The sequence below is a fragment of the Paenibacillus lautus NBRC 15380 genome, assembly GCF_004000945.1.
Taxonomy (GTDB): Bacteria; Bacillota; Bacilli; order Paenibacillales; family Paenibacillaceae; genus Paenibacillus_AQ; species Paenibacillus_AQ lautus.
In genome coordinates, this window is sequence record NZ_BIMF01000032.1 from 1 (window position 1) to 44,996 (window position 44,996).

A 44,996-nucleotide genomic window follows, 5' to 3' on the forward strand; every position below is an offset into this window, starting at 1 on the left:
GTATCGTGCCGTAGGGCGGTGCGTATATCGGCTCCGGTCGCTGTTAAAATCGGGAAGCTGGAATGGAATAGGCTGAGGAAGCTTCCCGATTTTAAAGGCGAACGCGTTACTCCTCCACCGATATACGCATCTGAGCAGAAAGGTGGTTGGCTGTAAGCAAGAACATGTCTTCATAAGAATTGATGATTCTAATCTTCTTGCGACGAAAAATCGTCAATTCTGCTGCAGCATCTCCAAAAAAGCTCCTGCAGCCAGCGAGGGCGACACCTGCTTCTGAACAGCGACACCGATATATCGATCCGGTAACGGCGTTTCTGTTCGAAGCTCTAGCAAAGAACCGTCCGAGATGCGAGACGCGACAAAGGCCCGCGGCAAGAATGCTGTTCCATAACCGCGCTCGGCAAATTCCGCTAACATGTCTAGGCTGTTCAACTCGAAGTCTGCTTCCACTTCTACTCCTTGTGAACGGAACCACCCTTCGATGAAAGAACGTGTAGAGCTGCCGGAGGACAGCATTAAGAGGGGAAGCTCCGTCAATTGTTCTGTCCGAAGGGGCTCTCGCGCACATTCTGCAAAGGCCGTTCCGATCACAGCGCAATAAGGGGAGGCATGGGAGTCGATGATCTTGATCTCTTCGTCCGATACGGGCAGGTGAACAAAGCCGAGGTCCAACGAGCCTTTCTTTAAGCGCTCCAAAATGCTGCTTGTTCGCTCCTGTGACAGCTGAATGCGGATGTCGGGATAGCGGGCATGGAATCGGTCGAGCAGGGAGAGAAGAAAGTCCTTAACGATGGCCCCATTCGCGCCAATCCTCAGCCGGCCTTCGCTGAACTGTTTTAGCTTCTTCAAGCGGCGCTCGGCTGAATCAAGTTCTTCGAATGCTTGCCGGACATGCTGATACAAGGCCTGACCTTCTTGCGTTAAGCGGACGCCCTTGGATAATCGGTCGAACAGCCCAACACCGAGCGCTTCTTCCAACTGCTTGATGGCATAACTCACCGAAGGCTGTGTCATATGGAGGTTTTGCGCAGCCTTCGTCAGATTGGAAGTCTCTGCAGCATGTAGGAACACTCGATACCATTCCGTGTTTGCGATCATGTGTTATCAATCCTCTCTATGGCAACTCTTCAATATTACGATTTCATTTATTTCAAATATACCTTTAAACTGAAGGAGAAGGAATCGAAAGTTTTCGGGAGGTAATGGACATGGCAGGAAGTACGTTTGGAGAGCGGTTGAAAATGACTACGTTCGGGGAATCACACGGAGAAGCGGTAGGCGTCATTTTGGAGGGTGTCACGCCGGGTGTAGAGCTGGACGAGACCTATATTCAGATTCAGATGGATCGAAGAAGGCCAGGGCAGTCCTCCGTTACGACTCCTCGCAAGGAATACGATAAGATCCGCATTTTATCTGGTCTTTTCGAGGGGCGAACGACCGGGACGCCCCTGTGCATTATGCTTAACAACACCGACATGCGCCCGTCGGCTTACGATACAATCAAATCAACCTACCGGCCCGGGCATGCGGATTTCACGTATGAGAAAAAATACAGCATCCGCGACTATCGCGGCAGCGGAAGAGCTTCGGGAAGGGAGACAGCTGCGCGAGTGGCAGCCGGAGCCGTGGCGCGCAGGCTTTTGGAACGTCGGGGCGTCTCCATCATGGCTTATACGACGGAGATTGGCGGCATCCGATGCGAGCAATTCGACGCCGATGCTATCGAACGGAATGCCGTTCGCGCGTGTGATCCCGAAGCGGCCCTTCGCATGATCGAGAGGATAGAACGACTGGCCGAAGAGGGCGACAGCTGCGGGGGAATTGTCGAATGCCGAATTAGCGGCATTGCCGCGGGACTGGGGGAACCCGTATTCGACAAGCTTGACGCCGAGCTGGCGAAGGCTATGTTGTCTGTCGGCGCGATTAAGGGCATTGAATTCGGGGCTGGCTTCCAAGCGGCCTCTATGCGGGGAAGCGAACACAACGATCAGATGGACGCGGGAGGGTTCCGGACGAACCATGCCGGCGGGATCATCGGTGGTATCAGCACCGGGGCGGACATCGTGTTCCGAGTCGTCGTAAAGCCGACTTCATCCATTTCTATCCCTCAACAGACGGTCGATGTAGACGGCAACGAACGGGAGATTGCGACGATCGGCAGGCACGATCCATGCATCTGTCCGCGCGTCGTACCCGTGATCGAAGCGATGGCTTGCATGGTCATCGAGGATCATTACAAGCGTCAAGCCGCCTTGCGGGACGAATAGCAGTGAACAATATGGATGAAGCTGGCCCGAGAGCATCAGCAGTGTCTTCATCTCAGCCATCGTTATTTCTGACGGTACATTCGCCACGTTGATTCTTCGGAACGGTCCGCTGAATTGAGCTGGCTGGGGCCGTCCATTAGCGGCCTGTCGTCCAAGTCAGCGGTAAGAGCTAGTTACTATACAGCAAAAAAACCGGAAGAAGACTGAAGTCTTTCTGCCGGTTTTTGATTTAAGAGATAAGAAAGTATAATCATCCGAGGCTTAGCATCCTTATCTCGCAAGAAAAACTTCCGCTAAATGCGGTCTGTCTACTGTGAAAGTACGTCGATAGACGTTTTTCTTATATTTAAAGATTCAATGCGGCTTTAAATCCAGGGGGGATGGCTGAAATCGCATTAAACCAGGGTTTTCAAGGAATCCGGCGTGAATGGTGCCAACTCGTCGAAACGTCCGTCTCGGACTTTAGCCGCCCACTCCGGATCGGCCAGCAGGGCACGGCCTACGGCAACCAGGTCAAATTCATGTTCCTCAAGGCGGCTCAGCAGCTCCTCGAGGTCCCTCTGGCCGGCACCCTTACCTTGGGTGAAGAGGCTGGTAAATACTTCATCGAGGCCGACAGAACCGACGGTGATGACCGTTTTACCAGTCAGTTTCTTGGCCCAACCAGCAAAGTTCAGGTCAGAACCTTCGAATTCAGGCTCCCAGAAGCGGCGGGTGGAGCAGTGGAATATATCGACACCAGCGTCAGACAGCGCGGTTAACAACTGACCCAGCTTTTCAGGCGTATCCGCCAGCTTGGCTTCATATTGGGTCGTCTTCCATTGGGATAGGCGGATGGCAACAGGGAAGTCAGGACCCACTGCTTGACGGACTGCTTTTACCACTTCGATCGCAAAGCGGGCACGCTTCAGCATGTCGCCTCCGTATTCATCGGTACGCTGATTCGTTCTTTCCCAAAGGAATTGGTCGATCAGGTATCCGTGGGCACCATGGATTTCTACGCCGTCAAAGCCAAGGCGTTTGGCATTCGCAGCCGCATCGGCATAAGCTTGAATAACCTGATCGATTTCATCCTTGGTCATCGGTTTCGTGACGATGTTGCCGTCCAGGTCAAGTCCGGATGGTCCGATCGGAAGTGCTTCCGGATTTGGCTCGGCTCCTATTGGTCTTGTCATGCCGATGTGCCAAATTTGCGGCATGATCTTACCGCCGGCTTCATGGACCTGCCGGACCACCTCGGCCCAGCCGTTCAATGCGGCTTCACCATGGAAATTAGGCACATTCGGGCTATCGGTTGCCGCTGGGTGGTTAATCAGTGTTCCTTCGGTAATGATCAATCCGACGCCATTCTCCGCACGCCGGCGATAGTAAGCGGCCACATCCGGGCCCGGAACGCCATTCGGGGAGAATCCGCGGGTCATGGGAGCCATCACCACACGGGACGAAAGAGTTAGGTTGCCGATAGTATATGGCTCGAATAGGGATGCAGTAGATCGGACGTGTTGATTTTGGTTGCTCATGTATGGAATCCTCCAATATGTTTGTTTAATATGCTTTTCTGTATTTTCATAAAAATAGATATATATGATAAAAAGAAAGAGCTTTTAAGCTTAATCTTCAATTTGAATTTGCTTGTTAAGCCTAAAGCTCTTCCTTGAGTTGTTCGATAAAACGCTGAATGCCCTCCTCATTACGTCTGTAATATGTCCATTGGCCCGCTCGATGGGATTCCAACAGACCGGCCTTTTGCAATTTTACCAGGTAGCCAGAAACGACCGACTGAGCGAGTCCTGTTTTTTCTGAAATGGAGCCCACGCAGATACCGCCCTGAAAATCACATTTGGAAGGCATGTGATCCTGCGGATCAAAATGTTTCTCCGGATGCTTCAGCCACTCCAGGATTTTAAACCGGGACTCGTTTGATAGTGCTTTGATGGTTTGTAAGGTATCCATACGCTTATTATATCTATTTTTATAGAAATGTAAATATGTTTTTTTGTGAACGCTCGGTCTATGGTAAGGCTTAACGTATGGGAGCAAAAATAAACGCGATAGATCCCTAAACCATTTAGGGCTTTGGGATCTATCCTACGTGCCTTATGTATTTATTCTTTGAAGGCTAGGCCCTTCTCAGCCAGGGCGGCGCGCAGTACTCCGATCGCCTTCGGTCCTACACCGTGAAGCGCCAGCAGCTCTTTCTCGGATGCCCGGGTAATTTCGGCAAGCCGATGATAGCCGGCAACGATCAGGGCTCGCCGTGCAGGGTTGCCCGCCTTAACGGGAAAGTCACTCTCGGCCGCAGTTGCATGGGGGTGTCATGCATGGAAATTCCTCACTTTTTCGGTTATTCGTCAAAAGAGCCATGGACTTTCGTGGATGAGTCAATGGCTGAGATTAAGCGCGTGGATAAACAATCAGTAAGATTATGTTACAGAACGACTTGGCTGTAAAGATTTAATCCGATCTTCATGGCGAATGTCCACGATTCATGGATGGTTCAGATAATCTTCACAAATCTATTGACATTATCACTGAGAATAATTATCATTGTGCTGAGTGTTGATAATGATAATTATTCTCAATAATTATTATTAATAAACAATATCTACAATACATAGAGGGTAAGAGGGGGAGAAATTCAATGCGCAGTATGAAGGGTCTTGTGTTTATCGTATTGATATTTGCTTTGGTTTTAGCCGGTTGCGGCGGAGGCGCAGCATCCAATCAAGGTAGCGGCTCCACCGCGGCACCCAATTCAGATCAAGGGGCTAGTCAGGGTGGGGATAACACCGAGGCCACGCCGGAGACCCGAACCATCAAGCACGCCCTGGGCGAGACGAAAATTACGGGCGTTCCGAAGCGTATCGTATCGCTGGAATGGCTTTACGCGGAGGATGTCCTTGCGCTCGGCGTTCAGCCCGTCGGCATTGCAGATATTGAGGGGATGAACCAATGGGTAAACATTCCGGTGGAGATCGGTTCGGACGTGACCGATGTCGGCACTCGTCAAGAGCCGAATCTGGAACTTATCGCTTCCTTGAAGCCGGACCTGATCATCGGTTTAAAATCGAATCTTGAAGCCGGCTATGATACTTATAACAGCATCGCGCCTACCTTGGTGTTTGATCCTTATCCGGTCGAGGGACAAGGGGATCAATATGAAGAGATGGTTAATACCTTCAATACAATCGCTGACGTGCTTGGTAAAAAAGACGAAGCCGCGAAAGTGCTTAGCGATCTGGATCAAACCTATGCCGATGCCAAAGCCAAGCTTGAAGCAGCGGGCATGACAGAAAAGCCGTTTGCGCTGGCGATGGCTTACAGCAACCAGAATGCGGTGACGTTCCGGATTTCGACGGACAATTCCCTGGCCGTCAAAATTTTGGAGCACATCGGGCTGACCAATGCTCATAAGCCAAGTCAATTTGAGGTCTACGGATTCACCACTGCGGACGTAGAGGCGCTGCCGGCTCTTCAGGATGCGAATTTCCTGCATATTATTCAGGATAGCGATAACGTCATCGAGAACCAATTGAAGGACAATCCGGTATGGAAAGGTTTGAACTTTGTTAAAGAAGACCGCGTGTATGCACTTGGCGGTGACATGTGGCCATACGGCGGCCCATTGTCTGCCCAAACCATGGCCCAGAAGACAGCTGATCTGCTCACAAAATGAGTCTCGGCAAGAAACTGGCACAAGGCTCCGCGCCGGTGAGCATCCATCCAGCCCCACCCGTTTCCTCAGGTAGGGGCTGGAAGCCGTTATGGATGCTGGCTGGAGGCCTTGTAGCTCTGCTATTTCTCACGTTTATCAGCTTGACGCAAGGGCTAGCGGATATATCCGTCAAAACGGTGGCGCAGGCCTTGGTGTCTCCGCAGGATATTGCAGACCATCATCTCATTCGCAGCGTGCGCCTTCCCCGAACGGTGATGGGCCTATTATCGGGCGCCGCCTTGGCGGTGTCGGGTGTACTCATGCAGACCGTCACGCGCAACCCGCTGGCATCGGAGACGACGCTTGGCGTGAATGCCGGCGCTTATTTGGCCGTCGTGGCGGGGATGATCTTCTGGCCGGGACTACTGCATCAGTATGCCCTTCCTTTGGCTGTGGCAGGGGGAACACTGGCGGCTGTCGCCGTCTATGCGCTGGCGGGAAAAACGCAGGGTTCACCCTTGCGGATTGCATTATCCGGGATGATTGTCACCTTGGTTTTATCCTCCGTTACGAGTGCGCTGGTGCTGCTGAACCAGCAAACGACCCAGGGGATTTTTCTGTGGGGCTCTGGCTCGCTTATTCAGAATGACTGGGATGGCGTAGCTTTTTCATGGCCGTGGATCATTGGCGGATTGATCGTGCTGTGTTTGGCGGTACGTCAGTGGGACATCCTGACTCTTAATGAAGAGTCTGCACGTTCCCTTGGTCAAAAAGTCGGCACCACCCGCTTGCTTGCGATGGGGGCAGCCATTGTGCTGGCCTGCGTGACCGTGAGCGTGGTCGGTCCGATCGGCTTTATCGGGCTGGTCGCTCCCCATCTGGTCCGCCTGTCCGGGGTGGTCCGGCATGCGGGGTTAATTCCGCTGGCTGCCTTATGGGGCGCGGCTCTGCTCGTGGGGGCCGATACGGTGGCCAGGATGTTCATAAACGCCTACGGTGAGCTTCCGGTCGGGGCCATTACGGCCATGATCGGAGCCCCGTGCCTCATCTGGCTGGCCATGCGGGTATCCCGCTCGCTGATCGGGGGACGCGGGGCTTCCGGCGGATCGATCATGGCGGGCACGAGCTTGCGCCGGATTCCTTATCCGGTCTTGGTAACGCTGTTCAGCGTGCTGCTGGTGCTGGTCTGGGTATTCAGCCTGATGAGCGGCAGTCTGCGCATTCCCTTCACGGAAATGCTGGCTGTACTTACCGGAGGCGGCGAGGCGATGTATCGCCAAATCCTGCTGGAGTTCCGCCTGCCGAGGCTGCTCACAGCCGGCTTGTCCGGCATGGCACTGGCCGTCAGCGGCAGTCTCCTGCAGAATGCGGTCCGCAATCCGCTGGGGGATCCCCAGGTGATTGGGGTAACCAGCGGAGCCGGTGCGGGCGCACTGCTCCTGATGATAGGCTTTCCCCAATTGTCGGCTGGCTGGGTACCGGTCGGAGCGGTTCTCGGAGGGTTGGCTGCAGCCGCGCTGGTATACGCGGTGTCCTGGAAAAGAGGACTTCATCCGACGATTCTTACGCTGGTCGGCATTGCCGTCGCCGCGCTTGGTTCCGCCATCATCAATCTGATGATTATCCATGCCAAGGTCGACGTAGCGCCGGCATTATCCTGGATGGCGGGAAGCACGTATAACCGGGGCTGGACCGAGGTGCAGCGGATTGTTCCCGCCATTCTGATCCTGCTGCCTCTGGCTGCGTGGCTCGGGCGGAAGGTGGATCTGCTGACGTTCAGTGAAGAAAGCTCCACCGGTCTCGGCCTTCAAGTACGGAATACCCGGATGTATGTCGCCATCATTGCGGTGCTGTTGGCTTCGATTGCCGCAGCCAATGTCGGCTCGGTCGGCTTTATCGGACTGCTTGCGCCGCATGCCGCGAGAATGCTGGTTGGGGCCCGCCATCGGCAATCGATGGTCATCGCTGCGCTGCTCGGCGGAATTTTGCTGGCTGGGGCAGACTGGATCGGGAGGGTGGTCATGATTCCGAAGGAATTGCCTTCGGGTATCGTTACCGCGCTTCTGGGTGCGCCGTACCTGTTATATTTGATGGGAAAATCCAATAAACTGAAAAAGAAATAACCGTCGTGATGATGAATATCCAAAAAGGCTATTCCATAGTCGCCAAGAGAGGTGACATGGGATAGCCTTTTTTTGTCTTCAATCGGTTGTTTATCAGATTTGCCTTGCTTTGCTTCTTCTGGCTGTGGTCGCTGTTAGGCTTCCGTGTACCGCACAAAAGACAGGATGATATCCTGCGGATGATCTCCGAAACCTGAACCATATAGATTCAGGCCGTTCGGGTGCTCGGCGTCTTTCTTCACTTCAAAGCGGACGCGGATTGGCCGGTTAAAGGCAAGCTCCAGCGAATCGATGGTCGTGGCGCTGGACTTGTGGCCATTGACCTGGCTGCCTCGTTTGGTTACGCGCCATTCTGTCAGCATGCCGTACTCACTGCCGCTTCTCCATTTATCCGGGGTGAGTTTCCCCTTGCGATCACCAAAATCACCGGGACTTCTCCAAGTGCCTACAGGGAGGTCGTTGATGCTAACGGTGATGTCGGATGGCCAATCCTGCTGGAAGGAAGGTGCCTCGGAGCTAAGCTCCGCACGGACGCTCAGCTCATCGAGGGCCGCTCCGGGAGGCATCGGGTTCGCAAAATAATATTCGATATATCCTGATCCCGAGAACCAGAGCAGTGCAGCCTCCGTTCGTTCCGGCATGTAAAAGGCGCGCGGATCGTCAGGGGACCCGATCAGAGATCCGTCCCGAGCTGCCATACCGCAGGTTGGCTCGATGGAGCAGTGGGAGAACATGCCGATCGGCATGTGGATTTCTTCCGTGCGCTGCAGCCCCTCACCTGGCTTCGAGGGCAGCTCGAGAAAAATGGAGCGGCAGGTGACGGCGCAGATTTTTTCCCGATTCGCTCCTTGCGAAGAGACGATCAGATCCGCTTGCTCCAGCATCTGGACATTAATGGACACCGTAGGCTGCGCAATCCCAAGCGACTCCGCCAACTGACCGACACTCATCGGTTTATCGCCGAGCGCTTCAAGGATGCGGACACGGACATCACTGGAGAGAGCTTTGGCCACTTCCACGATCCGGGATGCCGGATAACGGTTGGTTTCCAGCTTCGATTCGTTCATAATCCCCTTCCTTTACTGAAGAGTTATAGTGACTCCAAGTGTACAATAAATTCGCTATATTGTAAAAGTATAATGTACATTGCATTTATTATATATAGGTGCTAGAATAGGGGCAAATTCAGAAAAGGAAAGGTTGTGTTCGCTTCATGAAGACTCCTGTAGCACCCTCCATTCACACGGAAATTCCGCGCGCGGAGTACCCCAGACCGGATTTTGAGCGAAAGGACTGGTTGAATTTGAACGGCCAGTGGTCGTTCCGGCTCGACACGGAAGGATCAGATGTACTACAGCAAGCGGGTACCAGCACCGGTGATGACGCTACTGGCTTGCCGGGCGGAGACGCCAGCCTTTTTACCTCAGAGATTACGGTGCCGTTTTCTTGGGTCAGTCCCTTGTCCGGTATTGAGCGTAACGAGAAGGGGGTAGGCTGGTATCGCCGATCCGTGAAATGGGAGCCGGAGAAGAAGCAGGCCCGAGTCTTTCTGCGGTTTGGGGCCGTGGATTATCTGTGTGATGTATGGGTCAACGGCAAGCATGTCGGCTCGCATCAAGGCGGCTACGGAACCTTTGAATTTGACGTGACAACGGTTTGGGATACGGCAAAAGACAATACGATCGTTGTGCGTGCAGAGGACTTCGACCACAATTACCAAGCCCGAGGGAAGCAGGGGTATGGCGAGATCAGGGGCATTTGGCAGCCGGTTTGGCTGGAAGCCCGGCCGCAAACCTACATGGAGCAAGCCATCTTTACGACTTCCATTGACGGTCAGATCGAGTTGAAATCCAAGATCCAGGCTCAAGAAGCAGGCGTAGTGAAACTCCAACTCTCGTTTGCGGAGGGTTCGGTTACGCATCAGGTGGAGTGGGAGCTGCAAGAAGGCGCGAATGAACGGACAACGGTGTTCCAAGTCCACGACCCGCGGCTGTGGAGCCCCGAAACCCCTCATTTATACGAAGGGGAGCTGCGTCTGGCGGGTTCCTCCGGCGAAGATGTCGTCCATACTTATTTTGGCATACGCGAGATCGGAACGGCGAAGTTCGATGGACGGGATTATCGCTGGATTACGTTGAACGGGAAGCCGGTCTATTTAAACGGAACGCTGGACCAATCCTACCACCAGACGGGATTTTTCACCTACCCGACGGATACCGAGATGCGGGACGAGATCTATCTGATGAAACGGCTTGGACTGAACTTCGTGCGGATTCATATTAAGCCGGAGGAGCCCCGCAAGCTGTATTGGGCGGATAAACTCGGGATTCTGGTGATGGAGGATATGCCATGCTTCTGGGGGAATCCGGATGAAACAGCACGTTCTGCCTATGAACGCGAGGCGCTGGAAGTGATTGAACGGGACCGGAATCATCCGTCGATTTTTTCATGGGTTATGTTTAACGAAACTTGGGGACTTCGTACGGATAGCGAGGCTGCCGGCCTGACGGGCGGCGAAGGACAGCATCGGTATTATCTTCCGGAGACCCAGGAGTGGGTAAGGGAGAAATATAGATGGGCCAAGGAGCTGGACCCGACTCGGATTGTGGAGGACAATCCTCCATGCGCTTACGATCATGTGGAGACGGATATCAACACGTGGCATTTTTACATCAATGGGTATGAACCGCTGCGGAATCATATCGAGGAGATTGTCCAGAAGACTCATCCGGGATCCGAACATAACTATATCGGCGGCAATCAGCAAGGCGACGCTCCGCTCATGAACAGTGAATGCGGAAACGTATGGGGAATTGACGGGGGAGCCGGGGACAGCGATCTCGCGTGGCATTACCGTTACATGCTGAATGAATTCCGACGCCATGATAAGCTGTGCGGTTTCGTATTTACGGAATTCCGCGACGTGACAAACGAATTCAACGGCTACTACCGTCTGGATGGGACGGACAAAAAATTCGGGTACGAGGATTTCGTGCCGGGCATGACGATCGCTGACCTGCACACGCCGGACTTCATTGTGATTGACGCACCGCCTTGTCAGACGCTGGAGCAAGGGGCTGAGGCAGTCATACCGCTGCTGCGCTCCAGTTATTCCGATCAATACCATGGACAAAAGCTTATCCTGGCTTGGGAATTATCCCATGATCAGCTCGGAACGAAGGTTGTAACTGATCATGGGACCCTGGAAGTGGCCTGGGATGGTTACGGTGTTGCGCCACTAACGGAATTGAAGCTTCGCATGCCGAAGACCGATGCGGTTGCAATTCTCGGTGTTCGCCTGCTGAATGCGGGAAGCGGCGTGGTAACACGCAACTTCACGACGTTTGACGTGCGTGGCGGACAGGGACAGGGGAACGATGGAGTGGAAGGCAGAACCGTAAGCATCCCGGTTAACACTTTCCGTGAGCAAAGCTTCAGCTACATGTGGGAGGCGCTACAAGGCTCCAAAGTGAATGGCGGCGGAGAGGGCCGATTCGTCTATGAGGTGCAGCTGCCGGATCATGACGAACAGCCGCTGATCCGCGACATCGAGATTTTCTTCGAGGCTGGGGCGAAACGCTTATTGGCCAGAAATATCGAGGGTGCGCGGCATCGCACGCACGGAATCGACTTTATGCACGGAGCTTCGGCGGACGTGGAGTATAACCCGAGCACTTACTATATGACGGATGAAGAGCTGCATGAATCCCGTATTTCCGTGTGGGTGGACGATGTTCAAATCGGCGAGGTTGTGCTCGCGGATGATCCTGCCGATGGCCGGGGCGTTCTGTCGTGGCACTATCAGCCGGTCCATAATCTTCTGGAAGAGGCCGGTTCGTACGGATACCTGTGCCAGGCGCAGGTACCGGGAAGACTCGCGGCTGAGCTTGACCGCAAGCGCAGCTTCCGGCTGGAGCTGCGGGCCGAGGAAGGCGGCATCAGTCTCTATGGTCGGAATGCAGGCCGCTATCCGATCGATTTGCTGGCGCGGTGTCGGTGATCATGGCAGATACAAACCATTAATGTAAAGTATAATACGAAGTGGGCTGTCCGTTAGTAGTAGTGAATAACTACGTGCCGGGCAGCCCATTTTGTGTGGGGATTTTTCGTCTAACATGTCTTAAACAGCTCTTATCTTAGGTGGGGTCGTTTGTTGCCTCTATCTCTTTCCTTACTCAGTCTGTGCGTGCAATAATACGAGCAATCGCAGAATCTGTCTTTATAAGTAGCGGTAATGCTATAATCTCAAAAGATTTTAAATTCAATAACTGATCAACATCCACTAAATTCTCAGCTATAAGCACTTGATTATCAAATAGATATTTATGAATTTCAAATGGAAACTTATCGGGCGATGGTGTATCCAACCCCATCATTTTTATCTTCTTTCGAACCACCAATTCAGCAAATTCTTTCGTTAAAGTCGGATATTCCGTAAAATACCTCTCTTGCCTGAAGTAGATACTGTGTCCTGTATAAAGAATTAATATTGTTCCTTCACTTATCAAATGCTCGTATTCATCCTTATAATCGATTCGATTCATTCCAGAGACATTTAACAATGTTCCTGTCCCAATAAATGATTCTAACGGGAAATCACATAAATATTGATCTGAATTAATTAAATGCATAGGACCATCAATATGTGTTCCAGTATGCATATTGATGGTTAATTGATGATTACAGTAACCGTCTGTCATCAGGTTTTTTGTTTGTATTAATTCAATCTCACTGTCACCAGGATACACAGGTAGCTGATTTTGGATAAGGTGAGTCAAATCTATAAGCTTCATTGATATCCCTCATTCTTTTTCTCTTATCATTACGAAGATTTCCGAGAACGTTTCAGTATAATACGCCCTAATCCCAATACATATAAAAATTCACCACGAGCTTTTCTTGCCCACAATCAGGGCAATCAAGTGCTGTATTTTGAAGATGATCTAAAGGGATTGACCCCTGACGCGTGAATGTATTGTTATAAGATGGCTGATGGCCCTGTCTTCGTGGCACTACTTTAAAATCCATGTTACTGCATCATTGAAATCTTCTGCTATATAATCCAGAGATACCTCTAACCACTTGCCATAGTACTCATTGTTCTCATACTTCACTAGATCATTCTTGCCTGAACCTGTCTTAACTAAGATCTTAATGCAACCAGCTTCCTGTGCTGCCATCATGTCTGTCCACCTGTCACCGATTACTATGCATTTTGTTAAATCTAAGTTAAGTTCTTTAGCTGCTTGATGTAGCATTCCCGCCGACGGCTTCCTACAATTACAACCTTCTCCATGTTGATGCGGGCATATGTATACTTCATTAAACCCAAAAAGTGATAACTCATTCAAGAAGTCTTCTTTTTGTGCTTCTCCACGAGATATTCCTGGCTGATTAGTAAATGCACATATAAACTTGCCAGCTTGTTTCAATTTACTAATCGATTCTTTGACTTGGGGAAAGAGCTGAAACTGGCCAGGATAATCAACCTGATCTCCACCTCCGATAGTTCCGTCTCGATCAATAAAGATAACTTTTTTTGTCAGGACATCCATGAAATCGCTCCTTTGAAAACAGGTTTACGGGGATTTTTTATAACGTTCTGCATTCCCTACGTCCCTCCACCTTAAGGCAGCTTGCTTCCGGCGACGACGCGGTTAGGTGGTGCGGATGTGTCGCCGTGAATCATCTTCTTAGCAAATCTTCTGGCGACCGGGAGGCTCCTTAGCCCCGCTACGGGAATATGATGTTAGACGATTTCATTGCCTTCAGTCATCAACTGTCAAATAATCTTGTATATCGGTGTTCTAACTCCTTATTAAATAATTCTATAGGTCTAAGATATTCTCGTTGATTATTTAGATCTATCGATTTGTAAAGTCTATCGTTATTCCATCTATTTAAATCATAATAATTATCAAATTCCTTACGTACTTCCTGCATGATTAGAACAATATCATTCAGTGTTCCGAGAATACTTCTATTGTTAGTTGTTGTATAAACGGCTTCATTACACTCGTTTAGGTATTCATTAATTGTTGAATTGTTAATGTTTTCAGATATTAAATAATTCTTTAATTGTTCCTTAAATATATTTTTCAGGTCTTTATATTGGGTACTTCTAATTCCTGCTATAGTCAAACTCAATCTCGACAGATCATTTATTAAAACTATATGCTTCCGTTTGCTCACAAAAACGAGATTAGCATGCCAACTAAAGAACGGATCAGCAATGTCAATTTTGGTTATGGATTTATCGATTTTCATATCCTTTAATAAATTCTTTGTTGAGCGGATAATAAGCAAAATATCGCCTCTTCTTTAGTTTGATCTATTTATAGCTATGGTTTCGCTTAACGTCTTTTCCACGATTTCACCCATTTCCCCCACAGGACCAAATGGACGAATTCGTCTAATATACACATATAGTATGCCTCAGATCGATTCCAATCTCCAGCAAATGTGTGGCAAAAGAACGCAAAAGCTACAAAGCGCAATGGATTGTGGCCCTGAGATCACAGGTGATGATTGTAATGAAAAATATATATACGTAAGCAAACGAGATGGGGAGGATATGTTCGTGCTACAGTCTTAATCTATGTGCTTACGGGTATATCAGAGTCCTGTTGGCTCAGTAGACGGTAGTTTTGGATCAGGTGTAACTTCTGCTGTTAGAACTTTTCAAACTAAATTTGGCATGACTTCTGATGGAGTAGTGGGTTCAGGAACTTGGAATAGGATGAGTCAAAATGTAATAACTGAAGCTACTGACTATATCTTTTATCTTCACACACCGTTCAGCTCGACATATTGGGTGTATTATATGCATCTAGGAGGTAGTACTTCATTTTTAATTTATGACCTTATGTATAAAAGTAACAACACTACTGTAAGTACTGGAAGAGTCATTAAAAGGAGGGATTATTGGAGCATTGGGTAAAAGTGGAGGTTTTATATTTATGTCATCACAATAACCGAGAACCTTCTTTAACGAGGTCAAAAATGAAATCAGCTAGTCGGTCGCTATCTTCCATGGAGTTACTTTGAAAGTCGCAGAATATGCGGCCTTTTTTGTTTTTATATACCTAAGTTCTTATCCTAAATCAACGACAAAATATTTAAACTTAGCCGACTTGAATATATAGGTACTTATATTCATTTTTTGAAAATTAAGGGGGGTATTTTAAAAAATCATAACGTTTTAGTAATACATCACGTTAATCCTATTGTCATACCAATTAAAGAGTCTGGTAAGGGTTTGTAACTGGGGAAACTAATAATTGAAAGGAGCCAACAAGTTCATGAAAACTAAAACACTATTATCGGTTCTGCTTGGTGGAATTGTTGCAAGTGCTATTTTAGTATCGTCTACTACAACAGCGGAAAGATCTATTGCCCAGACACCGATGGAAGCTGCGGAAGGGTATTTTGATGCAATTATAGCTAAGGATAAAGAGGGAATGATGTTCTATGCAAAGGATACAAACTATTTAGATGAAAAAAGCCGGGAAGAAGGATATCGAGAGGATCTTAAAACAAATCCTACATCCAGTTATGAAATTGTTGGAAGCAAACAAATTAACAGTAATGAATTTGAGCTTTCAGTAATTTTGAACTATTCAGGCGAAGGTTACAAACACACACCACCACTGCCATATAAAGTTTTTAAAAGCGAAAATTCATGGAAAGTATTAGTTGAACCATTAGAAATCAACACACTGACAGGTGATGTGAAAAAAGGGATGCCAATTTACAAGTGGCAGTATACTGACAGTTAATAAATTGTATGAGTAACTATGTCGTAACTGAATCCACTAATCATATGTTTTATCTTCACACACCGTTCAGCTCGACATATTGGGTGTATTATACGCATCCAGGAGGTAGTACTTCATCTTTAATTTATGACCTTATGTATAAAAGTAACAACACTACTGTAAGTACTGGAAGAGTCTATTAAAAGGAGGATTATAAAATGAAAAAACAATTGGCTGTTGCAGCCTTAGCTAGTGCGCTTGTACTTGGTGGCGGAGGATTTGCTTACTATTCATACGCTGCCGACGCTGATGGAAAAACAGTTGTTCCCGTTGTTGAATCATCTCTAGCAACAATTCAAAACGAAGAAGCTTCGGTGCCTGAATCTTCATCACCAAGCCAAGAAACTGTTGAAATAAAGCCGGAAACAACGGTGGGTCCTGGTGTTCAAGATCCTGATACGGTCGATATAGCTGATGTGTCGGTTGCGGATATACATATTCCGCTTTTAAAAGATAACGCATCCGCAACACTCAGTTCCTCGGGACTGACTCGAATAAATATCCAAGCGCTGCAAAAAGAGTATGGACTTCACCTTAGATCCTTATTAACAACCACAGATGGTGATGAGATTCGTATATTTCAAGTCGACGCAAATATGGGGGTGTCAGATGCAATTGAGAGTTTGAAGGCAGATTATTCCCCGGAGACTTCTGAATTGATAGAGATAAATGGACTGAAAGCATTATATGTTGATGGTGAAGTCAGAAAAGTTGTACATTTGATTTCCGAGGATCACCTCTATACTATTTCAGCCAATACGGCCACACTTGAAGAATTGATGGATATTGCAAAACAAATTCATGAGTAATTCCCATTAAAAAAGCAGCTCTTAATCAGGCTGCAGGAATGCTGAAGAACGGTTAGATTTCGCCATTGGATTAGAGGATGTGCACCTGTAAGAAGGAAATATTATCCATATCTCACTAATCCTATGTCATCCTGCCATCCCATATCTCGCACCCCCTCTAGGTATGCATTATATAAAGAGCTTTGAAAAACATAGATCGTATTCAATTCGTTGGCCCGCTCAATAATATATCGATAATGGTCTATGGGGGGTAGGGGAGGAGTCAAATTTTATAATGAAGAAAATAGGTATATCTCTCGTATCATGTTCTGTCTTGGTATTAAGTTCTTATATGAATCATGCCGTCACAAAAAAAAGAGGCGGAGTCCATTGCTTTAGATGTTATGTCTGATGAAGATAAGAAGAATTGGCATATCTCCAGCACCAAAAGCGACAAAGCGAAAAGGATTGTGACCCTAAGATCCACAGGTGATGATTGTAATGAAAAATATATACGTAAGCAAACGAGATGGGGAGATTCTTGATCAGAGAGGCGGGGATCCTGTTAATCTGAATAGCAAAGCAAGGACTCTTTTATAAGAATCAAGCCGTTATAAAAAAGCCAGTGTCATCCAAATGGTTGGATAACACTGGCTTCTTTTGCCTGTCTTCCGACTAACCTGTTTCACCGCTTCTTCCAGAACAGCTGCAGCGCCATCTTCGCGCACCATAGGGCGAACAGCAGGAACAGCAGCGCCCAGACAAAGGCCGGGAGCACGGTCATGTTGGCCAGGTTGGAGGCGTCGCCCGCTTGCTTGGGCTGGGTCAGCGCCATGGTCAGGAGGGTTAGCGGACCGACCACGGACTCTTCCAGTACGAGAAAGGCGAGCAGCAGGTAGTAAAAATTCCGAACCTTTTCGCCAAGGAAATAGAAGATCAGATTCACGATCATAAAAATAATGAGCCACCATAATCCATAGCCGGCGCGAACGAAGAAGATGATCATAATGAGGGCAAGCACGGTAATGGTGATCAGGCCGGTGGCCTGTTTTTTCTTGGCATAGCCGTAAAACATCAGAATGGCAAACAGGGATGCCGACATATAACCTGCAAGCGAGACCACAATCGGACTCCAGCCGCCGGAAGCCAGCATGGAATAGGTCACGCCACTGTGATCGGGATTCAGCTCGATGCTGAGCACCCGCCCCGACATGAGAAGGGTCATGACAGCATGCCCCAGCTCATGGATCATCGTATCCAGGATGCGGAACCAGGAAGAGAAGGGGATCAGCCTTGTCAGAATAGCCGCGCCCACTAGAAATAACAATGCTTTCAGCCATTTATTCATTCGAAGGTCCTTTCAGCATAAAGTCATTCGCTAGACTATCATTCCGTCCATTATAATACAGATGAGAAACATGTGAAAACCGGTTAGTCACTATAGGTTAAATGGTATAATCGAAGTTGTGACGGAGGTTCATATTCGATGAGAAACGATAAGCCTAACAACGACAATCACATAGAACATATAAGACATACTACGCTCGTGAATGACCAAGGGATTCGTTTTGCCGAATTTGAGCTGGCTGGCGACGAGCAGGACGTCCCGTTACCGGACAAGCCATCGGATCATCAGGGGCAGGCAGCCGTTGATTCTGCTGCACCAGCGAAGGAATCCCTGATCGTGAAGCCGCAGCAGCCGCTGGATCTGAACTGGGGCGAGGACTTCCGCTACGTGACCAAGGAGCAGCAATTCGTGCAGAAAGCAAGGGAGCTCGTATGGCATGTGGAGGGGGAGAGCCCTTTTGTAGCTTTCAAAAGCTATTGGCCGACCTACGACCAGATGGCCAGCGACCAGTTCAAATGGTATTTTTACTGGCGGGAGGAAGTAAGATCAGGGCGTTACCCGGATACGGACTTATCCTATTTGTTTGTCTATTTTTACGAGCTGATCCATGGGGTGGGCTGGAGCGATCCCCTGCAGGGCTATGAATTGATGGAGCAGGCGTGGACGGCCTACCGTAAGCGATATGCCAAGCTGGATACGTACCTGCGGGAGTGGTTATATGATTTTATGATCGTGCATGGCTTGGATATGCCGATTCGGGAAACGTACCAGCGCTTCCCGCGCGTTTTATCCGCGGAGCTGAAGGAGAAGGAGTGGAAGCGCCGGTTCTCCCTCCAGCCGGTGGAGCTGACGTGGGAGCTGCTGCTGGATTTGCTGGATTATGACGTGGAGAAGAGCCGTTTTTACCAGGAGAATGGCCGCAAGGACCTGGAACAGTACGCCCCGAAGGTGATTGCGCTCGTGGACAGCTATTGGGCCAAAATGAAGGGGCAGCGCTTCATCGACCGCTTTCAGCCACGGCCCCGGCAGGTGAAACGGCATTTATTCCGCAGCGCGGTGTACGATCATGGGTTATACGGGCGAAACGTCGTGCTGACGGTGGTGTCCTTAAGCGAGTACGCTCCTCTGCGCTCCTATATAACGGGTCTGGTTCGCTTGACCGAGAATAAGCTGCGGGAATTGAGAGGCTTTAAGGGACGGCTGCGCGGGGCGGATACAGTTGAGCCCGAAGTGGAAGAGATCATCACCCGTTATCTGAAAAAAGAGATTCAGGAGGAGCTGGAGGCTCAGCGCAAACAGGCGATACCTGAGGTTCAGATCGACACAGGGAAGCTGCGCAGATTACAGCGGGAGTCGGACCAGGTTCGCGACATGCTGCTTACGGAGGAAGCCGGGCAGCAGGCTGAAGTGACCTACAGCCAGCCGGCACCGGAGTCTGCTCCGTCAGTTGGAGCTTCTTCGGACCACGCCGAAGATGTGGGAATAAGCACTATCATGGCTGTGCCTTCCAAGGGTCGGTCCTCGCGAAAATCTGCGGCGAAGAAACCGGACGTGTTCCAGGCGGTGATGGATTTTGATGCGGATCCTTATGAGCCGGGCGCCATAGAGGTGCGTGAACAGCATGACGATGCAGATGTCATCGTTCGTTCCGTGAACACGGAAGAATCGGAGTCATTAGCAGCTAATGAAAGGTCTATGGAGCCGTCAGAGAGCACTGATGATCGCTTGATGCAATCCATGGGTTCTCTAGAAGAGCATTCATCTGAAGCTGGGGTTATCCATGTTATGGACCCCCACGTCGTAGATGAAGAGACCTATACAGTGATGCCTACAGTAGTAGGAGAACGGTCGTGGCAATGGGAGGTAGAGGATGAGGAATGGCAGGAGCTCGCGGAGCGTCTCAATCCCATCCACTTGGAAGTTCTCCACACCCTCAAGGCGGGACCGAACCGACCGGGGCTGCAGCAAATTGCGGAGAAGGCCGGTTCCATGCCGGCGTTATTGCTCGATGAGATCAATGAGGCCGCGATGGATACCATCGGTGATCTTCTGATCGATGGAGAGACCATTGCGGATGAGTATATAGATATGCTGGAAACATTGAAGTCCGAATAACCGGACGGATTGAAATCGATTTGACTCGTTAGGCTTGAGAGATGTTTGGAAGATGCTTGAAAGAGGTGGAACTATGACGGAACTAAAAATACCAAAACGGCTCACAACCGCCCTCGTAAACTCTTTAACGGCAGGGGTGGTGCCGCGGGTGGGACTTGAGTTCATTGCCGTCGGCCGAAAGCCGGAGGTGGAGTCCATCCTGCGCGATATGGATAATATCGCCGAGGGCGGCGCAGCCTTCCGCCTGATTACGGGCCGCTACGGAAGCGGCAAAAGCTTCCTGCTGCAGATCATCCGCAACTACGCGATGGACCGCGATTTCGTGGTGGCGGATGCGGATCTGTCGCCGGAGCGGCGGCTGGTGGGCACGAAAGGGCAAGGGCTTGCCACGTACCGTGAGCTGATGACCCATCTGTCCACAAGGACGCGTCCGGACGGGGGCGCGCTCGAGGCCATTTTGCAGAAATGGATCGCGGCGATCCAGCAGGAGATCATGCAGGAGACGGGCATGCGGCCGGATGACCCTGCCTTGAACGATAAGGTGGAACTGCAGATTTATGCAGTGACGAACGGCATGCAGAATCTGGTGCACGGGTTTGATTTTGCGAAGGTGCTGGCTGCTTATTGGAACGGTTATAAGCTTGGCGACGATGACCGCAAGGGAGCGGCGCTGCGCTGGCTCCGCGGGGAAGTCCCGACGAAGACGGAGGCCCGCAAGGACCTTGGCGTCGGGGTCATTATCGATGACGACAATTGGTACGATTACATGAAGCTGTGGTCGGAATTTACGGCCGCCATCGGGTATAAGGGATTGCTGCTGTTTATTGACGAAGGGGTTAACCTCTACAAAATCACCAACAGCGTGTCCCGCCAGAGCAACTACGAGAAGCTGCTGACCATGTTCAACGACACGATGCAGGGCAAAGCGGAGCATTTGGGCATCTATATGGGCGGAACTCCGCAGTTTGTCGAGGATGAGCGCCGGGGGTTGTTCAGTTATGACGCGCTGCGCTCCCGCCTGATCGACGGACGCTATGGCAGCAGTTCGCTGAGAACCTACACGTCGCCCATCCTGAAGCTGGACATGCTGTCGTATGAGGAGATTCTTATTCTCCTGCAAAAGCTGAGGGATATCCATGCCCTGCACTTCAAATATGAAGCGCAGTTAACGGATGATCAGCTCATCGCCTTCATGCAGACGGCCGTGAATCGGCTGGGGGCTGAGGAGCTGCTTACCACCCGCGAGGTGGTGCGGGATTTCATGGATCTGCTGCACACGCTGCATCAGCATCCGGAGGCCACGTTTGAGGAGTTGCTAGGGGAGCGCGCCGCGGCGCAGCCGCTGGGCAAAGGGCAAAGCGATGCTCCTTCGGACGATTTGGACGATCTGCTGGCGGAGTTTGAATTATGAGTGCGAACCCGTTTTCCAGACTGGCCCCGTTCATTCAGGAGTTTATCTATAAAAAAAGATGGGACACGCTTCGCGAGGCGCAGGTGGAAGCCTGCCGCGTCCTGTTTGATACGCCCAATCATCTGCTGATCGCTTCGGGCACGGCATCGGGCAAGACCGAAGCCGCATTCTTCCCGGCGCTGACGGAGCTGTACAACCTGCCTTCCAGCTCGGTCGGGATCCTGTATATCGGGCCGCTTAAGGCGCTGATTAACGACCAATTTGAGCGCATCTCTGATCTGTTGAAGGAGGGCCAGGTGCCGGTATGGCATTGGCACGGCGATGTGTCTCAAGCCGAGAAAACGAAGCTGATGCAGAAGCCGTCGGGCGTGCTGCAGATTACGCCGGAATCGCTTGAGGGGTTGCTCATGAACCGGCCGAACGCCATCCCGGCGCTGTTCCAGGATTTGCGGTATGTCATCATTGACGAGGTCCATGCCTTCATGGGAGCCGACCGCGGCATTCAGGTGCTGAGCCAGCTGACCCGGATCGAGCGGATGGCTGCCTGCTCGCCTCGCCGCATCGGGCTGTCGGCAACGCTCAGCGATTACGAGACCGCAGCTGGATGGCTGGGCGCGGGCACGAAGAACGCGGTCGAAGTCATTGCCCCGCAAGGAGGACGGAAGCTGCGGCTGTCGGTCGAGCATTTCTCCTTCCCGGATGCGCGGGACGAGAAGCAGGCGGAGCAGCTGGAGCTTGCGCGCAAAGCCTATTACGACTTCGTGTACGACAACACGCATCTGAAAAAAGCGCTGGTCTTCACGAACAGCCGCTCGGATGCCGAGCTGACCACGCTCGAGCTGCGCCGGATTGCAGCCAAGCGCGAGCAGCGGGATGTCTTCCATGTGCACCATGGAAGCATCTCCGCCATGCTGCGCGAGGAAGCCGAGGCCGCGCTCCGCGAAGGTCCGGGGCCAGCGGTTGCGGCAGCCACCCTGACGCTGGAGCTCGGCATCGATCTCGGCGAGCTGGAGCGGGTGATCCAGCTTGGTGCGCCGTACAGCTGCTCCAGCTTCGTTCAGCGGCTGGGCCGCTCCGGTCGGCGCGGAGATCAGGCCTCCGAGATGATGTTCCTCTGTCCGGAGGATGAGGACGAGGAGGCCATGCTGCCTGCGCGCATGCCATGGATGCTGCTCCGGGCCATTGCGGTCATAGAGCTGTATGTCCGCGAAAAGTGGGTCGAACCGCTGGCCCTGCGGAAGAAACCCGTTGGCGTGCTTTACCATCAGACGATGAGCACGCTCAAGAGCATGGGCGAGGCTGAGCCGCCGGATCTGGCGCGAGCGGTGCTGACCCTGCCGGCTTTCCGCGGCATTGAGCCGGAGGAATACAAGGAGTTCCTGCAGTATTTGCTCCAAACCGATCATATCCAGCGGACGGAAGAAGGCAGTCTGATCATCGGCCTTGGCGGGGAGAAGATCGTGAACAACTACCGCTTCTATGCGGTATTTAAGGACGATGAAGAGCATGTCGTCTATAACGGGTCCGAAGAAATCGGATCGATTACGACGGTGCCGCCGCCAGGTTACTGCTTTTCGCTGGCAGGCAAGCTGTGGAAGGTGGAGGAAGTCGATACGAAGCATAAAGCCCTGTATGTGAAGTCGGCCAAGGGCAAGGTCGATACCTTGTGGCTTGGCGCAGGCGGCGATGTGCATACCCGCGTGGTGCAGAAGATGCGGGAGGTGCTGGCCGACAACGCTATCTATCCGTACCTGGCACCGGGGGCAGTGAATCGCCTGGAGCGGGCTCGCCGTCTTGCCCGGGAAAGCGGACTGCTGAAGCAGGTGGTCCTACCGGCGGGCGGTGACTCCCTGTTCATTCTGCCTTGGGCGGGCAGCAAGCAGTTCCGCACGCTGGAGCGATTGCTGAAGCATAATCTGTCCGAGCGGCTGGCGCTTCGCTCCATCGTCCCGATGGAGCCGTATTATATGGTGGTCGCGGGGAAAGTCGATAATAAGACGCTGATGGAGGAAATCAAGAAGGAACTGATGGATTGCGAGGATGCCGGCGCGCTCCTCGATCCGGATGAGGCGCCGTATCTCGGCAAATATGATGAGTTCGTTCCGCCGAAGCTCGTTCGCACCGCTTTTGCCGCCGATGGACTGGATCTGGAGGGACTGGCAGAGGTGCTGGGGATGGCACAAGGAGCAGCGGGAAGGGGAGTTACGGATGTGTGAAAAGGAAGAAGTACTTCCTGGTGGCAATGTGAACGAAGTCGTACGTATCGGAAATAACGTTCACCGTACTACAAACTGGAGTTCTTTTGTACATGACTTGCTTCGACATTTGGATAAGCAGGGTTTTGAAGGCGCCCCCAAGTTCGTAGGCATTGATCATAGCGGTCGCGAGATCTTGTCCTTTATTCCTGGAGAGGTGCCGGGAAACCAATATCCTGATTTTAAACCTTATATATGGTCAGACCATGCCCTTACCCAGAGTGCAGCGTTGTTGCGGCGTTATCATGACGCCGTACAAGGCTTTGCAGCAACTTCGATCCAACCGGAGGATGCACATAACTTTCGGGCTCTGGAGGAGTGGGATGATGAAGTGATCTGTCATAATGATGCCGCGCCATACAATATCGTTTTTCAAGATGAAGTGCCGGTTGCGCTGATCGATTTTGATTTGGCTGCGCCGGGCCCAAGAATCTGGGACATCGTTTATATGCTGTACACCTCAGTCCCGCTGGCAAGCTTTGCAATAGATTACACTACAGGGTCATCGATACCTTATAGATCGGAATTACATGCTGCAGATCGCACGCACAGAATATCGCTGTTCTTTAAGTCTTATGGTATAGAACCGCCTCCCAACATGAAAGATTGGACGATAAGACGCATCCAGGCATTATGCGATACACTTATAACTGGTGCGGCACAAGGCAACAAGGCTTACCAGAACATGATCGATGAGGGGCATGTGGCCCATTACCAACGAGAGATTCAATTTCTGCAGGCACACTTCGAAGATTGGTACCGATGAAGGGTACCGATTTGAAGAGTGGCCTGCTTTTTTTTATCTCGATCCCCAAGGGTTGGTCTGCATAGAAAAAATATTTTGTAACCCCTTCCAAAAAAGCATTGTGTTCACCTCACATGTATGGTAACTTATGTACATAAAAACGTTTTTATCGCAAAGGAAGAATGGAATGGTTATATGGGTAAAGTAACGATCAAGGATGTGGCAAGAGAAGCCGGGGTCTCCATTTCTACGGTTTCGAATGCATTGAATGATGTAGATGTATTGAACCCGGAGACCAAATCCCATGTGCTGAAGGTGGCGGAGCGACTCAATTATGTGCCTAACCTGAACGGAAAGCTGTTGAAGTCGGGGAAGACCAAGATGTTGGGCTTCTTTACGACAAGCGTGTCAGGGCCTTACTTCTACACACTGGTGGAGTCGATGTCACGGGAATGTGACCGTCAGGGTTATGGTTTGAACGTGTTTGTGACCAAGGATAAACAGGTGATTATGAGCAATATCATGGGCGGCCGGGTGGATGGCGTCATTATCTTCGAAGAGCTGAAGATCGATGATAGAGACATCGCCGCCATGGAGAAGGACAAGATTAAGGCCGTTTTCCTGGATCGAGAGGTTCAGAGCGAAACGATGGGCAGCATCATATTCGACTCTTACGTAGCCGGTTATGAAGCAACCAAATACTTGATCAGCCTGGGGCATAAGAAGATCGCCTACATCTCCGGCGTGGATACGATGTTTGACAGCGTGCAGCGGAAGGAAGGGTATCTGGCTGCGCTTCGGGAGTGCGGGTTCCCGATCGACGGAGACTACATACTGCAAGGCTATTTTGAGGAAGAAGGCTCCTATAACGCCGTCAAATCGTTTCTTCACTTACACCCCGGGAAAGTGCCGGATGCTTTTCTTGCCGGTAATGACGTGAGTGCCATCGGCTGTATTCGGGCGTTGAAGTCCCATGGATACGAGGTTCCGCAGGACGTCAGCGTCGTGGGCTTCGATGATATCGATATCGCGCAGTATTTTACCCCGCCTTTATCGACCGTACGCAATCAGATTGCCAGACAGGGGATTCTGGTGGTGGATCATCTGGTGCGTATGATTCAGAAGAAAGAGAAGGGCAAGATTCAGAAGCTTCCAGGGGAGCTGGTCGTTCGCGGCTCCAGTCACGTGAAGATGAATCGGAATGAATCGGGTTAAGCGAAGAAAAGAAATCACACCAAGTCGATTTTTTAAAATGATTTTAAAAAATCAGGGGTTTTTTTCGCCAAAAATAAAAACGTTTTTATGCGTTTTTTGATCAAAGGAGGCTAAGCAGGTGAGCAAAACAGCTGCAGTTCAGTCGACCGGCACGGGCCCGGTTCAACCCACCGGGAAGAAGCCGTTGGGGCAGAGGTTCAAGGAATTTTTCATCGATTACAAGCGGCAGTGGGAACTGCAATCGATGATCATACCCGGCGTTATCTTCATGTTTATCTTCTGCTACATACCGATTTACGGTTTGACGATTGCGTTTAAAAATTACACCGTTATCGATACGCTGGATTCCGCGCCGTGGGTTGGTCTGGACAATTTCAAGATTATTTTGTCGGACAAGTATTTCTGGGACTCCGTCGTCAACACGCTGGGCATCAGCTTCTTGAAATTGGCGATCGGCTTTGTCATTCCGATTATTCTGGCCATTATGATTTACGAGGTCGGCATGGGGCGATTCAAAAAATTCGTCCAAACGGTCTCATATCTGCCTCACTTCTTGTCCTGGATCGTTTTGGGCGGCATGCTCATTACCTGGTTCTCGACATCCGGCCTGTTCAACGAAATATTGCTTGCTCTGGGGCTGATCTCGCAGCCGCAAAACATTCTGCTCGACCCGAGCAAATATTGGTGGATCGCAACGCTGTCGGATATTTGGAAAGAGGCCGGCTGGGGAACGATTCTGTACCTGGCGATCATGGCCAAGATCGATCCTACCTACTACGAGGCCGCAAGAATCGACGGGGCTAGTCGACTGAGACAAATCTGGAACATTACCCTACCGAACATGAAGATGATTATCAGCTTGAACCTGATCCTTACTGTAAGCGGTTTATTGGGGTCGAATCTGGATCAAACCCTGGTGCTCATGAATTCGCAGAACCGGGAAAAGGCCGAAGTCATTAACTCGTACGTGTACCGGATGGGTATGACGCAGGGCGATTTCTCTTATGCGACCGCCGTTGGTTTGGGTGTATCCATCATCTCGGTCATTCTGCTTGTTACGGCCAACAAAGTAACCAGTAAATTGAATGATAATCAATCCGTCCTGTAGGTCATGCAAAAGGGAGGTATTACGGTGAATTTGAAAGCAGCAAAAGGGGATCTTGACAGTCGGATCTTTGATACGATCAACATCATTTTACTGGTTACGTTTACGATCATCATCGTCGTTCCGTTATGGAACGTTGTCGTCTCATCCTTTAGCTCGGGCAGGTCCCTTGCCGAGGGCGGGTTCATCTTCTGGCCTACGGAATTCTCGCTGGAGAATTATCAGGCCGTGTTCAGGGATGCAAACATATGGAATGCCTTCTTCATCTCGGTGGCCAAAACGGTCATCGGGGTCATCACGCACGTGTTCTTCTGTGCCATGGTGGGTTACGGCTTGAGTAAAAAATACGTCCGCGGCCGCAAGTTCTACGTGGCGATGGGTGTCGTCACCATGTTTTTCTCGGGCGGCATGATTCCGACGTACTTGTTGATCAAAGACTTGGGGCTGTTAAACAGCTTCTGGGTTTATATTATCCCAGCTCTATTAAGCTTTTACGACGTCATCATTCTGATGAACTTCTTCCGAAACGTACCGGATTCGCTGGAAGAGTCGGCCAAGATCGACGGCGGGGGCGATTGGAGAATTTTCCTGAGCATCTTCATTCCTCTTTCCATGCCGGCCATGGCAACCATCGCGCTGTTTAACGGGGTCGGGCAGTGGAACGATTTTATGACCACCAAATTGTATATTACCGATCAGTCGCTGTATCCGTTACAGATGATGCTGTATGAGATTATTGTGCAGTCCCAGACGCAATCGATGCAAAATATCGGTTCGGTTGCAATTCAGACGACCACCAAAGGGGTCCAACTAGCAACAATTGTCGTGACGACGCTGCCGATTGTTGTGATGTATCCAATATTACAGAGATATTTTATCTCCGGCATGATGCTCGGAGCTGTCAAAGAGTAGCAAAGCCGCAGCTCTTTAAGGGAGTGGAAAAGAAGCAAGCCTGTAAAAACAAGGGTCTAATTAGAAAGCGCTTTTATTAAAAGGGAGGTTTACAGGATGTTGATGAACAAGGCTTTGGGTAAGAAGGGACTTACGCTGATTACAGCACTGATGGCGGTTGTGCTGGTTGTGAGCGGCTGCGGCGGATCGGGCGGGGGTTCCGGATCCAAGAAGGAAAATTGGGTTTCGATCGAGGATCGTTATACACCGGATGCCGAGACGCCGGCTTGGCAGCTGGATAAAAAAGAAGAGACGACCGAGCTGACTTGGTACGTGAATGCGGACTGGTGGAACACGGATTTTGGCAAGGACGTTGTAACCAAGAAGATTAAGGAAGACCTGAACATCAATATCAAATTCATCACAGGTGACGACACCAAACTGAATACGTTTTTTGCCGGTGGGGAAATGCCGGATCTGATTACGACGTTTGACTCCAACTCCCCGGTCGTGCAGAAGGCGGCGACATGGGCGCTGCCGCTGAACGATCTGGCCGAGAAATATGATCCTTATTTCAATAAGGTAGCGGCGCAGGATACGCTCAACTGGTTCCAATTGAAGGATGGCAAAACGTACGGATACCCGAACTATTCCAATACGCAAGAAGACTATGACAGCGGCAATATTCCGGCCAAAACGGCATTTATCATCCGTAAGGATGTTTACGAAGCGTTAGGCAAGCCTGTCATGGGAACGCCGGAAGAATTCCGGGCGACTCTCGCCGATATCAAGCAGCAATTCCCTGCCCTGATTCCACTCGGCTTTAACTCCATCGGCGAAGGAACGGGATCGCTTGGCGACGTGCTACAGGATTTCATCGGCGTGCCGCTGGAGGAGAACGGCGGTTTCTATAACCGTAACCTGGATGAAGATTATCTGACTTGGGTGAAGGCGTTCAATACCGTGTATCGGGACGGCGCGATCAGCGATGACAGCTTTGCCGATGACGGAACGGCTTTTGAAGAGAAGGTGAAGGCTGGCAAATACGCAACGATTATGCTGGACGGCACGCCGCAGCAGGGCGGTAACCTGCAAAGCTTCTACAGCAACAATAAAGGCAAAGAGTACATCGCGATTGACGGACCGCAAAGCACGGCAGGACGTCAGCCGACGCTGAATCAATCCGGTATCACCGGCTGGATGATCAGCTTCATTACGAAAAATAATGCAGATCCTGCCAAGTCCATTCAGCTCTTCACGTACCTGTTAAGCGAAGAAGGACAAATGCTGATGAACTATGGCATCGAAGGCGAGACTTACCAAGTGAATGCGGATGGCACGGTGGAGTTCCTCCCTGCCTTGAAGGATCTTCAGATGAACAATCCGGATACGTTTAAGAAGGATTACCGCATGGGCGAATTCATGTTCTTCGGGCATGACCGTCACAAAGCGCTGAGCGGGGATGCTTTCCCGGATGCGATCAAGCAAATGCAGGAATGGGGCAAAGGCAAGCTGACGCCGCACTTTATTTTGGAGAATATCAACCCGGATCAGGGAACACCGGAAGCGCGCTCTCTGACAGCCATCAATACGAAATGGAACTCCACGCTCGTCAGCATGATTCGTTCCAAGGATGATGCGGCGTTCGACAACCTATTAAACGAATACAAAAAGTTCCTGGACGATAACAACTGGGATAAAATCGTCGAAGTCCGCAATGAGAAGATGAAGGTGAACAAAGAGAAGCTGGGGCTGAAATAAGTTTGCGTTTGGGATAGGAAGACAACAAGAAACCTGGAGGGAAACAACATGCTGAATATCACCATCTACCAGTCAAACGGTGAAGAAGAATTATTCGTTAGGAAAGACAAGGCGCAGCTGACGCCCGTAACTACGGGTACAGAGCAGCATACGGTTGTCATCGATGAGGAGCAAACGTTTCAGGAGATGGACGGCTTCGGCGCGTCCTTCACGGACTCCGCTGCTTATCTGATCTATCAAGTGCTGGAGACGAAGCAGCGTTCGGAGCTCATGACACGACTGTTCGATCCGAACGAAGGGATCGGGTTGTCCGTACTCCGCCAACCGATGGGCGCATCCGATTACGCGCGTGAGTTCTACAGCTACAATGATATGCCTGAGGGCCAGACGGATGTAGAGCTGGAGCAGTTCTCCATTGCGCATGATGAGGAAGATATCATTCCTCTCCTGAAGGAAGCGCTTCGCTTGAACCCGGATGTCAAGCTGATGGGTTCCCCATGGAGCCCGCCCGGCTGGATGAAGACGAGCGGTTCGATGATCGGCGGAGAGCTGAAGCCGGAATACTATTCGGTGTATGCTAATTATTTTGTACGTTACATTCAGGGGTATGAAGCCCATGGGCTGCCGATTTATGCGATCACGCCGCAGAATGAGGCGTTGTATTCGCCAGGACATTATCCCGGCATGATCATGCTGCCCGAGGCGCAAAGCGATTTCATCAAGAATCATCTGAAGCCGCAATTCGTTAAGAACGGCATCGATACAAAAATCCTCTGTTATGACCATAACTGGGACAAGCCGGACTACCCGCTGACCGTTTTGGAGCAAGCGGGTGACGCCGTGGATGGCGTCGCTTGGCACTGGTACGGCGGCAAGCCGTCGGCCCAATCGGAAGTGTTCGAGGCATTTCCGGGGAAAGAGGTTCATTTCACGGAAGGATCAGGCGGGGAGTGGATCCCGCCGTTTGAGCAAGCCTTCTCCAATGTGATGCGAACCGGAATCGAGATTCTCCGCAATCACAGTAAATCTTATGTGCTGTGGAACATGGCGCTGGACGAGAAGAACGGACCTACCGTGCCGGGCTTTGGCAAAAGCACCTGCCGCGGCATTGTCACCGTTAATCAGCAGACGAAGGAGCTTACCTACACGCTGGACTACTATGCGCTGGCGCATTTTAGCAAGGTGATCCGTCCAAAAGCGGTTCGTATTGCTTCTACCAGCGATGAGTCCATCCGTTCGGTAGCATTCAAGAACACGGACGGTTCGATTGCCGTCGTTTTGTTTAACGACAGCGAGGCTTCGGAGAGCGTGGCGATCCAGCTGCGCGGGGAAGAGGCATTGCAGCTGGAGATGCCGGCCAAGAGCGCGCTGACGGTCAGATTGGAAAGCAACTGATGGGAGAATGCGGCCATATATAGCTGAATGATAAAAAGAAAGCCTGGAACGATTGTTCCAGGCTTTCTTCGTTATGTGGCAGAATCGCGAGGAGAACCGTGACGAACTGTTGTCTGCTGTGCTTACTCTGCCTGAAACCCTAAGACAGCCGATGTATTTGTATTATTACGAGGATTTCAACACCCTGGAAATTGCCGAGGTGCTTCAAATTGAGGCTGAAAATGTACGGAACCGCTTGAGCAGAGCCCACAAGAAACTAAAGATGATGCTGGGGGAGAAGCTGGGAGCGATACGGGATGGCCGGGAAAAGGTGTTTTGGTGACGTCTTGAATGGAAAACCTCGTTGTCGCGAAAAAATCGCGGCTTTTTTTGTATAACAATATAAACATCGTGCCCAAGGCTCAATGAGCAATGAGTGGCCCTTTAGTCTGTTTAGCTCAAATTGTATCTTTAGTAATGCTTTTCATAAATAGAAGATTAGAGTACTAGTAGTATCGAAATCAAATTATAGGTCCCAGGGAGGGAGGAATTGGTATAATATGGCTGTTTTTTTTGCATTTGAAGGACATATGTAGAAGGATGTCGTATTCCCACACCATAAATCTTTTTTAGTGGGTTACCGTGGGGCAAGTCTTTTTTTGATTAGAGTTCCATCAGAATGGCTTTCCTTTCATGGTAACTCGCAAGCTTAACTGTCAGAGTGAGAGGGGTGATCATCCGAGTACAACTAACAGCTTGAAATGAATCAAGGACATCCGCTGGGTCCTGGGCGAAAGACAGCAAACAGCTCTGTTTCATTTGCTACATAGAGCACCTTCATGTTCTTTGTATTTGCACCGGCTGATGCTTTGGTTCATTGATCAATTAACGCGTTACATAATGATGCTAAAGGAGACCTCGTTACATACACAAGCGAAGTAACTCTTAAAGAGATCATGCAGAATTTTGAAAAAGGTTAGATTGTGTGAGGAATGGGTAGAAACGTCGAATTGTGCGGTTTTCGGTATAAACAACAAGGCAGGAAGTCAGTTGTCTTTCTCTTAACTTGCAATTAGCAACACAATGCCTTTTACCACGCACCCGCCATGCTGCAGCCTACACGGTTCGCAATATGGATGTTGGTTTAGTCGACGGATTAATTATTTGACAGCATTGGAATGGCCCCAAAGCCTTCCCATTGAAGATAGGGAGGAAACAATGAAAAGAAAACCGATAATCAATCGGCGGTTTAAGTATTTGATGGCTGTTTTCATCATTTTGTTTGGTCAGATTCTACCTCTATACCCTCAAAATGCAGAGGCTGCAGCAGGAAAATGGCTGAATTTTAAATATGATGGATTCCCCGAAGATACTTTCAAACAATCGTTTACCGTTAATGGCGCTGCCCAGGTGCCTCCAGGGGAGAATTTTATACGATTGACACCGGCGACTACACAACAAAGCGGATCTGTATTTAACAATACCGCGCTTTGTCCTAGAGATAACTATTCATTCAGTACAGCCTTTTCGTTTAAAATGAGTAATCCAAGTCCTCAAGGTCCAAGCGACGGATTGACCTTTACGATCCAGGCTGGAAAGACCAGTCAGCATGCAGAAGGAGGCGGCTTGGGATATTACGGTATCCAACCGAGTTTTGCCGTTAAATATGACACATTTCTAAACACTGTATATAAGGATCCTTCTGCAAACTACGTTGGACTTGCGGTAAATGGGACGGTAACCAATGATCAAGCAGGCTGGTTTACCGATTTAGGTCCGTATAATACGGCGAATAACACGAACTATGTATTGTCTAACGGAACCATGTACTACACGTGGATCGAATACAATGGTTCAACTCAGAATGTTCAGGTTTATCTGGGCACTTCGCCGGATAGGGTAAATGCCAGCAAGATAATAGATGTCAATGACATCGATCTTAATTCGATATTTGGCGGACAGTCTTTCTATGCCGGATTTACGGGATCCACAGGGTCCCCGAATTACGAGACTCATGATATCCATAGCTGGTATTTTGTAAACGAGTATGCACCGATTGAAACGCTCAATCCGCAAAATGATTACGAACTGAACCAGCCGCCAACCGTGCCGGGTGATTCAAAAATCACGGCGGTAAACACCCCCGTATCCGGACAAGTAAACGGCACGGACCCGGATGGAGATCCATTGACGTACGCCAAAGGTACGGATCCGGGGAACGGGACGGTGACGGTTAATGCGGACGGAACTTGGACTTACACTCCAACGCAAGCTTTTATCGGTCAGGATAGCTTCACCGTCATCGCCAATGACGGCAAATGCGCCAGTACCGAGGCTACGATTAACGTTGAAGTATCGGACTCGGTTCCGTCAACGAATCAACCTCCAGTCGTGACGGATGATCGGGTGACGACGGAGAAAGATACACCTGTATCGGGCGTTGTGGATGCCACCGACCCGGATGGAGATACATTAGAGTATTCCAAAGGCCAAGATCCAACGAACGGGAACATCACGGTTGATCCGGACGGAAGCTGGACGTATACGCCAGATCCAGACTTCGTCGGTGAGGATAGCTTCACCGTCATCGTGGATGACGGCAATGGCGGTAAGACCGAGGTTGTAATTATCGTTGATGTGACAGATCCAAATACTCCGCCTAATGCGTGTGGAGTTAGAGTTGCATTGATTAACGGCAGCTTTGAGGAACCGCCTGGAGAGGGTTCGAATGGTACCTTCGCATACTCTGCAGATGAAGTTCCAGGATGGAAAACTACTGATACATGGATTGAAATATGGGATTATGCTGCAGGTTACCCTGCTCCTTATGTACAACAACATGTTCCTCCTGTTGATGGTAATCGATATGCAGAAATAAATGCTGCTGTGAACGGCATGCTATATCAAGATGTAAAGACTACACCAGGACAGACGATCTATTGGAGACTTTCACACATAGGCCTAAGCGGAATTGATACGATGCAGCTTCGTATTGGGCCGGCAACAACCAATCCTTATGATACCTCGATCGTACAACAGATGTCTGATGACAATGCGGCTTGGGGAACTTATACGGGTTCCTATACGGTTCCGGCAGGACAAATGATGACAAGGTTTGGTTTTGAAGCCGTTTCAACATCCACTGGATCAATAGGACACGGCAATCATTTGGACGATATCTTCCTGGGTACAGGACCATGCGTGACGGCCAACAAGACCGCATCTCCGCAAGAAGTGAATGCCGGCGATGAAGTAACCTATGAGATTCAGATCAAAAACGAAGGCGGAGATATCGCCGCAAACACGAGTGTTACGGATCTCATCCCGGAAGGAACGGAATATGTTCCTGGTTCCATGAAATTGATCCAAGGTTCGACAACCAAGGACCTAACGGACAAGGCTGATACCGATGAAGGTCACTTTGATGGCAGCAAGGTCAGCATTCAGTTAGGCGACTTGGCCAATACGAACCAACTGGCAGATGGCGTGACCGTGCAATTGAAAGTCAAGGTTTTATCGAGCGCCGCCAATCAGCAAATTAAGAACAAGGCACAAATCAGCTATGGCAACTTACTCACAGGCGATACGGAACAAAAGGAATCGAACGAAACCACAACACCGGTCCGTTTCAATCCGCCTGTTCTGGAGTCCAACAAAACGGCCGTCCTTCAAACCAAGGCTGCCGGAAACACGGACCCTGACCATCCTGAACCAGGCGATACGCTGCGGTACTCGATTCAGGCACGGAATACGGTCGATAACAGCTTTGTCAGCAGTTTGGTTATCTCGGACGATCTACCGGCTGGACTGCAATATGTACCTGGCAGCCTGAAGGTAGACGGTGTTTCCGTCACCGATGACGAAGGCGATCAAGACGGCGGTTTTTATACCGATGGTCAAGTGATCGGCCTGCTCGGGGATATTACGGATACCAAGTGGCATACGCTTGAATTCGATGCGATCATCGCGACCGGGCAAGCCGGCAAGGATATTCGCAATACTGCCGTCGTTGGCGGCGAGAATGTGAGCACGCCGAGCAATGCCGAGGAAGTCGTTCAGGTCTATCCGCGCCATCCGGTTGTAGAATCGGAGAAGATCGCAGAAAACCTGGATACGGGCAAAACCAATTTTGAAGTCGGCGATACGATTGTCTACACCATTCGGACAAGAACGGTGACGGATGACGCGTATATCTCGAATCTAAAGATTACGGATACGCTACCGGCAGGATTGGAATACGTGCCCGGTTCCTTAAAAGTGAACGGCAAAACCGCCACTGATGCAGAAGGCGACGATGAAGGCCATGTGGTGACCGGCTCTGTGTATGGCGGATTCGGCGACATCTGGGATAAGGAGTGGCAAGAGCTTCAATTCCATGCAACGATCCAAACCGGACAAGCCGGCAAAGATATTCGAAATATTGCCGACGTCAGCGGTGACAATTTCGACGAGCCAAGTTTGCCGGAAGAAGAAGTCCAGGTCTATCCGCGCAACCCGGTCGTCGTATCGGAGAAGTCCGCAACAAACCTCGCGGGCAAGGATACGTTTGAAGTCGGCGATACCGCTATCTATTCGATACGGACAAGAACGGTAATAGGCGATACGTACATGGCCAATCTGGTAATCACCGATACGCTGCCAGCAGGTCTGGAATATATTCCGGGCAGCTTGAAGGTAGACGGCGTTTCGGTCACCGATGACAAGGATAGCGACAAAGGTCATTATGCTTCAGGTCAGGTCGTCGGTCACGTTGGGGATGTATGGGATACGAAATGGCATACGCTGGAGTTCCGGGCGAAGATCGTAGCAAACGCCGGAGAGTCGATCCGAAATACCGGGGAGATTACCGGGGACAACATCGATCAACCGAGCCGGCCAACGGATGAGATTGTGGTTGAGAACGGTGGCACACCGCCAGTGGACCCACCGGTTGATCCGCCAATCGATCCACCAGTCAATCCACCGGTAGATCCAAATCCACCGGTCACGCCGCCTGTAACACCACCGACTACGCCTTCCCCAGTCATCGAGTCACGGAAGACGTCGCGGGATCTGAATGGCGGCAGCACCGCGGTCGGCGATACGATGGAGTATACGATCTCGGCACGCAATACCGTTAGCGGCAGCTATGTGTCCAACCTTGTGATTGCCGACATCCTGCCAGAAGGGCTTGGGTATGTAGCAGGCAGCCTGAAGGTGGATGGCGTTTCCTTCACTGATAACGCAGACGGCGACAAGGGCCAATATGTTAACGGCAAAGTCAGCGGTAACTTTGGACGGATTGCTGATACCAAATGGCATACGATTGAGTTCAAGGCAACCGTCAAGGCGGGGCAAGCCGGTAACGCGATTGAAAACATCGGTGAAGTCACGGGTGATAATGTGACAAGTCCGGAGAAGCCATCGAATGTCATCGAAGTGACGGACAACGAGAACCATAATGGTAACAATCCGAATCCGGGTGGAACGGGAGATTCCGACGGAGATTCTAATGAAGACCCGAACGGAAATTCGAACGAAGGCTCGAATGAAGATTCCAACGAGGGCTCGAATGAAGACACGAATGGAGATTCCGACGGGGATTCGAACACCGGGTCACAAACACCGGACGATCATAACGATTCAACATTGGGCGTATCGGATTCGACTCCACAAGATCCGGCTGAATCCGGAGATCAGGCAACGAATGCGCCTGAAGGAAATAAATTACCGAATACGGCTACGAATATGTACAGCTACATGGTAGCCGGAGCTATTATGCTTCTTGCAGGTTTGCTTCTGCTCAGAAGAAGAAAAAAAGCATAGGCTAAAAAACAGCTGCCCCCCAGGTGAATTTGAGTTGGGGGCAGCTGTTTATGTATAAGTATTTTTTAGAGGGATAAGGTCATTGTAGGTGTAGGATTTGGTTTCTCAGAGAGGAATACACTTCTTCGGGCTATCGAGTCTTTCTCGACAGCTATATCATATTAAGTTCTCACTCTTATTCGGCACACCCTTTCTAATACAGTCAAAGCCTATTAGCACTTTTTTTCGATACAGAGCGAGTAAAAACGGCAAAAAGGAAGGAAATACTACAAAATCGTGGTCTCCGGCACCGCAGCGCCCAAAATTGAAGGAATGGGGTTTAAAACCCAGGTTGGCTTTTGCTATACACCCACTTGACTTCCTGAGCAGCGTTCGGGTATGATTTCCAGTAACTTGAATATCGTTAGACAAAAGCAATGAAGAGAAAGAGTACCTTGGTGACGTCTTTGAACAGAGAGCCCCGGCTGGTGAAAAGGGGTAAGGAAAGAACCTTGGGAATATGGTCTCTGAGCTGTGCACCGAAACCCTGCAGAGGGTTGTAGGCTGTGCCGGAAACCGCACCCGTTAACGTGCTAGGGTATACACGCTATATATGGCGTCGTACCCGAAGAGGTGAATGCCGCAAGGCATGAATGAAATTGGGTGGTACCACGTGAGCGGCAAGCTCTCGTCCCTTTTGGGATGAGGGCTTTTTTTGTTGTCCAAAAAAAGGAGGATGATTGACATGACGAACATTTTTATCGGTGGTGCCTGGCCTTATGCTAACGGGTCCTTACATTTGGGGAGGCTTGCAAGCCTCTTGCCTGGCGACGTGTTGGCCCGTTATTTCCGCGCGAAAGGCGATCAAGTCCTGTACGTATCCGGCAGTGATTGTCATGGAACGCCCGTGGCGGTTCAAGCCATTCAGGAGAGCGTGGCTCCGGGGGATATTGCGGATCGGTATCATGGGGAGTTTGTGGATTGCTTCGAACGGTTGGGTTTCTCCTACGATTTATACACGCGAACCGATCAGGCGTTTCATCACGCCGTAGTGCAGGAGTTGTTTCTGAAGCTGCTGGACAACGGACATATGTACCGTAAAATCGTGCTGCAAACGTATTGCGAAACCGATCAGCGGTTTCTGCCGGACCGCTATGTAGAAGGAGACTGTCCCGTGTGCGGCAGCAGGGCCCGTGGTGATCAGTGCGACGCCTGCTCCACGATACTGGATCCGTCCGATCTGAGTAACAGGACCTGCAAAATCTGCGGAAACCCTCCGGTGGAGCGCCCTACCGAGCATTTTTACGTATCACTGTCGCATTTTCAGGCTGAACTGGCAGATGAATTGAATAACGCTCGAGGCTGGCGGGGCAATGCTGTGCAAATGACCCGAAGATACTTGGAGGAAGGGCTTCAGGACCGGGCAGCTACGCGGGATCTGACCTGGGGCGTGGATGTCCCCGTTCCGGGCTTTGAGGATAAAAAAATCTATGTCTGGATCGAAGCGGTAAGCGGCTATTTATCCGCCAGCAAGCAGTGGGCCGCGGAAACGGGCGGCGATTGGGAATCCTTTTGGCTCAAGGGGAGGGACGACATTACGGCTTACTATGTTCATGGGAAGGATAATATCCCGTTTCATACGCTGATCTGGCCGGCGCTGCTGAAGGGGGCCGGGGACCTGCATTTGCCGGACCGAATCATATCTTGCGAGTACATGACGCTCGAAGGGAAGAAGTTCTCGACCAGTCGGAATTGGGCGATATGGGTGCCGGACTTGTTAAGCCGTTACCAGCCGGATTCCATTCGTTACTTCCTCATTGCGAACGGCCCCGAGAAGCGGGATACGGATTTCTCCTGGAGGGAGTTCATTTACAGCCACAATGGCGAGCTGCTTGGCGCGTTTGGGAATTTGGTCAACCGTGCCTTGGTATTTGTAAACAAATCGTTTGACGGCAAGGTGCCCGAGGGCTGCATGTCCGAAGAGTGGCAGAGCAGGGTTGAGGTTTTGTACCCCGAGGCCGGGGCGCTCATTGAGGGTGGGCGACTGAAGGAAGCGTTGGAGTCAATCTTCAGCGTGGTACGCCTGGCGAACAAGTATTTTGATGAACAGAAGCCGTGGATTCAGGTCAAGGAGGATCGCGACGCCTGCGGGACAACGCTGTACACATGCGTTCAGATCATTGCCAATTTGGCGAACCTGCTGCAGCCGTTTATTCCGTTTTCTTGCAATAGGATACGAGGCTTTCTCTCACTGGAGAAGCCTGTGTGGGAGTGGTGCCGTGTTCCGGCTAGCAGGCCGATTCATGACGTAGAGCTTTTGTTTGAGCGGATCGATACCAGCCGCATTGAGGAGGAAACGCGGAGGCTGGGGGAGTTGTCCGTAAGGGAGTAATTGATTTAAGTGGCTAAGATTCAACTGACCCAAGGAGTGAGTAGTAAGTGATCAAGAAATGTAGGGATCCAGGCTCGAGTAGCAAGTAATCAGAGGTCTAGAGAATCAAAGAAGCAAGGGGGTCCAAGAAGCAAGGGGGTTAAGTGGTGGAAGGAGCAAGGGGGTTAAGTGGTCCAAGAAGCAAGGGGTTTAAGTGGTCGAAGGAGCAAGGGGGCTAAGCGATCCAAGGAGCAAGTGATTAAGGGGGCCATTAGCAGGTGTCAAAGAAGAGGAGGCTGACCCGATGGTCCATTGTGACTGAGTACGGACTGCGACTTTGAGGACTGTGGTTCCGCTATTTCGTTGTTTCTTGGCATTTCCTAGGGTCATGCGGACAGGAGATCCGCTATCGCAAGATATTTCGGGAATAATCCGTGAATATATTACATTAACGGATCCTGTGTCCGCATAATCTCAAAAACAGCTCAATATCAGCAAATAACGGATTCTGTGTCCGCATGATCTCAAACGATCGATATCAGCAAATAGCGGACCCCGTGTCCGCACGGACTCGAAAAAGGATCGAGTATCGGCAAATAACGGATCCAGTGTCCGCATGGGCTCAAAAAAACGATCGAATATAAGTAAATAGCGCTACTGTGTCCGCATGATGATCCCGTATCCGCACGGAGGACTCGAAAAAGAATCAGTTTTCAGCGACAAGAGCATCCATCCGGACGATGCCGCTGAATCCATAAGAAGCGAGAGTTTGCCGGCTGCAACGCTCAAATAGACGCAAGAGGAGCCCCAGCGGGAAAGCTGCGGGCTCCTCTTCATTACAGTAACGGCTTACGTTGTATCTTCACCGGGTTAGTTATCCGTTTCATGAATCCAATCCGTTAATATGGCGTTAAAAAGCTCAGGTTCCTCAAACATCGGATTATGGCCGCTTTTTTCAAAAATGACCTTCTTCATGTGTTCCTGCGAGCCGTCTACAGCATCCCAAAGCGATACCGGACTGACCAAATAGTCGTACCGTCCAAGACCAATGAGGACGGGTTTAACGACCTCTTTCAGCGAATCGATCAGATTGAGCTGCGCGAAGGCTTCTCCCCATAAATGATCGATAACGGGCATGCTGGTGAAGACCCCTTCCCACATCCAAGCCGCATCATAGGCATAGTCATAGAAGCTGTGCGCTCCCATTCGGATGCACATATGAGCGAAATGCCGTTCAGGCTCCCTCTGGATATCACCCTCCAGCATGGCGATATCCGCTTCAAACTGCCGTTTCCGCTCAGGACTCGCTGTTTCATTGAAAAAAGCGATGCTCTGCTGCTGCCGCTCCGGGCTATTGGTCGGGGCTGTGTTCAGCAGGACCACCTTCCGGACATGTTCCGGGTATTTCTTGGCATACTCCAGCGCCATGAAGGCGTGTCCCGAATGCCCCAATATAATAAAATCCTCCAGTCCCAGCGTTAGTCTTGCCTTTTCGATATCATCCAGAACCTTATCCAGCGTATAATCTTTCGGCTCCAGTGTCCGAGGGGGCTTAACAAAGCCTCGATGGTCCAGGAAAATCAGTTGAAATGAAGTGTAAAGCTGTTCCGAAAACAAGCGGGGGTAGTATATACTGCTTCCCACCACCAAAATGGGCCTGCCGTTTCCACGAATGGAAACATTCAATGCAAATCCTTCGCTCATTACCGTACTCTGTATGCTCATGTATATCGTCCTCGTTTCATTTTATATTTAATCGCACCATCTCCTTTCTTGTTCGAATTCCATTACATTCTCCATAGAACGTTCCAGCATTCTATATCACCTCGATTAGCGTTCATTCAAGCTCAGTATATCACCAGACATACGCTCGGTCGACAGCCATCCAAGCATGCCCCGGACCACAACTGTGCGTCTCTACACCCGGACAGGTATTCGTTCCAGGACCGTTGCTTCAGCCACGGTCTGCATAGGGAGCAGTACCCTCATGTGGCATCTGAGCGTATCGCTGCTGTAAAAAGCATGGTGCATAGGCTTTTCTCCAGCTCCTTTATTCAACGGTATCGCGGATCGTTAGGGTGAGGCCAGGATAGTCCCCGGCAATTGAGCTTTTACGCTCAATGATGCGGTTAAAGTCAAAGGCGGAGCTGAATAATTCCGGCTCAGGCTTGAATGTCACGCTGGTGCCCGTGTCCTGAGTCATGCCGACGATCAGAAGCCCGGTCTGCGGAATGCCATGCCTGTACTCCTGTCGGTATATGTTCCCGTCACGGCGAATTTCCACGGTCAGATGCTTGGAGAGTGCATTGACTACGGCGATGCTGATGCCTTTCTCCGCACCGGGGACCAGAAAGTGTGCGCTGGAGTTCAACCGATGGACATCGGTTAGTATCGACTGTACGAGAGGGACATTGGAATTCGGCAGTGCTTGCACGGGAATGCCTCTCCCGTTATCGGTAACCGTCACGCTGCCATCCTGATGCAGGAATATGCCAATCTGATCGCCATATCCGCTCGTGTGCTCCAATATGGAATTTTCCACCACGGCCCAAAGCAACTGATGAATATCGAAGCCGTGCGAGGTCCCGAAATACATCACCGCATTGTTACGTGTTTCGCTCATCTCCAGGTAATCGCTTGTATCGAGCAAATCGCCTGCAGCAGACATCAGCAGCAGGAACGGCAGGCTCCGATGCTTGGGAAGAGCGTACCGGCCGCCCTGCTCCTGTACAAGGAGATCCGCGCCGAGCAGCGCCTTGAGATGGTGATACAGCTGACCCGTCGTTCCCATATTCAACCGTTCTACCAGCTCGGAACCGGATAGGGGCTCTGCCATGACGGCCTTTAAAATATCCAAGCGCTGCTTGTTGCCCAGTGCTGCGAGGATTTTGGCCGCCTTCTCGGTGTTCATTTCCAGCAATTGATCCATTCGCCGTTCCTGCGGCTCCCAGCGGATGTTTTGTCCGTTCAGGTGCACTTGTCCGGAGTAGAAGACGGAGCCAGTTTCGGGGTTTGCTTCATTTATCGTAGGTGCTGTTGCAATCTCTTGGCGGTGTTGATTTGATGCGGATGCAGGTTTTCGTTCCATAAGCGCTTGATAAACAAGCTGCTGTAGCTCCGCCATTTGATTCTTTAAGACATCCATCTCTTGGACCAGATCACGTGTCATGTGGAATCATCAACCTCACTCTAAAGATATTATGTTATTACGTAATTATTATATTACGTAATTCTAATATTGTACACTTATTTTAAGGAAATCATTGTCTGAAAAAGCAACTTGTTGTCTATAGTTGTTTTTTATCTATTTTTATCATCTCGGGTCGTCTTACAATGAACCCAAAGGTTGGTGACATTCATTTGGGTGAAAGAATCATACGAAATTTTAGGCAGGGCGATATGCCTCTGGTGGGGGAGCTGTATCAGGCAGTATCCGCAGAGGATGCGCTGTTCTGGTGGGTAGGTGACCAGGAGAATTGGGGTAACGTGTTCTGTGCACTCGAAGACGGGAAGATGGTGGCCAAGGGACAGGTCGGGATCATTAACGTGATCCCGCCGGGATGTGCATCTAACTGCAAGCATCACATTTATGTGAATCTCAAGGCTGTACCGCAGCGGGAGCGGGATTATGATCTGTTAAGTGAAATGTATAAAGTGCTCTATGAACGTGCGGTTGTGTTAAAGAGAACCTTGCCGGAGGCCTACGGGACGTTTTTGTGCGTGGGGAACTATGCCCATGAGATCGGCAACAACGCTTTTTTTACAGAGGAAATCGGGTTTCAGCCGCTGGAGAGGCTGTATTCCATGAAGCGGTCGCTTGAGGAGCCTATTCCTGCCTTGGCGTTAGAAGATCGCTATTGGTACCGATTGTGGAAGATGGAGTCTGCGGAAGAGGAAGAGATGTATTTAAAGCTCGAGATTGAGGTTTGGCCGGAAGCGCCGCTGGGTCTTGCACGATTACGGGAATATAAAGGGCATCCCAACTGGACTGCGATGAATGTTCTGGAAGGGGACACGATAATAGGCAGTACCATGGCATGGCTGGAAGAGGGGAACGTCGGCGTGATTGAAGATGTGTTTGTGAGAGAACCGTGGAGACAACGGGAAATTGCAAAATATCTGCTCTACCGTTCCATGTCTTATCTTCGGGCTCATGGATCCGCCACAGTAAAACTTCAAGTGAAGGCAGCCAACGAAACGGCGTTGTCACTCTATCAGTCGGTTGGCTTTGCCAAAGACCAAGAAGAGCACCGATTCTGCCTCCCTCTGCAGCAGGAAAGCCACTAATAAGGATCGACAGCCATGCGTGCGTCAAGCATGTTGGTCGACAGCCATCGAAGCATGCCCCGGACCACGTACCATACGCACAGGGAGTAATACGCACGATGTACAAAACAAAGACCACGCCCCGGATTGATCCGGGCGTGGTCTTTTCTATATAAACCGGCGAATAGGAGTTATGAGGTCGATTCTTGCCCGCCTGTTACATTCGGGTTGGCATCCAGAATGCTTTCCGTGACGCTCCACAGTTTCGGCAGGAACCGAAGAACCTCGTCGGCCCGCTGCAGCAGGTCATCGGTGCACGTTATGCCGAGATCCGCAAGGATGGCATCAAAAGCAGGGGCATACTGCTCTTGAAATTCAGGAGTCCCGTCGACTTCCAATATGTTGTGGCAGCGAGCGAAGGTGGCTACCATCCAGAAGACGGCTTCTCGATGGCTTCCGTTTAGGATCAGCTCGCGGCTGCCGTCAATGGCAATCGGCCTGGCATCCGGCGTAATGTCACTGCTGAAAAAGAAGGGGGTCTTCGCAATCGCAGCAGCGGCATCGAAGGTTCGGGCCAGTCCATTAAGATGATGGAGCGCTTGTTCGGCACTCATGTCTTTACAGCCCAGCAGTCGTAACAGTTCCTCGTAGATTTCCTCTTGGTCATATTCCTTGAGCACCTCGCGAACCGCCGCATAGCGGAGCCTGACCGTGGGGTTGCGAAGAGCGGCGACCAGGAGCATATGGGTGGTTACGCCGGTAGGGAACAGCCAGGAGGTAACCTGGCGATGCCAAGGGGCAGAAGGATCTATGGATCGGAGTCCGGTTATGATACGTTCGCGCACGTTCTCACAGCGGCGGGCGACCCATATCCGGTTGGCAAATTGACGCGAAACCTCCGTCTGCAGCTTGCGCAGCTGCCCGGTCGGATCGGACATCAGGGTATCTACACGGAAGCTGCCCGCAAGATGATAGGACGTTAATACCTGCTCGGGCGAGGCGAGGTCCCGCCAGGACAGATAGGTGGCTTCGATCAAAGCGTCTTGGTAGATAAACTTTCCGAGCTTTAGACGGGGCTCCGCATCCTGGGTAACGATAACGACGTCAATGTCCGAGGACGGAGCCATCTCTGCCTCATCCGACTTTCCGACCGTGGAGCCGCTAAAATAGGCACCCATAAATCCAGGCTCCCTGCTGGCATGCTGCAAGACCCAATCCGTCGCCGCCGCGCGTGCTGATCCAACGTTCATAACCTTGTTTCCTCCTCTACCTGCATGGTGTCTCACATAATTAGAAAAAATATCCTGTTTCTCATTTCATTATTCATTATATGGACTTCCCTTCTAATATACAACCGCTTACAAGAGGGCTTGAGCCTTCATGTTGATGGTAAAGACGGGATTACTGAAGAAGAGAAAATGATACTGCTGCAAGGGATTCGAAAGGGCTTGGCACATATAAATTAAAAGTTCATACGGGTGTGTACCTGCGTGAAACCGAAACGGACATTCTCTCATCGCTAACCATTCAGCGAGGGGGAACGTCCGTTTTTTTGGTCTTTTAGAGGTTGTTCTAAAAGTCCGCTTTTGATAAGAAAACCAATCGAGGTCAATTCAAGGACGAGCGACCGCGATTTAAAGGTAGGTTTTCTTGCGATACAGAATATCATCAGCGTAGCAAGATAACTTATAAATTCTATATCTAA

At 50.5% G+C, this 44,996-nt stretch carries 32 protein-coding genes and 1 other annotated feature; of the genes, 20 read left to right on the forward strand and 12 right to left on the reverse strand.

The window, feature by feature from the left end; all coding sequences use genetic code 11:
- Positions 1–213: 213 nt before the first annotated feature.
- Positions 214–1,098 carry a LysR family transcriptional regulator gene (locus PLA01S_RS29630; protein WP_127595817.1) on the reverse strand — a complete coding sequence of 295 codons (885 nt, stop codon included), beginning with the start codon at positions 1,096–1,098 and terminating at the stop codon, positions 214–216.
- A gap of 110 nt (positions 1,099–1,208) precedes the next feature.
- Between PLA01S_RS29630 and aroC the strand changes: the two genes are divergently transcribed.
- Positions 1,209–2,267, forward strand: a complete 1,059-nt coding sequence (gene aroC, locus PLA01S_RS29635; protein ID WP_127595820.1) for a chorismate synthase — start codon at positions 1,209–1,211, stop codon at positions 2,265–2,267.
- Between the two features lie 395 nt (positions 2,268–2,662).
- Here the strand turns inward: aroC and PLA01S_RS29640 are convergent, their stop codons facing one another.
- Positions 2,663–3,787 (reverse strand): NADH:flavin oxidoreductase, encoded by a 1,125-nt coding sequence (locus tag PLA01S_RS29640; protein WP_127595823.1) that lies wholly within the window; start codon positions 3,785–3,787, stop codon positions 2,663–2,665.
- Positions 3,788–3,908: 121 nt separating this feature from the next.
- A complete protein-coding gene (locus PLA01S_RS29645) occupies positions 3,909–4,220 on the reverse strand; it encodes an ArsR/SmtB family transcription factor (protein ID WP_127595826.1) in 312 nt (103 codons plus the stop codon).
- A gap of 688 nt (positions 4,221–4,908) precedes the next feature.
- Between PLA01S_RS29645 and PLA01S_RS29655 the strand changes: the two genes are divergently transcribed.
- Entirely contained in the window at positions 4,909–5,943 is a 1,035-nt protein-coding gene (locus PLA01S_RS29655) for an ABC transporter substrate-binding protein (protein WP_127595829.1), read from the forward strand.
- Positions 5,940–8,045, forward strand: a complete 2,106-nt coding sequence (gene fhuB, locus PLA01S_RS29660; protein ID WP_127595832.1) for a Fe(3+)-hydroxamate ABC transporter permease FhuB — start codon at positions 5,940–5,942, stop codon at positions 8,043–8,045. Before PLA01S_RS29655 ends, fhuB begins: the two co-directional genes overlap by 4 nt.
- A gap of 134 nt (positions 8,046–8,179) precedes the next feature.
- Here the strand turns inward: fhuB and PLA01S_RS29665 are convergent, their stop codons facing one another.
- Positions 8,180–9,112 (reverse strand): ArsR/SmtB family transcription factor, encoded by a 933-nt coding sequence (locus PLA01S_RS29665; protein WP_127595835.1) that lies wholly within the window; start codon positions 9,110–9,112, stop codon positions 8,180–8,182.
- 146 nt (positions 9,113–9,258) lie between these two features.
- On the opposite strand from PLA01S_RS29665, the gene PLA01S_RS29670 reads away from it, so the two are divergent.
- Complete coding sequence (locus PLA01S_RS29670) at positions 9,259–12,045, forward strand: glycoside hydrolase family 2 protein (RefSeq protein ID WP_127595838.1); 2,787 nt, start codon at positions 9,259–9,261, stop codon at positions 12,043–12,045.
- A 175-nt stretch (positions 12,046–12,220) separates the two neighbouring features.
- Here PLA01S_RS29670 and PLA01S_RS29675 read toward each other — a convergent pair whose 3' ends face one another.
- The 3 genes from PLA01S_RS29675 to PLA01S_RS29685 form a co-directional block, all read right to left on the reverse strand.
- The gene (locus PLA01S_RS29675; protein ID WP_127595841.1) at positions 12,221–12,838 is read right to left on the reverse strand and encodes a cyclase family protein; all 618 of its coding nucleotides are present in this window, start codon (positions 12,836–12,838) and stop codon (positions 12,221–12,223) included.
- Positions 12,839–13,057: 219 nt separating this feature from the next.
- Positions 13,058–13,600, reverse strand: a complete 543-nt coding sequence (locus tag PLA01S_RS29680) for an HAD-IIIA family hydrolase (protein ID WP_127595844.1) — start codon at positions 13,598–13,600, stop codon at positions 13,058–13,060.
- 220 nt (positions 13,601–13,820) lie between these two features.
- A complete protein-coding gene (locus PLA01S_RS29685; RefSeq protein ID WP_127595847.1) occupies positions 13,821–14,351 on the reverse strand; it encodes a DUF6933 domain-containing protein in 531 nt (176 codons plus the stop codon).
- Between the two features lie 292 nt (positions 14,352–14,643).
- Between PLA01S_RS29685 and PLA01S_RS29690 the strand changes: the two genes are divergently transcribed.
- The 3 genes from PLA01S_RS29690 (at position 14,644) to PLA01S_RS29700 (ending at position 16,671) form a co-directional block, all read left to right on the forward strand.
- Positions 14,644–14,985 (forward strand): peptidoglycan-binding domain-containing protein, encoded by a 342-nt coding sequence (locus tag PLA01S_RS29690; protein ID WP_127595850.1) that lies wholly within the window; start codon positions 14,644–14,646, stop codon positions 14,983–14,985.
- Between the two features lie 361 nt (positions 14,986–15,346).
- A complete protein-coding gene (locus PLA01S_RS29695) occupies positions 15,347–15,823 on the forward strand; it encodes a hypothetical protein (protein ID WP_127595853.1) in 477 nt (158 codons plus the stop codon).
- A 197-nt stretch (positions 15,824–16,020) separates the two neighbouring features.
- Positions 16,021–16,671: a DUF4367 domain-containing protein gene (locus tag PLA01S_RS29700; protein WP_127595856.1), complete on the forward strand. Its 651-nt coding sequence runs from the start codon at positions 16,021–16,023 to the stop codon at positions 16,669–16,671.
- A 664-nt stretch (positions 16,672–17,335) separates the two neighbouring features.
- Here the strand turns inward: PLA01S_RS29700 and PLA01S_RS29705 are convergent.
- A complete protein-coding gene (locus tag PLA01S_RS29705) occupies positions 17,336–17,998 on the reverse strand; it encodes a M50 family metallopeptidase (protein ID WP_100539625.1) in 663 nt (220 codons plus the stop codon).
- Between the two features lie 138 nt (positions 17,999–18,136).
- On the opposite strand from PLA01S_RS29705, the gene PLA01S_RS29710 reads away from it, so the two are divergent.
- The 12 genes from PLA01S_RS29710 (at position 18,137) to metG (ending at position 39,046) form a co-directional block, all read left to right on the forward strand.
- Positions 18,137–20,113 (forward strand): TerB N-terminal domain-containing protein, encoded by a 1,977-nt coding sequence (locus PLA01S_RS29710; RefSeq protein WP_127595860.1) that lies wholly within the window; start codon positions 18,137–18,139, stop codon positions 20,111–20,113.
- Between the two features lie 73 nt (positions 20,114–20,186).
- Complete coding sequence (locus PLA01S_RS29715) at positions 20,187–21,524, forward strand: ATP-binding protein (RefSeq protein WP_127595863.1); 1,338 nt, start codon at positions 20,187–20,189, stop codon at positions 21,522–21,524.
- A complete protein-coding gene (locus PLA01S_RS29720; protein WP_127595866.1) occupies positions 21,521–23,740 on the forward strand; it encodes a DEAD/DEAH box helicase in 2,220 nt (739 codons plus the stop codon). The genes PLA01S_RS29715 and PLA01S_RS29720 overlap by 4 nt, the downstream gene beginning before the upstream one ends.
- On the forward strand, positions 23,733–24,545 hold the full coding sequence (locus tag PLA01S_RS29725) for a phosphotransferase (RefSeq protein ID WP_127595869.1): 813 nt from the start codon (positions 23,733–23,735) through the stop codon (positions 24,543–24,545). Before PLA01S_RS29720 ends, PLA01S_RS29725 begins: the two co-directional genes overlap by 8 nt.
- Before the next feature lie 174 nt (positions 24,546–24,719).
- Positions 24,720–25,739, forward strand: a complete 1,020-nt coding sequence (locus PLA01S_RS29730; RefSeq protein WP_127595872.1) for a LacI family DNA-binding transcriptional regulator — start codon at positions 24,720–24,722, stop codon at positions 25,737–25,739.
- 118 nt (positions 25,740–25,857) lie between these two features.
- Positions 25,858–26,847, forward strand: coding sequence for an ABC transporter permease (locus PLA01S_RS29735; RefSeq protein ID WP_174819276.1), 990 nt, complete (start codon positions 25,858–25,860; stop codon positions 26,845–26,847).
- Between the two features lie 24 nt (positions 26,848–26,871).
- On the forward strand, positions 26,872–27,756 hold the full coding sequence (locus PLA01S_RS29740; RefSeq protein WP_127595875.1) for a carbohydrate ABC transporter permease: 885 nt from the start codon (positions 26,872–26,874) through the stop codon (positions 27,754–27,756).
- 96 nt (positions 27,757–27,852) lie between these two features.
- On the forward strand, positions 27,853–29,496 hold the full coding sequence (locus tag PLA01S_RS29745; protein ID WP_127595877.1) for a type 2 periplasmic-binding domain-containing protein: 1,644 nt from the start codon (positions 27,853–27,855) through the stop codon (positions 29,494–29,496).
- 48 nt (positions 29,497–29,544) lie between these two features.
- Positions 29,545–30,891, forward strand: coding sequence for a glycoside hydrolase family 30 protein (locus PLA01S_RS29750; protein WP_127595880.1), 1,347 nt, complete (start codon positions 29,545–29,547; stop codon positions 30,889–30,891).
- A gap of 73 nt (positions 30,892–30,964) precedes the next feature.
- Positions 30,965–31,213, forward strand: a complete 249-nt coding sequence (locus tag PLA01S_RS29755; RefSeq protein WP_246059933.1) for a sigma-70 family RNA polymerase sigma factor — start codon at positions 30,965–30,967, stop codon at positions 31,211–31,213.
- 875 nt (positions 31,214–32,088) lie between these two features.
- The gene (locus PLA01S_RS29760; RefSeq protein WP_164817547.1) at positions 32,089–36,675 is read left to right on the forward strand and encodes an isopeptide-forming domain-containing fimbrial protein; all 4,587 of its coding nucleotides are present in this window, start codon (positions 32,089–32,091) and stop codon (positions 36,673–36,675) included.
- A gap of 407 nt (positions 36,676–37,082) precedes the next feature.
- Positions 37,083–37,353: a binding site (T-box leader), on the forward strand.
- 46 nt (positions 37,354–37,399) lie between these two features.
- On the forward strand, positions 37,400–39,046 hold the full coding sequence (gene metG, locus PLA01S_RS29765; protein ID WP_127595886.1) for a methionine--tRNA ligase: 1,647 nt from the start codon (positions 37,400–37,402) through the stop codon (positions 39,044–39,046).
- 849 nt (positions 39,047–39,895) lie between these two features.
- Here the strand turns inward: metG and PLA01S_RS29770 are convergent.
- Together PLA01S_RS29770 and PLA01S_RS29775 are read right to left on the reverse strand one after the other, a co-directional pair.
- Positions 39,896–40,750 (reverse strand): alpha/beta fold hydrolase, encoded by an 855-nt coding sequence (locus PLA01S_RS29770; protein WP_127595888.1) that lies wholly within the window; start codon positions 40,748–40,750, stop codon positions 39,896–39,898.
- A 325-nt stretch (positions 40,751–41,075) separates the two neighbouring features.
- Positions 41,076–42,194, reverse strand: coding sequence for an ATP-binding protein (locus tag PLA01S_RS29775; RefSeq protein ID WP_127595892.1), 1,119 nt, complete (start codon positions 42,192–42,194; stop codon positions 41,076–41,078).
- A gap of 230 nt (positions 42,195–42,424) precedes the next feature.
- Here PLA01S_RS29775 and PLA01S_RS29780 point away from each other — a divergent pair, with 230 nt between their 5' ends.
- The gene (locus PLA01S_RS29780; RefSeq protein ID WP_127595895.1) at positions 42,425–43,312 is read left to right on the forward strand and encodes a GNAT family N-acetyltransferase; all 888 of its coding nucleotides are present in this window, start codon (positions 42,425–42,427) and stop codon (positions 43,310–43,312) included.
- A gap of 170 nt (positions 43,313–43,482) precedes the next feature.
- On the opposite strand, the gene PLA01S_RS29785 is transcribed toward PLA01S_RS29780, so the two are convergent.
- The gene (locus PLA01S_RS29785) at positions 43,483–44,541 is read right to left on the reverse strand and encodes a hypothetical protein (RefSeq protein ID WP_127595898.1); all 1,059 of its coding nucleotides are present in this window, start codon (positions 44,539–44,541) and stop codon (positions 43,483–43,485) included.
- Positions 44,542–44,810: 269 nt separating this feature from the next.
- Positions 44,811–44,996: hypothetical protein (locus tag PLA01S_RS32305; protein ID WP_127595901.1), on the reverse strand; the 186-nt coding region annotated here is incomplete at its 5' end.

Bases quoted from the DNA above. Each gene is read 5' to 3' on its own strand.
- PLA01S_RS29705 (WP_100539625.1), bottom strand. From the start codon at position 17,998: ATGAATAAATGGCTGAAAGCATTGTTATTTCTAGTGGGCGCGGCTATT.
- aroC (WP_127595820.1), top strand. From the start codon at position 1,209: ATGGCAGGAAGTACGTTTGGAGAGCGGTTGAAAATGACTACGTTCGGG.
- PLA01S_RS29690 (WP_127595850.1), top strand. From the start codon at position 14,644: ATGTGCTTACGGGTATATCAGAGTCCTGTTGGCTCAGTAGACGGTAGT.
- PLA01S_RS29680 (WP_127595844.1), bottom strand. From the start codon at position 13,600: ATGGATGTCCTGACAAAAAAAGTTATCTTTATTGATCGAGACGGAACT.
- PLA01S_RS29770 (WP_127595888.1), bottom strand. From the start codon at position 40,750: ATGAGCATACAGAGTACGGTAATGAGCGAAGGATTTGCATTGAATGTT.
- metG (WP_127595886.1), top strand. From the start codon at position 37,400: ATGACGAACATTTTTATCGGTGGTGCCTGGCCTTATGCTAACGGGTCC.
- PLA01S_RS29640 (WP_127595823.1), bottom strand. From the start codon at position 3,787: ATGAGCAACCAAAATCAACACGTCCGATCTACTGCATCCCTATTCGAG.
- PLA01S_RS29670 (WP_127595838.1), top strand. From the start codon at position 9,259: ATGAAGACTCCTGTAGCACCCTCCATTCACACGGAAATTCCGCGCGCG.
- PLA01S_RS29710 (WP_127595860.1), top strand. From the start codon at position 18,137: ATGAGAAACGATAAGCCTAACAACGACAATCACATAGAACATATAAGA.
- fhuB (WP_127595832.1), top strand. From the start codon at position 5,940: ATGAGTCTCGGCAAGAAACTGGCACAAGGCTCCGCGCCGGTGAGCATC.
- PLA01S_RS29700 (WP_127595856.1), top strand. From the start codon at position 16,021: ATGAAAAAACAATTGGCTGTTGCAGCCTTAGCTAGTGCGCTTGTACTT.
- PLA01S_RS29715 (WP_127595863.1), top strand. From the start codon at position 20,187: ATGACGGAACTAAAAATACCAAAACGGCTCACAACCGCCCTCGTAAAC.
- PLA01S_RS29760 (WP_164817547.1), top strand. From the start codon at position 32,089: ATGAAAAGAAAACCGATAATCAATCGGCGGTTTAAGTATTTGATGGCT.
- PLA01S_RS29750 (WP_127595880.1), top strand. From the start codon at position 29,545: ATGCTGAATATCACCATCTACCAGTCAAACGGTGAAGAAGAATTATTC.
- PLA01S_RS29745 (WP_127595877.1), top strand. From the start codon at position 27,853: ATGTTGATGAACAAGGCTTTGGGTAAGAAGGGACTTACGCTGATTACA.
- PLA01S_RS29630 (WP_127595817.1), bottom strand. From the start codon at position 1,098: ATGATCGCAAACACGGAATGGTATCGAGTGTTCCTACATGCTGCAGAG.
- PLA01S_RS29785 (WP_127595898.1), bottom strand. From the start codon at position 44,541: ATGAACGTTGGATCAGCACGCGCGGCGGCGACGGATTGGGTCTTGCAG.
- PLA01S_RS29645 (WP_127595826.1), bottom strand. From the start codon at position 4,220: ATGGATACCTTACAAACCATCAAAGCACTATCAAACGAGTCCCGGTTT.
- PLA01S_RS29720 (WP_127595866.1), top strand. From the start codon at position 21,521: ATGAGTGCGAACCCGTTTTCCAGACTGGCCCCGTTCATTCAGGAGTTT.
- PLA01S_RS29780 (WP_127595895.1), top strand. From the start codon at position 42,425: ATGCCTCTGGTGGGGGAGCTGTATCAGGCAGTATCCGCAGAGGATGCG.
- PLA01S_RS29775 (WP_127595892.1), bottom strand. From the start codon at position 42,194: ATGACACGTGATCTGGTCCAAGAGATGGATGTCTTAAAGAATCAAATG.
- PLA01S_RS29675 (WP_127595841.1), bottom strand. From the start codon at position 12,838: ATGAAGCTTATAGATTTGACTCACCTTATCCAAAATCAGCTACCTGTG.
- PLA01S_RS29725 (WP_127595869.1), top strand. From the start codon at position 23,733: ATGTGTGAAAAGGAAGAAGTACTTCCTGGTGGCAATGTGAACGAAGTC.
- PLA01S_RS29695 (WP_127595853.1), top strand. From the start codon at position 15,347: ATGAAAACTAAAACACTATTATCGGTTCTGCTTGGTGGAATTGTTGCA.
- PLA01S_RS29655 (WP_127595829.1), top strand. From the start codon at position 4,909: ATGCGCAGTATGAAGGGTCTTGTGTTTATCGTATTGATATTTGCTTTG.
- PLA01S_RS29730 (WP_127595872.1), top strand. From the start codon at position 24,720: ATGGGTAAAGTAACGATCAAGGATGTGGCAAGAGAAGCCGGGGTCTCC.
- PLA01S_RS29665 (WP_127595835.1), bottom strand. From the start codon at position 9,112: ATGAACGAATCGAAGCTGGAAACCAACCGTTATCCGGCATCCCGGATC.
- PLA01S_RS29755 (WP_246059933.1), top strand. From the start codon at position 30,965: ATGTGGCAGAATCGCGAGGAGAACCGTGACGAACTGTTGTCTGCTGTG.